This is a genomic window from Nocardia takedensis NBRC 100417 (assembly GCF_000308695.1).
In the GTDB taxonomy this organism is placed as follows: Bacteria; Actinomycetota; Actinomycetes; order Mycobacteriales; family Mycobacteriaceae; genus Nocardia; species Nocardia takedensis.
The window spans coordinates 1-49,220 of sequence record NZ_BAGG01000078.1 but is presented as its reverse complement, the minus strand read 5'-3'; the positions used below and the strand labels follow the sequence as shown (position 1 = coordinate 49,220).

The following is a 49,220-nucleotide window of genomic DNA, read 5'->3' as shown; positions in this document are numbered from 1 at the left end:
GGCGTCGACGTCGGAGGTGGCCGGCGCGCCGTCGTCGGTGTCGCAGCAGGGTGGAGGTGAGCAGTTCGGTGGCCGGCAGGTCGGTGGTGAGCAGTCGCCGATCGTTGGGGGAGAGTCGAATTCGTTCGGGTCGCAGGACGGCGGGCAGCAAGGCAACGAAATGGGTGGTGGTCAGCAGGTCGCCCAGCAGGACGGTGTGCAGCAAGGCGGTGGCGAACAGGCCGTTCAGCAGGAGGGTGTGCAGCAGGAGGTTGCCCAGCAGGGGAGTGAGCAGCAGGACGGTGGCCTCCAGCAGGAGGGTGGGCAGCAGGAGCCCGGGCAGGAGGGGGTGGGGGAGCAGGAGGGGCAGCAACAGCAGGAAGAGGCTGGGCAGCAACAGGATCAGCAGCACGAGGGCGGTGAGCAGCACGACGGTGAGCAGCAGCCTCAGGATTCCCAAGAACAAGAGGGTGAGCAGCAGCAGTCTGCTGAGCAGCAGGAATCGGCTGAGCAGCAAGTCGAGGGCGAGCAGGAGTCGGTCGAGCAGCAAGAAGTCGGTCAGCAGGAGTCGGCCGAGCAGCACGGCGTCGGGCCGCATGAGGTCGGTGAGCAGCAGGAGGGTTCCCCGCAGCAGGACGGCGGTCTGTCGGAGGAGAGCGGGGAGCAAGAGGCCGCGCAGCAAGAGGATCAGCACGAAGGCGGCCGGCAGCCGGGTGGCGAGCAGCAGTCGCAGGATGCGCAGCAGGACGGCGGCGAACAGCAGGGCGGCGGGCACGAGGGCGAGCAGCGGCCCCGGGATGCGCAGCAGGGCGGCGGCGAACAGCAAGGCGGCCGGCAGGAGGGCGGGCAGCAGGAAGCGGATGGGGATCACCGGCCCAATGTCGTTGAGCAGCAGCCGAATGCCATTGAGGAGCGGCCGGATACTGTTGAGCAGCGGCCCGATATTGTTGAGCAGCGGCCGGATACGCCGGAGCATCCCGCGTCGCATCCCGCCTCGGCCACGCAGGTCGATCGAGAACGGCCGGTTGGTTCCGACCATTCGGTGAACGAGTCGCGGTCGCAGGAGAATCAGGCGGTCGAGAGCGGGCCCGCGCCGGTGCGGGTGGGGGAGACGAACGACCGGGGCGAGGTGTCCCCGGATGTGGCGTTCCGGCCGGACACGACGGTCGACCAGCCCGCGCCCGCGCCGAGCGTTCCCGTCGAGACACGTGTCGACGGTCGGCCGGTCGACGGCGGTCCGCTGGCGACGGCGGTGACACCCTCGGAGATCGAGACGCGGGCGGCCGAGATCTCGGGGCAGCATCGCGTCGGCGACGACGTGTCGACGCCCGCGCTTTCGGAGGAGGTCGGCGAGTCGACCACGTCCGGGATGCCCGCGCAGCCGTCGCCCGCGACGCCGTCCACGGGAGTCCAGCCGGTCAACGGCCGGCAACCTGTGCAGGCGACGCAGCAGCCGTTGGCGGGTCCGCATCAGCCGACGCCCCACCAGTCCGTGACCCCGCAGCCGTCGACAGCCCACCAATCCGTCGCCAACCAGCCCACGACCACCCAGCAACCGTCGCCCACGGTCCGCCCGGCCACCCCTGCCTCCCCGACCCTCTCGCCGTCGAGCGAGACGCCGCGCGCCGGAGCGCCCACCGCGCCGCGCGGTCCTGGCCGGGCGTTCACGCTCGACGCGGGGGTGAGCGATAACGCGGCTCCGGTCCGTCCGCGTTCGGGGGCGACGTCGCAGGAGACGACCCGGTCGGCCTCGCCGCGGAATCCGGCGATCGGGTCGGAGTCCGCGGCGAACGAATTCTCCGACGCCGATTTCCAGCTTGCCGCGATGGCGGCCGCGCCGACCGTCGCGGAGTCCGTCGCGCCTCCTGCCGAACCGACGCGGGATCCCGCCGCGAACCATGAGACGGACACCCGGACGCAGACGCCGTGGGTGCCGACCCAGCAGCAGATGAGAGTGATCACCCGCGCGCGCCGCGACCTCTACCCGGGCATCTTCGGCAGCGTCGACCAGCGCGACCTCGAGCGGATCACCGAGAGTATGACCGACGCCGACGGCACGATCATGATCTGGGCCGATCCCCGCGACACCGCGGTGTCGGGTGGGCGCGCGATCGGTGAACAGGTGAACGGTCCGGGCATGTCCTTCCCGGGCCGCAACACCAACTGCGAGATATGTGTCGAAGCGCAACTGCTGAACTTCGCCGGACAACCGACGGTCGCACCGCCGGTCATCGATTCGGTACTGCGCGATGTCAACCGTGGCGGTATCGCCCGGCACGAACGTCTGCTCGGCGCGCGGCGGATCGCGGTCGTGCGGGCGGGCCCGGATGGTGAATTGTGGTCGGGCGACGAGCAGTTGCGACGACTCGGCGACAAGATGCGCAACGATCTGGGCGAACGCTCGATGGCCAGTGTGACTGTGCAGAAAGAAGTCAAGTGGGGCGCCGAACCCGGTGCGAACGCCGACGAGGACGAGAACGTCGGGGTGATCACCAACCACGCGACATCGGTCCTCTACCCGCCTTCGGCGAAGGGGCTGGTCTGGGCCGATCCGCAGACCGAGGAGATGTCGACGGAACCGACGCGCGGCACCCGTGGGATGGCTCTGGTCACCTACATCGCGTCGACGCCGGATCTGATGCTCGCGGCCGGACAGCACGCCATCGATCTGGAAGACGCTCTGCGCGACCCGAATCCGGCTCCGGGCGGGTCGGAATTCCTGGCCTATCGGCCACCGGGCTACACCTCCGTCGAGGGCGGTCTGCCCTATGGCGCGTATGTGATGTTCGCCGGTCCGGGCCCGGGACGGACTTTCAGTCCGTACGAGGTCGGTGTCGCGGCCCTCGCGTCGTTCCTCGGTCATCCCCGCTTCGCGGTGCCGCACTGGGATCACCTCAACATCGACAACCTGCCGCCGGACCCTCGGGAAATCGAAGGCAGCGGCCGTTGGCTGATCGACAGGTGGTTCCGTAAACCGTTGGCCGAGGTCCCCGGTGACGGGCTGACGATCGGGCAACAGATCGACGCGATCCACGCGGAGGTGAAGGCAGGAAAGCCTCGCTCCGTGGCATTCGTGGCGGTCGCCAAGGCCGACGGCGTCGTCGCTCCGTACGCGGTCGTCTATCCGGAGAAACTGCTGGACAGCGATCCCGATCCGCGTCCCCTGTGGTGGGATCTGTACGGCACCGGTCTCTCCGAGACGCCGCCGACCTTCGCCGACGGCGAAGTCGATCGGATCACCTACGTCACCGGTGACGGAGAGAATCTGCGCGAGAACACCATCGACAAACTCCTGACCGCCGTCCTCCCGCCCGGCGCGCCTCCGATCTCGGAGGCCCCGCCCGGCGAGACCACCGTGGACGACGACGGCTACCGGCAGTTCACCACGGCGGAGATCGGAACCACCTGGGGTGAGCGGGATCTCGGCTACACCTACCGCAACCTCCCGGATTCGCGGCGGCGCGCGCTGGACGAGTTCGCCGCGAATCCGCAGGCCCAGCAGGGGGATCGGTCCGAAGAACTCGACGCGGCGACCGCTCAACCGCTGCCCGAACCCTTGCGCGCGACCTTCGCGCTCGCGGACCCCTCGACCGTGACCACCCTCGCGGGACAGCCGTGGGACGGCGTCGACCCGACGCGGCTGATCGGGGTGGAGCAGCGGTCGGCCGGACATCTGTCCGTCGGGTTGGGCCGCGATGCCGATACCCCGGGGCGTTTCCAGGTGGACCTGCGCCTTCCCGCGGGCAGCCAGGGCGTCTGGGTGAATTCGGGGCCGGGACGTCCGCAGGTGGTCCTGCCCCGCGACACCGTCTGGTCGATCACGGGCGCGGAGATCGTCCCGGGCACCGAGACCTGGCCGGAGGGCCCCGATTACATCCTGCACGCCGTCGCGCAACCGCCGCCGCCCGTGCTCGCGGAACTCCCGGGCGACCTGCCCGCCGAGCACGCCGCGGAATCCGTCGAGACCTCGGGGCCCGACGACCCGGACTCGCGCGGCGGCCCCGGCCGGGACGACAACCGGCACTTCGGTGAGCCGAACACCCGGACCCAGCCGCCGCCCCCGGACCAGGAGACGCAGCCGTCCGAGGGGGTGAACTCCTCGGTGCCCGGGACGACGACCAGGCCGATTCCCGAGACGGCCTCCTCCGCGACCGAACAAGTAGCGGCCCCACCTGTTTCCGAGGCGGCGGAGACGACACCGACATCGGATGACATCGCGATGCCGCCGGTCCCCGTCCCGGTGCCCGAAGCCGTGGAGACACGGCCCGTGCCGACGGACGTGGTGATACCGCCGGTTCCCGAGGTGGTGGTGACGCCTCCTGTTCCAGAAGTGGTGGTGAGTCCGCCGACGATCGAGCCCGCCGCGACGCCGCCGAGGCCCGAGGTCGTGGTGACGCCAGCGGATTCGGAATCCCCTGACACACCGGCGGATTCGGTGACCGAGCCGGATTCGATGCGCCCCGCGAGCGTCCAGGGGGCGACACCCGGTCCTGCGACCTCGAATGCCCCCGCGTCACCGAGTATCGGTACAACAGAGAACGACGGTCGACCGATCTTCCGGCCTTCGACCATGCAGATCCGGAGTATGCACGGTCCGGCCCCGGAGGCCGCGCTGCAACGGTTGCGCGACAACGTGCGCGACCGCGACGGTGGGTATCTCGCGCGGTGGAATCCGGAGACGTTCCAGCCGAACGGGATCGCCATCGCCGATCTGATCGGCGGCGAGGTCGACCCGGACGATCTGGACGACTTCGCACTCGGAACGTTGACCTTCCTGTCGGCGTTCCAGGGGGCGCCCGATATCGCCGGGCCCTCGACCCGGGCGTTCCCGCTCGGCATGCTCGGCATGAGCGGTCTGCCGCAGCAGTGGTTGGGTTCGGCGCTGATCCGGGTGCCCGCCGACCGGTACGAGTCGCTCGGTCCGGGGCAGACCGCACCGCTGTTCGAGGAGATCCGCGCCAAGGTGGCCGACCTCGGTCCGGGAGCCGTCGCCTACGTCTTGGTGCAGACGCTTCCCGATTCCGACAGCGAAGGGGACGACAGCGAAGGGGACGAATCCGACGACGAGAATTCGGGTTTCGGGGATCGGCGGGTGCTGGCGCTGGTGCATCCCGAGGGCGCTGGGCCGGTGTGGATCGACCGCTCGGCCCACGATCTGCGCGCTGATCTGGACGATCTGGCCGAACGCACCTTCTCGGTGTCCTATGCCGTGGCCACACCGGAGATGATCGAAGCGGCGGGTGAGCGCACGCGGGATATCCTCGCGATGTTGCGGGCGGCGGCGAACACCACCGTCCACCCGATCCCTCGGAACATCGGGCCGCTGGTGATGCTCGGCACGCCGGGACCGGACGCCGTGTTCGCTGCGGAGGAGGTGGTCGCGGCCTATGTGACACTGTTCTCGGGTTTCCCGCGGTTCGCCGTGCCGTTGTCGCCTGGGCTGATCGTCGACAGCGGGACCACCGTCGCCGACCTGCTCCGGCAGGGCGACCCGATGATGGCGATCGAGGACCTGCTCGGCACCACCTCGATACCGGTGTCGCTGTCGAATTCCTCGCTGTCGCAACAGCTGACGCACATGGACTCGCTGTTGCGCGGCGACGCCTACGGTGCGGGCTCGGTCGCGGTGGTGCAGGTGCCGGGCAACGCCTCGTCGGGAGGTGACCGCTGGCTCGTCGGGACGGTGCTCGCGCTGCACGGACGGAACTACACGTCCTGGTGGGAGCCGTTGGCGGTCGCGCAGGTGGACATCACGGCGCCGCTCGTTCCGGGCGGGACCGTGTTCGCCGTCATGGCTCCCGCGCAACGGATCCGCAATGTCCTCACGGGCACCTCCTTCGGGGCCGCGCACGCGTTCTTCTCCCTCGACTCGGCGAACGATATCGCCCCCGAAGCCGATACCTATTCCTTCGCCGACGACGACATGGACTTCGCGGACGACAACGTCGAGGAGGTGCCGCGCACCCCGGAGTCGGATGCCGAGTCGCGTCGGATGTGGTTGGCCCGGGTGTCCTTCCTCGACGCGCCGGTGATCGACCCGTCCCGGCCGATGCCCGCCGCGCCGTTGTCGGCCGAGGAGTTGGACGCGATCCCGCTGCTCTCGGACGATCCGATCTTCGCGGTCACCACCGCGACCGACAGTCCCCCCTTCCGGACGCTGCAACGGCAACTCCGGCGCGCCGACGGGCGCTTCGAGGTCCTGTGGGATCCGCGGAGGACCGACGCGGACGGGAACGGGCCGCTGCGCACGATCAACGACCCCGGCGTCTATCTGCCCGGGCGGGGCAACAACAGTTGGCTGGCCACCCTGGCCTTCACGCACGGCTACCTCGGCAAACCCGACGTCGCTCCCGCGCTGCGGTTCGAGTTCGGCAACGATGTGCGGCAGCGACTGGTGTCGCAGCGGTTGGGCGCCGCCGCGTGGGATCCGCTGTTCGCGGCGGGCGGCACGCCGCTGTCGATCGAGCAGCAGTTCGACACGATCCACCGGGCGGTCGCGAACGACCCGGAGCGACAGACGATCTCCTTCGTCGACATCCGCTGGCAGGCGGTGGGTGCGGACGGGCAGCCCAAACTGCACTTCCGCACGGGTGCGCGGTTGCGCAGCGAACCGCACTCGATCGCGCTGGTCTTCCCGGCGACCGCGACGACCCCGGTGTGGGCGGACGCGCAGAACGCGGTGGCCACCGCCGACATCGACGCGTTCACCACCCACGTCGACAGCGTCACCTACCGTCTGACGAATCCGAAGCGGATCGCCGCCGCCGCGGCCCATCTGCGGGATCTCACCGCCGCGTTGCGCCCGAACGGTTCGATCACCCTCGCCTACCTGCACCCGAGCGCCTACGCGACGAAGATCGCCTTCGGCGGGATCGGTCCGGGACGCACGTTCTCCCCGGTGGGCCTGGGGATCGCGGCGGCCTCGACCTTCTCCGGCAACCCGCAGTTCGAGGCCCCGATCTGGGATCCGCTGAACCGGGACGGCGCGCTGATCGATCGGACGACGCTGTACCGGTCGGGGCGTATAGCGGAATTGCAGCGGACCTTCCGCATGCTGCTGCGGCCCGCGGGTGCGCCGTGGAGTTCCCTGCAGGAACGTCTCGCGTCGATCTACGGCGAGATCGTCTCGCCGCGTTACGGTCCGGGTTCGGCGGCGCTGGCACTGCTCGACGACGGTGTCTCCGTCGCGCCGTTGCTGTTGGTCTACCCGAAGAGGGGGGCGAGCACGACGAGCCCGGTGTGGTGGGACCTGGTCAGCGGCGTCACCATGGACGCGGGCGCGCCACTGGACGAACAGACGCGCGCGCGGTTCGCCCACTACACCGACGCCCGGTATGTGATCGCCGACGCGGACACACTGCGCGAGATCTTCACTCCCGCCACCGAGCAGCGGTCCTTCGCGCTCGATCCGGCGCGCGACCCGTTCGACAACCTGCGCCGCGCCGAGCCTCCCGTGCTCCTGCACCTGCAACTCAGTCGGATCGGTGAGGCTCCGGGCGCGCGGCCCGCGCCGCACGAGATGGCGAACCTCGACCAGCTGTCCGCGAAGTACGCGCCGGGAGCGGTGAATCCGGCCCGCGCGGCGCTCCAGGATCTGATGCGGGTCGAAGGAGGCTACGCCGCCTACCGGGATCCGATCTCCTACCCACCCGACGCGGACCCCTACGGTCCGCGGATCATCGAGCTCACCGCGGCGATGTTCGGGGACGCGCGCGGCGGCGGGGTCGCCGCGCTGGCGTTCCTGAACCTGTTCCAAGGCAGCCCGGACTTCTACGCACCCGAGAGCGGGCACGTCGACCCGGCGGTGGTGGAGCGGCGACTCGGCGCGCGCCGCCACACCGATCTGACCAACGCGGACGGGACGCAGGCCACCGCGGCGGAGGTCCTCGAATTCGTCGCAGCGCAGGTGAATCGCCTGGGGCCGGGCGCGATGGCCTACGTCGGCGGCACGGTCACCGGCCCCGACGGATCGCCGGTCGACTACGTCGTGGCCGTGGCCAGGCCGACCCTCGCCGCGCCCGCCTGGCTCGACTACTCGAAAAGGCAGGTGTCCGAGCAAGTTCCGGTGCCACCCGAGGGCGTGCGTGACACCTACGTCGTGTTCACCACCGCGGCCCGGGTCCTCGCGGCGCACACCCAGCAGCGGAGTCTCGAGGACGCGCTGGTGGACTCGCGGACCCCGAACAGGTTCCTCGGTTCTCCGCATCCGGAGACCCAGCCGCGGCCGGAAGCCCCGTACCGCCGGTTGATCGCCGCCTCCGGCGCGGCGGGCGGACGGTTCGACACCTACGACGCGGCGATCGCGGGCAGGCGAACCTTCAAGGGACGACCGCAATTGCTGCTGTCGAAGATGGAACTGCCCGAGCGGTTCCACGATCCGCGCTGGATGGAACGCGGACGCGCCGAGGTGCGGCGCGCGTTCAAGGGCCCGTTGCAGAAGGTCAACGAGTCGGCGGGTTTCCTGCGGGAAGACTTCGTCCAGGTCATCGACAATTTCGACAAGTTGCCGTCGGGGTCGACCGGGTTCGTGGAGTTCACCAGTCCGCGCGGTGAACTGCACTTCGCGGTGTTGGGGGTGATCACCGGCGGACCGAATCCCGAGGCGCTGTGGTGGGACGTCGAGAGCGGCGAGGTCTACGGCATCGAGGAAATGGCGGTCAGCGGCGTCGGATTCGTCTCCTACGTGTTCGATCCCGCCGACACCTCGGACCCGGACACCTCGGACGACGACGACTTCCGCACGCGCGCGCCCGATCCCGATATCGAAGTCAACGACGCGGCCGAGGTCGACGGCGCGGCGGCGGACGTCCCGCCGCCGCGGGCGATGCCCGCGCGCCCGAATCCGATGCCGGTCCTGCCCTCGCCCCTCGCGGTCATGGCCGCCGATCAGCCGTCGGTGTTCGCCGACTCCGACGCGATGTCCGAAATCTCGGACGACTCTGACGATTCCGACCTGGCGTCGGTGTTCTCCGAGGAGTCGGACATCGCGTCCACGGCGGGTTCGGCGCTCACCGACGACGAGTTCTCCGACGACGAGGACGAACCGGTCGACAAGATGTTCCGGCCGTCACCGACCGCCGTCGACCCGCCGCCCGCGGTGACACCCGCTCTCGCACAGCCCGTCGCGCTGTCGCAGGCGGAGTTGGCTCTCGTCCCGACGCCGTCACGGGACCACTTCGCGAAGACCTACGGCAGTGTCGATCTCGCGGCGCTGGAGCGCCTGCGCGCGGATCTGCGCCTGCCGAACGGCGCGTACCGGGCCTTCGTCGATCCGGCGACCGTGCTGGGCGACGGGACGCCGCTGAGTCACGCGATCAACGGACCGCGACCGTTGGCGCCCGCCCGGCTCACCAACTGCGCGCAGGCCGTGCACGCGTTCCTGTCGACGTTCCTCGGCAAACCGGATCTCGCCGCGGGCAAGGTGGGCGGCCATCCGTTCGACACCGGCCTGGCCAACAAAGCGGTGTTGCAGCGGTGGCTCGGTTCGCGCGCGCTGCGGGTGGGCGGACGGCCCGACGGAACGACGATGCCGGTCGAACAGCGCTTCGAGGCCGTCTACGACCGGGTGAAGAACCTCGGTCCCGGTGCGTTCGCGGCGGTCGGTCTGCGCTGGCACAAGACCGATCCGACCACCGGGCAGCCGATGTTCGCCGACGGAAAGCCGCTGACCGACGGCGGTCACGTGCTGGCGATCGTCTTCCCGGCCGGGGCGCGGGGTCCGGTCTGGGTCGACCCGCAGACCGGGATGGTCGCCACCGACATCTCCTCGCTCGCGCCCGGGGTGGCCGAGGTCGAATTCACGGCCTCGACCGCGAAACTGGTCGCTGGGGCGGCTCAGCGTCGACACGACCTCGAGCAGTCCGTCGGACCCGCCGGGTCGAAGGAGGGTTTCCAGGCGCACCGCCACCCGGGACGTCCCGGTCCCACCGGTGTGACACCGGCCTCGCTCCTGGTCGTTGACGCCGGATCGGGGCATTCGCCGTTCGAGATCCTGCGGGCCGCCGTGTCGACCACGCTGGGCCTACCGCGGATCGCCGTGCCCGCCCGGGCCGAGTTCACCCCGGACGGACACGAATTCGACCTCGGTGAGGACGCGGACGGGGAACGCGCGGACCTGGTGAAACTGTTCGGCGGGCCGTCCGCCGACCTGACCGCCGTCGGCGACCCGAGCCTCATCGACGGTGAGGTGAAAGCCGCGGGCCCCGGCGGCAGGACCGCCGCGGTGCTGATCGACGGGCGGCCCTGGACGGTGACGTTCCCGCGGGAGGACGGCGTCACCGAACCGGTGTGGTGGGACGCCTCCGCCGGGCGCACCTACACCTTCGGGGAACTGCCGTTCGCGGGCACGTCGCGTGTCGAGTACGTCAGCGCCGCCTCGCAGGCCTTGCTCGACAACATGTCCAGGGAGGACGAACCCGCCGGCCCGACGGCCGACTCCGCGCCGGATCGCGATGTCTACGGACGGATTCCGCCCCGCTCGCGACCGGTCCTGCGGGAGATGATGGAGCAGTGGGTCCGCGACGGCGAGATGAACGTGTCTACCGAGGATCTCGCGGACGACGTGGGATTGGGCGGGGTCCCGATCACCGAGGAACTCCGGGCCATGGCGGCGCGACCCGCCACGCCGGTCGGGACGGACGCCGCCTCCGTCGAGGACGTGATCTACGACGACGTGCTCGATCTCGATCTGGACGACGAGCAGGCCGAGTTGTCGGAGGCGAACGAGTGGCCGCTGCCCTCCTCGGCTGCCGCACCGAGGCGCTACGCCGAGCCGGAACCGGGCCTGCGCGCGGAACTGGATGAACTGACCCGTCTGTCCACCGGTGAATTCGAGCAGATGGCGGACCCGATGGCGCAGCGTCCGCAGCGGGCGGCCTTCGAATCGCTGTGGCAGCGCATGGTTCGCTGGGAGCCGGGGCGCGAGGGCAACTTCGCCGTGGTCGTGCGCGCGTACCTGTCGACGTTCCAGGGGCGGCCCGATGTCGTGGGCGCGGTGATCGGCCCCGACGCCCACGATCGTTCCTCCACCGACCTGGGGCAGGTCGAGCAGTGGACCGGCGTGCACGGCGTGCGCCCCGACGCCGACTTCGACCCGCCGACCAGCGCGGAGGTGTTCGCGGAGGTCGAGACGGCGGTGGCCGGGCTGGGTGCGGGCGCGATCGGCTACGTCGAGATGACGGTGCCGGCGAACGTGCTCGACCCGGCGACGGATTCGACCGAACCGGTCGCCTACGCCGTCGGCCTCGTGGCGCCCGCGGGCGGCGGACCGGTGCGGTGGTTCGCGCCGGGCATGGCCGGCTTCACCTCAGTGCTCCCGCCCGCCTTGACGGCCACCGCGACCGAGCTGACCGTGGTGACCGCGCCGCGCCGCCGGATACTCGACACGGCCGAGCGACTGCGAACTATGCGCGCCGCGGTGCACGGCTCGCCGAACGCGGCGACGCGTGATCCTTCCCTGGTCCGCTCCCAGGTCGCCTTGCAGACCCCGGCGATGGGGTGGGACGCGACCACCATCCCGTACGAGGCCGCGGCGGCCGGCCTCTCGGTGCTCGGCGAGGACATCCGCATCGCGCCGCCGCTGCCGCACACACCTGACCAAGGCGTGAACTGGGACGAGGTGACGCGGTTGAATCTCGCCGCGCGCACCGAGATCGAGGAACGGCTCGGCCGACCGCTGCGCCCGCTGGTCGACGGTGTTCCGGCCGGCGACCACCCCGGACAGGTGCAGACCCGGCCCGCGCTCGAGACGATCGAGTCACAGGTGCGGCGACTGCCGGCGTTCTCCTTCGCGGTCGTCGAGGTCGGCGCGCTCGAGGACTTCCCGACCGTGCTGCTCGCGCTGCGCGCATCCGCCCTGCCGGGCGGCGTGCTCTGGTGGGACGTGGCGGAAGGGTATGCCGTCGAGTCGGCCTCCGAGGTGTCGGTGTCGGAGTCGGCGCCGGTATCGTTCGCCCTGGTCGCCGCGCACGTGCCGGAGTCCGGCACCGTCCTGCCGGAGTCGGTGGACGAACCGTCCGTGACCGTCGACCTGCCGGGCGGGCGATCGCCGTCGCTGGAGACAGCTTCGGAGTCCGCCACCGTCCTACGGGAGTCGGCGGACGATCCGTCCGTGACCGTCGACCTGCCGGGCGAGCGATCGCCCTCGGAACCGGACGGCGAGACAGTGCTCGCCGGTCCGGCGAGCCGCGACGGACCCGACCGGGCGACGGAGGTCCGCTCGACGGTTCCGGCGGCCACCACGGAACTTCCCGACGCGGACCGCTTCGGCGCTCTGCCGGGTGCGACCATCGAGGACGGTGCGTCCACGACCGACGACGAGTCGAGCGAATCCGACAGCGACAACGACCGATTCGACCGCGAATTCTACGGTTTCGGCGGCGAGTCCGACGGTGAACCCGACAGCGACGACGACGCATCCGACGGCGACGACGGCGAGTCCGACGACGACAGGGACCTCGCCACCGCCGCCGCGAATCCGCAAGCGTCCGAGAACGATCCGGCTCAGGGAACGCCTTCCCCGGAACAGGTGCACCGCGCGGCGGACCAGTACCTCGGCGGCGGATATCAAACGCTGACGCCGCAGCAGCGGGCCGGGGTTGGCACGATGGCCGCGGCGATCGCCACTTCGGGGCCGTGGCTCGAACCGGCCGCGCTGGCCGCGAATCTGGGTGTGCGGACCTGGGCGGGCGCGCTCGCGGCGATGGGCGGTCCGCACCGGGTGTTCCAGGGGCTCTCGGAGTTGCTCGGTCGGACGCCGACCGAGGTCTCCGATCTGCTCCCGCTGCTGGATCGCATCGATCTGGTCGCGGACCCGCGCGGCGCGGCGGTGGTCGCCCTCTTCGACGCCGACGACCAGGACGCGCGCTTCGAGGAGATGCGGCACGCCGATCGCTCGATCCGGGCGTCCGCGGAATATTTGGGCGGTTCGCCGACCGCCCCCGCGATGCTCGAGCGGATCGGGATCCTCGACTCGGCGGTGACGCGACCGCTCGCGGCAGGCGTGCGGGTGACCGGATGGGATGTCGATCCGGCCGCGTTGCGCACCGACGACGGCCGCCCGGTGAACGATCCCACCGGCCCGGCGGTGGGCAGCGTCTACACCTCCTCGACCTTCCTGTTCACGTCGCTGACCGGCGGGAACACGGTGGGCGACAGCGATATCCGACTGAATCTGACCGCTCCCGCCGGGACTTCCGGGCTATGGTTGGGGACGGCCGCCGGTCTCGCGGACAACGGCGCGCTGGTGCTGCCGCGCGGCTCGCGGCTGCGGATCACGGGGGTGACCGCGCGGCCCGGCGGCGGTCTCGACGTCGCGGCCGAGGTGCTGGCGGAGGCGCGGCCGCCGCGTCTGGAACTCGCCTCGGACATCCCCGTGGGCGCGCTCGACACGCTCACGGCGACCGATCAACTCGCGCCCGCGGTGACGGGACACACGGCGTTGTTCGGATTGTCGCCGGAGCGGAAAGCGCGGCTGGGGCGTCCGTCCGGTCTGCTTCCCGAGGCGTTCGGCAGTGTCTCCGAGGGGGATCGGCGGGCGCTGGTCGAGAAGCTGGCCGGTCGGCAGTTGCGCATGCTGTGGTCGACCGCGGCGATCCCGCCGCTGCTGGGCGTGATGAACCGCGCCTTCCGGAGTTCGCCCGCGAATCCCAACTGCTTCCAGGGTTCGCTGTCGTTGCTGTCCACCGGGGTGGACGTCCCGGACGTGCCGGGTCTGGCCGTCGGCGACTTCCCGAAGACGGCCTTCTTCGACATGAGTTCGGTCCCCGAACGGTATCTGGGGTCCAAAGTCGTGATGCCGCGATACTTCAGCGGCGGCGCGGCGCGCCCGATCGCGCGCCAGATCGCCGACCTCGAGCGGCAGATGCTGAAACTGGGTCGCGGACACTTCGCCTACGTGCGGGTGTTCTGGCAGGCCGTGGACGACAAGACCAACCAGAAGATCTTCGACAACGGCGTTGCGCGGCTCATCGGTTCGCACGCACTCACCGTCGGCGTCCCCGTCCTGGGGCCGAAACGGCTGGAGTGGACCGACCTGCAGATGGAATACACCGGGCCGACCCCGCCGAGAAACGTGCTCCGGCGCGGGGCGCGCATCGACTTCATTCCCTCCACCGCGCAGCTCATCAGCGACTCCGACGACCACCGGACCCGGTTGGAGAATTCGGTGCGGCTGCCGGACGGGTCGTTCGCGGTGGCGCGACATCCCGAGCTCTCGGTGGACGGAGCGGAGCCGTGGGGCGCGCTGACGATCATGGGCGAGCAGGGCGAGATCGACGTGCTCGAAGGGGCCGCCGCGTTCGCCACGACCGCCTCGGGCAGACCCAACTACGCTGTGCCCGCGCGAGCTTCGCAGCGCGGCGAAGCGGTCTTCCTCGACCCGGCCGAGCACAACCGCCTCCGCTTCCGCAAGGATCTCCAGTTCCTGTTCGGCATGGACTTCCGACAGCGCTCCGGCAAGCAGGGCAAAGCGCCGGGATCGACGCTCGACAGAATGGAACGCTGGATCGAGGAGCTGCCCGAGCGGGACGGCATCGCGTTGGTCCTGGTGGACGGCGAGCGCGCGTACGTCGGCACGGCGCCGACGGATGGGGACGGCTCGAAGACGCTGTGGTGGAGCGTCACCGAGCGTCGACTGGTGCCGCGCGAGGCCATGGACGGTGGACGCGTCTACGAGACGTTGGCTTCGACGGCCGCGGTCATCCGGAACAACGTCGACGAGAAGAACGTGGGCTCGCTGGCGCTGATGCGGCCCGCGGACCGGCGCGGGCCGAGCGCGTCCGGCGTCGCGGAACCGGCCCCTGGCGCGAACCCGCCCGCGGAGTCGGCGGCGGAGGAATTCGAGTCGTTCGACTCTCCCGACCAGGCCCAGCGCTTCGGTGACACCCGCCTGGGCGACGGCTACCGGACGCTGTCGCCGGATCAGCGTGCGGCCGCCGACAAGATGGTCACGGCACTGACGGAACGGGGACCGTGGGCCGAACCCGCCAGGGCCTTCACGAGCGTCGGGGTCGAGAACTGGGCCGAGGACATGGTCGAATTCGGCCGCGACCACCGCGCGTTCACCACGCTGACCGATCTGATCGGCAAGGTTCCCCTGGATGTGGAAGACCTGACGCCGCTGCTGGATCGCGCCGACCTGGTCGGCGACGAACGCGGCGCGGCGGTGGCGACGGTGTTCGCCGCGAGTGATCAGAACCGGCGGTTCGCGGCACTCCAGCGGGCCGATCGCACGATCCGCCGGATGGCGGACTACTTGAACGGCGAGCTGACCGCGCGGGCGTTCCTCGACCGGATCGCGGAACTGGACGCGGCGGTGTCCCAGCCGCTTCCGGTCACCGTGACGGTGACGGGCTGGGACGTCGACCCGTCGACGATGCTCACCGAGAGCGAGAACGCCCTCGACGACGGTCCGGGGCCGTCGGTCGGCGAGGTCTACACCGCGCGGAGTTTCGTGTTCACGTCGTTGACGAACACCGATCCGGGCACCCGGAGTGAGGTACTGCTGAACCTGCGGGTGCCCGCGGGCGCGTCGGCGCTGTGGTTGGGAACCGCCGCCGGGATGGCGGAGGACGGCACGCTGGTGCTGCCGCGCGGTACCCGGTTGCGGATCACGGGGGTGACCTCGCGACCGGGCCTCGGCCCCGAGATCGAGGCCGAGGTACTGACACAACTCCGGCCGCCGCGCCTGGAACTCACCTCCGACGTTCCAGACGGCCCGCTGGACCGCCTCCGTCCCGGTGCGTCCGCGCCCGAGCCGCCCGCCGCCTCGAGGCGGGCGGCGCTGTTCGCGTTGTCCGCCGAACAGAAGGCCCGGCTGCGTCGGCCGACCCAGCTGCTACCCGGCGTGTACAGCAGCGCCGACGAGGCCGATCGCCGCGCGCTGACCGCCGAACTGGGCGATCGCCAGTTGCGGACGCTGTGGTCGACCGACGCGGTCCCGCGACTGCTGCACGTGATGAACAGTTCCTTCCGCAAGGCGCACCGGAACCCGAACTGCTTCCAGGGCTCGATGTCGTTGATCTCGACCGGGGTGAACGTTCCCGATATCGCCGGTCTGGCCGTCGGCGACCTCCCGGCGAGTGTGTTCTTCGGCATGTCGGCGGTCACCCAGCAGTATCTGGGATCGAAAACCGTATTCCCGCAGTATGTTTCCGGCGGCGTGTGGCGACCGATCGCGGACCAGATCGCCGACCTCGAACGGCAGATGCTCCGCTTGGGGCGCGGCCACTTCGCCTACGTCCGGGTGGCCTGGCAGGCGCGGGACCCGCAGACCGGCCGCAAGATCTTCGACGGCGACGCCCCGCGCCCCGACGGTTCGCACGCCATGATCGTCAACGTCCCGATCCTCGGTCCGAAACGACTCGAGTGGACCGATCTGCAGAGCGAGTACACCGGCCCCGACGCTCCGCCCTACGTGCTGAAGAACGCCTATTTCGTCAATTTCGTGCCGTCGTCGGCGCCGCGGATGACCGCCTCGAACGAGCATCGGCTCGAGTTGGCGGAGTCGCTGCTGCTGCCGGACGGCTCGTTCGCGATCCTGCGGCACCCTGAGACCTCGGTGGACGGGCGAGGACCGTGGGGGCGGATGACCGTCATGGGCGACGAGGGTGATCTCGACGTGCTCGAGGCCGCCGCCGCGTTCACCACGACGGCCGCGGGCCGACCCGATTACGTGCTGCGGCAGAGCCCCGACAACGTCACCGAAGGACCTTTCGCCGATAGCAGGGCCGAGTACTACGCCGACCACCGCGCGGGCCTGGAGAAGCTCTACGGCAGGAAGTTCCGCGAATTCGCGGGCAAGGGCGCCGCCGCCAACCGCGCCATGGTGCGCACTTTCGACACGCGCATCGCCACCGATCCCGGCGGCAAGTTGCTCGCCCTCGTCGTGGTGGACGGCGCCTACGCCTACGTCGGATTCCGTCCGGAGGGCGCGAGCCGGACCGTCTGGTGGGGCGTCGGCGAGCGCGAGACCGTGCCGCGCGCCACCCTCGAAGGCGGCCGCGACTACGAGATCCTGCTCACCACGGTCGCGACCGTCCAGCAGAATGTGGACGCCACGGGCGACGGATCGTTGCGGCGACTCCAGGGCGGCGCGACACAAGCGGAGGCCGGGTTCTCACCGAGCGCGCCTCCGTCCCCGCAGCCGCCTTCGCCCGCCCTCCCCGAGCCACTGTCTACCCCGGCTGAGCCGTTGTTCGCCCTGCCCGAGCCGCCGCCGCGCCCGCGGTCGCCGCAGATGCCGTACGCCGGGGCTCCGCCGGCCGAGGGCGAGCATTCCGACGACAGCGCCGGCGAACCGCCCGCCCGAGAGCCCGGGACCGCGAACGAGTCGGACGACGGCGCCAAGCGCAAGCGGGAGGATTCGACGGAGTTCGAGGGCGCACCGTCTGCGAAACGCGCGCGCCCCGCCGTCCCGGGCGAGGCGGACCCGGACGATTCCGAACTGGACGACTTCCTCACCTCCTCCGACGAATCGGAGTCCGAGGAAGACGGCGCGGCCGCGGAGGAAGAGTCCGAGACGGCCGCCGTGGACGCCGAGGGCTACCGTGTGTTCGCCTCCGCCGAGGCGGGACAGCGATACGGCGAGAGCCGTCTCGCGGCGACGGTGCACGGTCTGTCCGCCGACGCGCAGGAGGTCTTGGACCGGTTCGCCGAGGACCACGGTCCGATCGACGAGACGGTGCGGGTGCTCGAGCCGACGGCGGGGCCGCGCTTCGAGCGGTGGCGCAGATTCGCCGAAGCCTACGCGCTGTTGACCACGGCGAACGCGGGTGTCGGGCCGACGAGCGAAGCGGAACTGCGGCAGATCGGCTCGGGGCCCGCGACGCCCGGCGCGCACACGGTCGCGACCCACGTGCTGGGGCAGCCGCAACCGATGTTCGTCCTGAACGCGATGCGCGAGGGCTCCCGTCGCTGGAACGAATTGCGACGGTGGCTCGCCGCGCCGGTGACCGCACCGCTGCTGTGGCAGCGGGTGGCCGAGATCGACGCCGCCGTGGATCAGCCGCTGCCGGAGCCGTTGCGGACGGTCGCGGCGCTGCCGGGGCTGACCGGGTTGACCGCTGTCGACGGTGCGCCGTTGGGGGATCGGGACCCGGCACTGCTGGTGGGAGTGGTCCAGCACGAGCGCGGCTATCTGAGAATGACACTGGGGGACACGCCGACCTCGGGGCCCGCGGAAGTGTTGTTGCAGTTGGCCGTTCCCGCGGGTTCCCGCGGTGTGTGGGTCGGCGGCGGCGAGATCGTCCTTCCCCGCGACAGCCGGATGCGGATCGTCGAGGTGGTGCGGGCTCCGGCGAATTCGCCGGGGCAGGGCGCGAAACCCGTTGTCATCCTGCGCGCGACACTCGAACCCGCGCAGCAAGTCTCCTCCACCGAGGCTCCCGCTCCGACCGTGCCTGCGCCCGCGCGGCCGACTCCGGCGCGCCTGACCCCGCAGCAGTTGAGCATCATCCAGGTGCCCTCACGGGACCTGTTCGCCACACCCAGCTACGGCAGCGTCGACACCTCGATCTTCCAGCGGATGCGCGACCACATTCGCGCCAATTGGGTGAAACCGTTCTGGGATCCGCGGCGGCACGGCGGTTTGGTGAACGCGATCAATCATCCGGGTCCACGCTTCCCGGGCCGAAACGTCAACTGCCAGTGGGCGTCGATGTCCCTGTTGTCCTCGCTCCTCGGCAACACCGATATCGCCGGACCGAGAATCGGCCCGCACCTGGTCGATTACGGCGCCGCGAACACCCCGCAGGCCGAGCGCTGGCTCGGCTCCCGACGGGTCGCCCCCGAACGGCGGCCCGACGGGTTCTTCCCGTCCGCCGACGAGCAGTTCCAGTCGGTCCAGGACCTCGTGCGACGCCTCGGTCCCGGCTATCTCGGCCACGTCGGCATCTCCTGGCAGGAATACGATCCCCTCGACCCGCAGCGCAAGCTGTACGAGGCCGACGACCGGACACCGAAATTCGCGAGCGCGCACGCGATCACGATCCACGTGCCGGAAGGGGCGACCGAACCGGTGTGGACCGACCCGCAGACAGGCTGGTCGGGACACGACTACCGCGACTACCCCGGATACCGACACGCCGCGCTGGTGGCCGTCACGGCCTCCACAGCGTCGCGGGTGTTCGAGGCCGCACAGCACCGGAGGAACTTCGAGGGTCTCCTGAAAGCGCGCGGTGGGGGCTTCCGATGGTTGTGGCACCCGCGGGAACGGGTCGCGGGCGGTGTGTCGTTGGGTGAGCTGACGGCGCTGGGCGGCGCGGCCTCGGCCGGGAAGATCAATCCGCTGGATTCGGCGGCGGCGATGGTGTCGTCCTTGGCGGGGACGCCGAGATACGCGGTACCGCGCCGGGACGAGGACGTGATCCCCGACAAGGGACCGCTGATCCGCCACAGCGGCGACTACTTCACCGGGAACAGTTGGCTGAAGTCCTTGTTCGGCGGGCAGTCGCCGGTCGCGTTCCAGCCCGGGAAACCGCTCGCGGACAAGGTGAGCGAGCTCCACGACCAGGTCGCCGCGCGCAGCGGCGAGGTGGCGGTGGTGTACCTGGGCCGGACCCGACCGTATGTGGTGTGGGTGCCCGAGGGCGAGGCGAGGCCGGTCTGGTGGGACGCGGCGGCGCTGAAGGTCGTCGATCACCGGACCTTGACGGCCGACACCGCCGACGTGGACGTGCATCGTGCCACCGTGACCGACCTCATGGACCGCCTGACCATGACGGACGCGAAAAGTGATCCGAACCCCGCCGCCCCGACACCACGGACACCCGCGCAACCCGCCGCCACCCAGGCCGACGGTCCCGCGCCGTCGGCGACGCCCGCGGTCGAGACCGCCGACGCCGATCCGGCGGCACCGGACTCGGGCGTACTCCCACCCGAGCGGGCCGAACGCCTGCCGTTGCCGTCGCGGTTGGTGGCCCCCGGCGTCTTCGGCAGTGTGAGCGAAACCTTGCGTCACGAATTCGGCCGGTTGGCGCAACGGTTGCGGGCGGGGACGAACTGGGACCCGCGCGACTTCCCGGAACTGTTGGCGCGGATCAACACCGCCCGCGGCCGACACGGCGGCGCCTCCAACTGTCAGATGACCACGTTGGCCTACCTCTCCACCCAGCTCGGCAGACCGGAACTGGCCGGTCCGCAGGTCGGTCCACTCCCGGCGGATCCCGGCGCGAAGGGCAACCGCTTCGCCGAGGGGTATCTGGGGTCGCACACGATCGAGGTGGAATTCCGCGACGATCGGACCAGACGTTCGGCCGCCGAACAGATCGCGGCGATCGAGGACAAGATGACGGATCTGCCGGTCGGCTCGGTGGCCTATGTCGGGATCGACTGGCACAAGCGGGATTCCGAGACCAAACGCAAGCTGTACGCCCACGGCGCTCCGGTGATCGCGGGCGCGCACGCCGTCGCGATCTCGGTGCACGCCGATCCGACAGCGCCCAAGGGCCGGGTGGCGGTCTGGGTGGACGCGCAGGCGCCCTGGGCGTGGACCGAGCATTCGGCCGGGTGGGTCGACAAGATCGCGCGGCTGCGGTTCACGCCCGCGACACCGGCCCAGGCCCGAAAGGTTCTCGGCGCGCCGCGTTCCGCGACCGCCGACGAGCACCCCGGCCGGGACGGTGCGGGCGAGGCGGTCGCACCCGAACCCGTTGTGGTCCCGGCCGAGCTCGACGAGGCTGCGAGCCCGCTCTCGAAGGCGCTGTACGACGAGCGCGGCGGGTATGTGGTGTTCGGCGATCCGTCGCAGCCCACCGCGCGCTCCGAGGGGCGGCGGCTCGGGGCCATGGTGGTCGATGCCACGGGACCGCAGGTCCATCCCCTGCACGGGGGGATCGCGGGCATCCGGACCTTCCTGGGCGCGCCGACCGTCGCCGACCCGGCGTCCGCGTTCATCGCCGCGGGCGCGGCGACCTATTCGCCGTCTCGACTGCGCACCGAGGGCCGCGAGATAGTGACCGCGTTGTTCGGACAGGAGCCGACCGCGATCGATCCCGCGGGCCGCACGCCGCTCGAACAGCTCGAATCCATCGAGACCGACCTGGGTTCCGCGCGGTTCGACCACGGCGGCGCGGCCTTCGTCCTGCTGCGCCACCCCGATGCCGACACGTCGGACTTCAAACTGCTGGCGGTGGTGCGCCCGCCCGGCGGAGACCGACCGATCTGGTGGGACGTCCAGTCCGGCGGCGCCTTCCACCTCGACGCACTGTCCTCGGTCCACGATTTCGCCATCGAATACGCCGTCGCGGACGCCGCCACGCTGGCCCGCGGCTTCCTGACCGAGCGGGAGGCCCGCCGCCTGTTCGCGGTCCTGCCCGGCGTGCACTCGGGACCGCCCGTGTTCCGGCTGATGCGGACCGGGCGCGGTCGGCCGATGCGGGTGTGGCCGGAAGAATGGGAGCGCCTGCGCGAGTACCACGCGCCCGACCCGCTGACCGAGGACATCCTGCCCGAGGGAGCAGTTCCGGTCTCCGCCGACGACGAGGTCGCTCGGACGCACCCGCTACGGGGGCGGCGAACCTTAGCCCGGCCCACGGGCGGCAACGACGATACGATGCCGACGCCATGACGAGGAGAGTCAGATGACCGGACAGTGGGACACGCGCGAAGCGGTGCGCGACTATGTCGCGACCGTCTTCGACACCGAACGAGAATTCGCGATCTACGAGACCAGGTACGGCTGGGTGTGCCGCCTGGTGCTCACCGAGGAGGAAGCCGCCTCCGACATGGGGATGGGGCTGGGCAACCATGTCGTGGACCGCCGCACCGGCGTCGTCACCGCGCACACCAGTCTGCATCCGCTCACCATCGGCGAGATGTACGACGAGGCCGTGGAGGCGGGCGGCCCGACTCCGGGATACCAGGTCTATCCGCCGACCTGGGATATCCAGGTGGAACGTGCCCGGGAGACGTCCGCCGAGATCGAATACGGCGTGCGGGCGCGGTCGCTGACCACGCCGCCCGCCGAGGAACCCGGCGAATACCGCGTCATCATCGACAAGACCGACAACGTCTACCGGACCGAACCCGAGACCAGTCATGTGGCCTGCGCGTACGCGGTGCAGTGGGCGGAGGCGATCGGTCGTCCGTCCGGTACGTGGCCCGAGAGCGCGAGCTTCCAGGTGTGATCCGTCCCCGGTGAATCCTGCTGCCCGGCAGCGGAAGGGTTATGGTGGCAGGACATACCCGGTACCTCCCGGTCGGTGTCGCCCGTCGTGCCGGCGCGAAACCGTGTGACTCGGAATCGAGGAAGCCATGACGGACAGAATCGAAATCGATCCGGAGGGCCTCGCGAACGCGGCGGACGTCACCGAGATCCTCGAGGACGGCGTGCGCGGCGTCGGCGCCAGGCTGCGGGGCAAGCTGGAAGCGCTCGAGACGGCCGACGGCCTGCCCTGGGGTGACGACAAGATGGGCGACCAGTTCGTCGCCAACTACAAACCGGCCCGCGACAACCTGCTCGGGGGAATGGACGGCATCGCCGAGATGCTGGGCCAGTTCGTCACGGCCATGCGCGACGCGGTCACCGAATTGGAGGTCACCGACGTGAACGCCTCCTACGGCTTCGGCGGCTACGAGACGCCGGTCGCGCCGAACGTCATCCCCGGGCGTCCGCCCAGGCAGCCACAGCCTCCGGCGGAGGAGGGCGAATAGTCCTCCGGTGGAGGATGTTTCGACAGCTGTCGCCGAAAGCGCTACGGCCCGGCCGCGTTGCGCGTCCCGATGGACATGACCCCGCAGGCTCGAGTTTCCTCACAGGACACCGCCCGTACAACGGGACGCGATCCAATGGTGTGCCGAACGTCTCGCGAGAGGAAGCGATGGCAAGGCCGATGGAGACCGCCGAAACCCTGCCGCTATGAGCCTGTACCTGCCCGAGGGACTGCGCTGGCTGGGGTGGGTGGCGGGCGCGGCCTGGCCCGACGGCGACGAGGACAAGGCGTGGGAGGTCTCCAGGGCGTGGGAGGCCGCCGGTAAGGCGCTCGCGGCCCTGCTGCCGGATCTGGACGAGGCGAAACTCGCGACGATGGCGGCCTATCTCGTCGGCGACGCCGCCGTGGAGATGGGGCAGCGTTTCGACGAACTGCGCACCGGCGATGCGTCGTTGGAGACGCTGGCCCAGTACATGCAGACGATCTCGGACGCGGCCTTCGACATGGGCACCGAACTCCAGGCCACCAAGATCACCATCATCGTCACGCTGTGCTGGCTGGCCCTGGAGATCGCGTGGGCGTGGCTGTTCCCGCCCACCGCCCCCATCGTGGAGTTCCAGGCGATCCTCACCACTCGCTCGATCCTCAAGACGATGCAGGAGATCGTCCAGAACACGATCAAGAACATCGCCGCCCGGCTCGGCGCGCCGCTTACCCGGCCCGCGGGCATTCCGAAGTCGTTCTGGGGCAACCTGTTCAAGGAAGGCAAACTCGTCGCCCCCTCGGCCAAGGGCTGGGGTGTCTACGGCGCGCGCGCCCTCGAAGCCGTCGCCATCGCCGGCGGCATCAACGCGTCCGTGCAGGTCGGTCAGATCGCCGACGGCAAGCGCCGCAGCTTCAACGGCAAGGAATTCGGGTTCTCCATCCTCGGCGGCGTCGCGGGCGCGCTGCCGGCCCGCGAACTCGGGCGCGCGCTCGGCAAGGGCAGCACCAAGATCGGCGACAAGATCGGCGCCAAGACCGGATGGAATCTCGACAATCGCGCCTACAACGGCTTTCGCGGTGCGGCGGTCGGCTCGATCGCCGACGGATTCGGCGCCGTCACGGGCAATCTGGCCGTGGGTGTGGCCAATGTGGCCTCCGGAGGCAACTTCTCGGATTCGTTCTTGTCCGCCGAGGGCTGGGTCGGCGGTTTCGTCCAAGGCGGTCTGGTCGGCGGTGTGCGCGGCGCCTCGGCCTTCAACGGCTACATCCCGAAGATCGGCGAGGGCATCACGCCCTCGCAGTTCCGCCGCGACAATCCCCGCGCCTGGGCGTGGTGGTTCACCAAGGATCACGGCAAGGGCTTCTTCGAGCAGAAGACCGCGCCGACGACCGCCGTCACCGACGGGGCGGTCACCGCCGACGGCGGTGGTCCGCCGAATCAGAACGGCGGCGGTCCGCAGCCGATCCCGCTCGTTCCGCTCGGCGCGCCCGGCGCGGCGGTCCAGAACGGGCCCCCGCCCCCGGTGGTCGCGGCCGGGAACAACGGCGCGCTCCCCGACGGCCAGGCCCCGCCGCCGCCCCCGCAGCAGGCGGCGCAGGTCGACCACGGCGCACCGCCGCCGCCGCAACCGGTGGTGACCCAGGGCGGCACGGATTCCGACGCGGGCAGCGTGTCGAACAGCGGCGTCGGCCACGGGGATACGAACACCGTCACACAGAACGCCGCGAATCATCAAGCATCGCAATGGGATTCGAATAATCAGGCCCAATTCACCGGTGGGATATCCGGCGACACCACGATCTCGGGCGGGCCGCATTTCTCGCCGGAGAGTCCGGGACACGGCGACGGCGGTTCCCTGTACACCCTAGACAGCCCGACCTTCACGCCGGGCGGGCCGAGCTTCACCCCCGGTGGTCCGAATTTCGTGCAAGGGGGGCCGAACTTCGTCCAGGGGGGACCGAATCTCGTCCAAGGCGGTCCGAACCTCACCCAGGGCGGTCCGTCCTTCACCCAGAACGCTCCGCATGTCGGCGGCGTGCAGTCCTCGTCGCAGTCCGCGCCGGTGCACTCCACGACGCAGGACCAGTTCGGCGGTGAGAGTCAACAGCACCGGCCCGTGTCGGGGGAGAGCAACACGCCCGTCCGCGCCCGTCCGCATCACCTGCCGAAGTTGATCACCTCGCTCGGGTCCCTGTCGGATTCGAGCGCCGCGTCCACCCCCACGCCCGCGCACGTGCCGACGCCCGGTCCCGACGTGTCGCCGCTGTCGAGCAGCACCGACTTCCGGCCCGGCGCGGGACAACTCGGCACTCCGAACATCTCACCGCTGTCCTCGCCCGGCGAGGGCGGCTTCGGCGGCAACGACCCCCACTCGCCGCTCGGCAACCGCACCTTCTTCGACGATTCGTCGTCCTTCGGTGACGAGTCGCCGGTGGTGGGCCGCGACGATCCGTTCCGGTTGGTGCCCGATCCGCACGCGCCGAGGGTGTCGGACGGTGACTCGCTGTTCGGTGACGAATCGCCGGTGCTCGGACACAACGATCCGGTGCGGGTGGTCCCGGGACCGTACGATCCGCCGCCCCGCGTATCGGACGGTGACTCACTGTACGGCGACGAGTCGCCGGTCCTCGGACACAACGATCCGAGGCGAATCGTGCCCGGTCCGCACGACGGCGTCGACGCCCCGCTGACCACAACGGGCGCGCCGACAGCCCCCGTCGGCGGCCCGTCCACCGTGCAACCGAACCGACCCGACCTCGACACGACCCAGACCACCAACCGGCCCGCGCCGCCGATGCCGACGCGTCCGGCCCCCGTGCCGCCACCCCCGATGCCGACGCGCCCCGCGCCGGAACCGCCGCCGCTGATGCCGACGCGCCCCGCGCCCGTGCCGCCGCCGCTGGAACACGTGTCGACCGGCACCGAGAGCTTGCACTCGAACTCCTCGACCACCAGCCTGGACGTGTCCGGCACCGACATCGTGCACGCCACCGGAACGCAGGGCATCCTGGCCGCCGAGACCGAATACAACCCCTTCGCGGGCGACGGAAAGGACCTGCGCGGCAAGGCCCGTCCGCAGCGCTGGCCGAACATGCCGCAGATGCCGCCGGAATACCATCCGCCGGAGGCTCCGGACGGCTCGTGGCTGCCGGGTCAGGACGACCCCGCGCAGCCGCCCGGCGAACCCGGCATTGCACCGGGCGAGGATCCCCGGCAACCGGCCGACCCGGGACAGCCCGGCGGGTCGGAGCAGCCGCAACAGCAACCGCAGGAACCGCAGCAACCGCAGCAGGACGACCCGAACGTGCCGGGCCAACCGGGTCAGCCCGGTCAACCGGGGCAACCCGGTCAGCCGGGTCGGCCGGGTGCACCGGGGCAGCCGCCGATCCCGCCGACGCCCCCGACCCCGCCGACCGCGCCCACCCCGCCGACCACGCAGGACGACGTGGACCAGCCCTTCACGCTCAACGGATAGGCGCGCCGCCGACGTCGCGACCGCATCCCTTCACGCACCACCGCAAGTCGTCAACCATGCCCGGCAGGACCGGGCCGACCGGAGCGAGGACACCCGATGGCCGACAGAGTCGAAGTAGATCCCGAAGCGCTGGAGCAGGCGGCGGGGCTGGTGGAAACCCTCGGCGGCAACGTGCGCGCCGTCGTGACCGAACTGCGCGGCAAACTCGAGGCGCTCGAGACCGGGGACAACCAGCCCTGGGGCAACGACAAGATGGGCACCAAATTCCGCGACGGCAAAGCGAACGACGGGTACGGGGCCTCCCGGGAGAATCTGGTGACCGGCACCGACGGCATGGCCGATGTCCTCGGCGAGTTCGGGACCGGCATGCGCGAAGCGGTGGCCATGCTGCGCGAGATGGACGCGAGCGCCTCGACCACGTTCTGATCGGTCCGGCGATAACCACGCGTTCGCGGCGATCGGCGCGAATCGGTCGCGTTCCCGCGCGGGTCGGATTGCCGGATCGTGATCTTGTTGACGATCATGGTCGTGTGTGGCTATCCGACGGTGTGATCTCGCTGCGTCCGATCGCGGTGGCCGACGCGCCCGCGTACTGCGCCGTCGAGCCCGCCGCCACTGTCGACTGGCTGCACGGGGGTGAGCTGAGCCTGCCCGGCGTCACGGGTCACTTCGAGATGTGCGCCGCCGCGTGGCGCGACGGCGGCCCGCAGCGCGTGTTCGCGGTGACGACGCAGGTCGAGGAGGATCTGCTCGGCGTCCTCGGCGTGCACACCGGTCAGCCATTCCTTTCGGCTGGTCAGGCGAGTGTCGCCTACGACCTGACCCCGGCCTGGCGGCGTCCGACTTCGGCGACCAGGGCCGTGGTGCTCGGCTGTCGATTCCTGGCGCGCACGAGTCTGGCCGAGGAGGCCGTGCTGCGGGTCGACCCGGGCGACGCGGCGGCGGTGATGGTGGCGCGCCGGGCCGGATTCCACTACTTCCGCAGCAGCGACACCGAGCACGAGGGCCGACTCGACTGGTATTACCAGGCCGTCTAGTTCGGCGCTGCCGGAATTCAGGCGCCCTTGCGGGCGGCCGACTTCTTGGCGGGGGCCTTCTTGGCGGCGCTCTTGGTGGCGGTCTTCTTCGCGGCCGTCGACTTGGCGGCGCTCTTGGTCGCCTTCGCGGGCGCGGCCTTCTTCGCCGCGGTCTTCTTCGTCGCCCCGCCGGAACCGCGGCGTCCGCTCGCTTCGAGGCTGCGTTGCAGCGCGGCGACCAGGTCGACCACTTCGGCGTCCATCTCGGCGGGTTCGGCCTTCTCCTGGCTGACCACCTTGCCCGTGCCGCCGGCGATCGCCTCGTCCAGCACCCGTTTGAGTTCGATCTGGTACTCGTCGGTGTAGTGGTCGGGATCGAAATCGTCGGACATGGATTCGACCAGGGTCTCGGCCATTTTCAGTTCCTGGGGCCGCGGTTCGGAGATGTCGTCGAGCGATTCGAAGTCGACCGCGCGCACCTCGTCCGGCCACAGCAGCGTCTGGAGCACCAGCACCCCGTCGCGGACCCGCATGGCGGCCAGTCTGGTCTTCTGGCGCAGGGTGAAATGCACCAGCGCGGTCCGGTCGATGCGTTCCAGGGTGGCGGCCAGCAGCACGTACGCCTTGGGCGTATTCGAGTCCGGTTCCAGGTAATAGCTCTTGTCGAACAGGATCGGGTCGATCTGCTCGGAGGGCACGAATTGCAGCACCGGAATCTCGTGCTTCTCCGCGGCCGGGAGTTTCGCGAAATCCTCGTCGGTGAGCACGACCTTCTCGCCCTCGGGGGATTCGTAGGCTTTGTCGATATCGGCGTACTGCACGGATTTACCGCAGACCGTGCACACCCGGTCGTATTTGATCCGGCCGCCGTCGGCGGCGTGCACCTGGTGGAACCGGATATCGTGGTCCTCGGTGGCGGTGTAGACCTTCACCGGGACGTTGACCAGCCCGAACGCGATCGAGCCCTTCCAGATAGCCCGCATGCGCTCCATCATGGCCGAACCGTCCGGAATCCGCGAGCACTGCCGCGTCACGGCGGTGTCGGCACAGTTTTTCCGGGATGTCGGCGCACGAATTGGGCGGGTGGTGACGGAATTGCCCGGGAGCGCGCGAATTCTCCCGACGCCGTCACATCCCGAGCGAGGCCCGCACTACGTGGGTCCGAAGTCGCGGCGGCAATCCGGTGAACATCGCCGTCATCGCGGCGGCGGTGCCGCGCGGGTCGGCGCGACCGTCCAGATAGGCGCGCTGCCGGTCCGGGGCGAGGGCGAAGAAACCCTCGAAGAACGCGGGGACCTCGGCGGGGGAGAGCGCCAACAGTGCTCGCAGACCCGCCGCGCGCAGGGCCGCGACAGCGCGCAGCCTCGCGATCGGGAGCGAGCGCCCTTCGGCGATCGCGTCGGCCGCCGACAACGACGCCGCCACGCTGTAACCGGTGGCCGGATGGGTGAATCCGCCCGCCGCCCCGAATCTGCGCGCGCCGACACGACCGCCCTCGACCGGGAAGCGCACCCGTTCCACCGCTTCCGCGCCGGTGACCGCGATGCCGCGCGCCCGGAGTCGGTGCAGCAACCGTCTCCGCAGTTCGGCGAGGTCGAGCGCCGGACGGCCCGCCAGACAGGTCTCCTCGAGCAGCATCGAGCCCGCACCCGTCGGTACCGCGTACAGGAACGACGGCGCGGCGGCCGGGTCGGCCCCGTTGTCGGCGCGCCAGTCCATGAAGCACGGTTCGACCTCGGCGGCCTGTACCGGGCCGACGACGAGGCCGTAGGCGGTCTGTTCGGCGCGGGCGGGGGAGCGGGTCAGACCCCGCGCGTCGAGTACCAGATCGCCGGTCAGCATCCGGCCCGACGCGCAGGTCACCGTGTGCCGGTCGAGGGCGGTCGCGCGATCGGCGACCACCCGCGCGCCGTCGATGTCGAGCGAGAGCCGCAGACGCTCGACATCGAGGACCACGTACCTGCGGTCGATCTCGTGCCTGCGCAACGCCACCACCACCGGACGCTCGACCGCGGCGGCGACGACCCCGGCGTCCAGCCAGTCGGGCAGCGTGTCCGCCCAGGCGGCGTAGGTCGCGACCCAGTGCCGGTGCGGCGCGGGATCGACCAGCGTCACCGACCGCCCGCGCACCAGACAGCGGTGGGCCAGCGCCCGTCCTGCCGGACCGCCCCCGCAGATCACCACGTCGGTGTGCACGCACGCATTGTGCCCGGTCGCCCGGGGAACCGATGCTCTCCGGGCATCGCCGTGCCTGCCGGATCGCGGGGGCACGCGCGATGTCCGCCCTCGAGAAGCCTTCGTCGTGGCTGTCCCGCGGACGGCGAAGGGGCGCCCGCCGTGCACGGCGAACGCCCCTTCGAGCGCGGGATGCGTCTCAGATGCCGCCGGTGGAGGCCAGGCCGCCGTCGACGCGGACCGTCTCGCCGGTGATCCACTTGGCCTCGTCGGAGACCAGGAATCCGACCAGGCCGGCCACGTCCTCGGGCGCGCCGAGGCGGCCCATCGGGTACGCGGCGACGGCCTTGGCCTCGTCGTCGGAGTAGAGCGCGTCGGCGAACTTGGTCTTGACCACGCCGGGCGCGACCGCGTTGACGCGGATGTTCGGGCCCAACTGCCAGGCCAGTTCGTCGGTGAGGCGGATCAGGGCCGCCTTGGAGGCCCCGTACGCGCCGATCACCTTGGTGGAGCGGATGCCGGTGACGCTGGCGACGTTGACGACCACACCGCCGTGCTCGCGCATCCACGCGCGGTAGGCGGCCTGGATGTAGCCGAGCGCGCCGACGACGTTGATGTCGAAGATCTTGCGCACGGCGTCGAGGTCGGCCTCCATCAGCGGGCCGTAGACCGGGTTGATGCCGGTGTTGTTGATCAGGATGTCGAGCGACCCGAATTCGGCCACCGCCCGCTCCACCGCCGCGACCCGGCTCTCGGCGTCGCCGGAGTTGCCCGCGAGCGCGATGACCTGTCCCTTGTGGCCGAGCGCGCGCAGTTCCTCGGCGGCCTGCTCGAGCGGTTCGGGTTTGCGCGCGGTGATCAGCACGTTCGCGCCGCGCCGCAGCAGTTCGGCCGCGATGGCCTTGCCGATTCCCCGGCTCGCGCCACTGACCAGGGCGCTTCGGCCCAGCAGATCATCGGTACTCATGTGACGGCACGTTACTTCAGTTCACCGGGTCGAGCCAATGGCCCTCCGGAGTGTTCTACCCCACCGAGTCACGCCCCGTCGCGCCGCCCCGATCCGACGCCTCGCGGGACATCGCGGCGAGCGCTGCCCTCCGGCGCGACCGCGAGGTGATCGACGCGATGAGCGGACCGGGCCGACCGACCTGGTGCGCGCGACATCGCCGTGGTTGCGCCGATGCCCGCCTGTGACCCCCGCCCGCCGGCTAGGATCACGCCGAGCACGCGCGACGGGACGCGCGGCCGGAACGCTGGGCGGTGCGGGTGGTGGCGATGCGCGGAGTGCGATGGCGGCGGCTCGCGGCGGTGGTGTGCGGGGTCGGGATACTGGCCGGGTCCGCGGTGAGCGCGACCGCCGAACCCGAGCGGCCCACGGTGTGGCTGTGCGCGCCGGGACAGACCGACGACCCGTGCGCGGCGAGCGCCGCGACCACCGTGCGCGAAGCGGGGCAGCCCGATCGGATCGTGGACACCGCCGTCCCCGCCGACCCGGGAGTGGACTGCTTCTACGTCTATCCGACCGTCTCGCTGCAACCCGGGCCCAACGCCGACTACAGCGTCACGCCGGAACTGCGCGCGGTGGCGCAGATGCAGGCGGCCCGGTTCTCCGAGGTGTGCCGCGTGTACGCGCCGGTCTACCGGCAGCGGACCCTGGTCGCGCTGTCCACCGAACGCAACCGCACCGCCGAGCAGAGCGCCGACACCGCCCGTATCGCCTACGCCGACGTGCTGCGGGCCTGGCGGGAGTTCACGGCGGGCCGCGACCCGAAGCGTCCCGTGGTGCTGATCGGTCACTCCCAGGGCACCCGCATGCTGCGGCAGTTGCTGCGCGAGGAGATCGAACCCGATCCGGTGCGGCGGGCCGCGATCCTGTCGGCGATCCTGCTCGGCGGCAACGTGGTGGTGCCGAAGAACGCCGACGTCGGCGGTGATTTCCGGTACCTGCCGCTGTGCCGTTCCGAACGGCAGACCGGATGCGTGGTGGCCTTCCAGACCTTCGACGCCACCCCGCCCGCGGATTCCCGCTTCGGCCGCAATCCCTCGACGCCGGAGGCGGCCCCGCGCCCGTACGGTCCCGACTACGAAGTGGCCTGCACCAACCCGGCCTCGTGGGAACGCGACGAGGCCGCCACCGCCGCGACCGTCGTGCGCGCGAATCCGGTGCCGAGTCCGCTGGGGTTGGGCATCGCGCTGGGCGACGGTCCGGGCGGCGTGCTCGCGTCCACGCCGTGGCTCGTGCCCGCCGCGACCTATTCGCTGCGCTGCGTGCACGCCGACGGCGCGTCGGTGCTGATGGCCACGCCGAATCCGGGCAGCCCGGATCTGCCGGAGATCCCGGACGCGGGCTGGGGCCTGCACATCGCCGACGTCGAGATCGCGCTCGGCGACCTGGTGCGTCTGGTCGCGGCGCAGACCGCGGCCCGACCGGTCGGCTGAGGGCCCCGGCGGGATATCCGGAGTTACCGGCGTCACAGGGGCGACGGCGGGATGTGTGGGGTGCTCGCGCGGGCGGGTAAAATCGGTGGTTCTCGTGCGCAGCGCGTCGCACAATCGAACAGCTATCGTCCAGCACCGCCGTTTTCGTGAGGAGTTCGTCTGTGATCACCGCGACCGACCTGGAGGTCCGGGCCGGCGTCCGCACCCTGTTGTCGGCCCCCGGATCGGCGCTGCGGGTGCAGGCGGGCGACCGGATCGGACTGGTCGGGCGCAACGGCGCGGGCAAGACGACCACGCTGCGCGTGCTGGCGGGCGAAGGCGAGCCCTACGCGGGCCGGATCGTGCGCTCCACCGACATCGGCTACCTCCCGCAGGATCCGCGCGAGGGCGATCTGGACGTGCTCGGCCGCGACCGGGTGCTCTCGGCGCGGGGCCTGGACAGCCTGATCCGCGAGATGGAGAAGCAGCAGGCGCTGATGGCCGAGGTGGCCGACGAGCGCGAGCGCGAGAAGGCGATCCGCAAGTACGGCAGGCTCGAGGAGCGCTTCTCCGCGCTGGGCGGCTACGTCGCCGAGAGCGAGGCCGCGCGGATCTGCCACAGCCTGGGCCTGCCGGACCGCGTGCTCGGCCAGGCGCTGCGCACGCTCTCGGGCGGTCAGCGTCGCCGAATCGAGTTGGCGCGCATCCTGTTCTCGGCCTCCGACGGCAGCGGCGGGCGCTCGGATCGCATCCTGCTGCTCGACGAGCCCACCAACCACCTCGACGCCGACTCGATCACCTGGCTGCGCGGCTTCCTGCAGAACCACGACGGCGGCCTGATCGTCATCAGCCACGATGTCGAACTGCTCGAGGCCGTGGTGAACAAGGTGTGGTTCCTCGACGCGGTGCGCGGCGAGGCCGACCTCTACAACATGGGCTGGAAGAAGTACCTCGACGCCAGGGCCACCGACGAGCAGCGCCGCGTGCGTGAACGCGCCAACGCCGAGAAGAAGGCGAGCGCGTTGAAGGCCCAGGCCGCCAAACTCGGCGCGAAGGCCACCAAAGCCACTGCGGCGCAGAACATGGCCAAGCGCGCGGACCGTCTGCTCGCCGAACTCGACGACGTGCGCGTGGCCGACAAGGTCGCCCGGATCAAGTTCCCCGAGCCCGCGCCCTGCGGCAAGACGCCGCTGATGGCCGAGAACCTGACCAAGCTCTACGGGTCGCTGGAGATCTTCACCGGTGTGAACCTGGCGATCGACCGCGGCAGTCGCGTGGTCATCCTGGGTCTCAACGGCGCGGGCAAGACCACCTTGCTGCGTCTGCTGGCCGGGGTGGAGCAGCCCACCGCGGGCGGTCTGGTGGCCGGTCACGGGCTGAAGGTGGGCTATTTCGCCCAGGAGCACGACACCCTCGACGACAACGCGACGGTGTGGGAGAACATCCGGCACGCCGCGCCCGACGCGGGCGAACAGGAACTGCGCGGTCTGCTCGGCGCGTTCATGTTCTCCGGCCCGCAACTGGAACAGCCCGCGGGCACGCTGTCCGGCGGTGAGAAGACGCGTCTGGCGTTGGCGGGTTTGGTGTCCTCGGCGGCGAACGTGCTGCTGCTGGACGAGCCGACCAACAACCTGGATCCGATTTCGCGCGAACAGGTTCTCGACGCCCTGCGCACCTACGCGGGCGCGGTGGTGCTGGTGACCCACGATCCCGGCGCGGCGGAGGCCCTCTCGCCCGAGCGCGTCATTTTACTTCCCGACGGCACCGAGGATCACTGGTCCGCCGAATATCTGGAACTTATTCAGCTCGCGTGATTCTCATCACAAGGACCCGTTGATCACGGCCCCTCGAGTGCTTAGCCTGGAATGACGCGCTGCTCGGCGACTCGGAGGAAGCCATGAGCGACAGGCCCACACAGAACAAGGCCACTTTGGGGAAGGGCACCCGCGTCACGGGCAAGACACGTGACCGGCTGCAATCCCAGTTGAAGAAGCAATACGAAGCGGGGGCGAGCATTCGCTCCCTGGCCCGTGCCACGGGGCGCTCGTACGGTTTCATCCACAATGTGCTGGTGGAATCGCATGTGCAACTGCGCAGCCGGGGTGGGGCGAATCGCCGCAAGACCCAGTAGCCGCGAAAGGTGCGCGGTGCGCCGGGATTTCCCGGCGCGGATTCGAATCCGATGGCCTACCAGCCGGTTTCGGTAGGTGCGGTCAGCGGTCGACGACGCTGCCATCCCCGTGGGCGAGCAGGTTGCCGAGGCTGCGGAACAACGGCAGTCCGGTCGCGAGTTCCAGGTGGGCGAAGCGGCCCTGCGGGTCGACCGCGAGGAAGTAGTACTCGCCGTCGCGGCCCAGACGCAGGGTCGCGACGCCGAAGCTGAGTCCGAGTGCGCCCATGAGCGTGGTCATGGACTTGCTCACCGAGGCGGGTAACTGCTCGGGAGCACACGCCGAGGCGTTGCCGTGCCGGTGCTCGAAGCCGACCACTCCGCGTGTTGCCGCGCGGTCGGTGACGCGCACGGTCCATTCGGTGCCGTCCACCCACACCACCGCCAGGTCGTGATCGGCGTCGACGTAGTCCTGCAGGATGGTCGGGGCGGCTCGGATGTCGGCCAGCGCGGCGAACTCGGCGCGCCGCAGGATCCGGGCCGAGGCGGTGCCTTCGCGCGCGCTGCCGGTGCGTTTGCGCACCACCGCGCCGGGGCGGGACTCGGCGAACGAGCGCGCCTCGTCGGGGTCGTTGGTGACCAAGGTCTCGGGCACCAGGAAACCGGCGCGCTGGGCGGTCTCGAGTTGGACGATCTTGCGGGCGGCGGTCCGGTCGGCGCCCGGATCGTTGACCCAGGCGGCCGGAATGGACCACAACATGCCCTCGAGGAATCCGTCGCTCTCGGACTGCTGCGGGGCTTCGGGGCGGGGGTGGTCGGGAACCCGGCACGGGTGCGGGCGGCGCCACCAGACCGAACGCACCGTGTCCAGTCCGGTGACGTGCGACAGGGCCCGCGCGGTTCCCGACCGGTGTAGTCGGAAGCTGCCGGACTCGCGCGGGAAGTCGCGCAGGTCGAACAGGATCGGCTCGATGCCGTGGTGCAGTCGCAACGTCGCCGCCATCGCGGTCGCGTGCAGGTCGTCGGCTTCGGAGACGATCAGTACCGAGTTCCGCGCGGCCATGCGCCGATCCGTTCAGCGAAGCCCGATGTCGGCCAACGTCGTTGTCCGACAACGGGCGGAGACGTGACGACTGGGCGCGTCGGCCATGGGGTGCACTCCGATCTGCTCGTGATTAGCCAGAATCGCCGAGCGTGGGTGCGATCATAACGCGCAGCATGGTCCGATCGTCCCGGATCGAAAGATTTCCCGCCGCTGACGGTGCGTCTACCGGGGGTGGATGCGCTGGTGCCGAAAGATTTTCGGCACGCCTGCAGCCCCGCGACAGCAAACGCCAGGCAATTGCCGGTGGTGTGCGGGCCGGGATGAGGGCGGCTCAGAGGCCGATCAGTTCGGGGCGGTCGGCGAGCGCGCGCAGCCGCTCGTCCGGATTCAGGATCAACTTGCGCGCGTTGAGATCCATGACGCCGCCGGTGACCAGGATCTCGGCGGCGGTCGTGCCGTCGAGTTTGCGGATCAGCTGGCGGATGTGGAAGATCTTGCCGCCCTCCCACTCGAAGTCGGTGTCGATGATGACCTCGTCGCCCACGCGCAGTTCGCGGCGGTACTTGATGTTCGTCTCCAGCACCACGGGCCCGATCGCCTCGGCGATCAGCTTGTCGCCCGCCACGCCGGCCTCGCGCAGCAGTTCCCACCGCGCGTGCTCGCCGTATTGCAGGTAGACCGCTTGGTTGACGTGGCCCAAGGTGTCGAGTTCATAGCCGCGCACCTGCAAGGTGACTGTGAAGGTCATGTTCGGGCCAACGGTCCGGTCCCGGTGCGATGTTCCCGTTGGAGGCGATAGCTGCGTCACAAACGGACGAGGTCCGGTCAGCTCCGGTGCGCGCCGCGGTCGGCCCACCAACGCGGTGCGTCGACGAAATGGTTGTCGAAGGTGTCCTGGGCGGCGTCGAGTTCGGCCGGGTCGGCCTCGCCGCGGCCCAGGCGGTCGAGCAGGCGGAAGTACTCGAAGCGCTCGACGCCTGGCATCAGCGCGATCAGCACGCGCGCGCCGCTGTCGGGGGTGGCGCCGAAGGCGTGGTGCATGTACCGGGGGACGACGACCGAGCCGCCCGTGGCGACGGTGAGGATGCGATCGCCCGCCAGCAGTCGCAGTTCGCCCTCGGCGATGTAGAACAGCTCGTCGGAACGGGTGTGGTAGTGCGGGAGCGCGCCGTCCGCGCCGCGGGCGAGTTCGACCTCGACGGTGCTGACCGACCCCTCGGTCCGGTCGGCGTCGATGTGCAGGCGGATGCGGGCCTGGTCGGACCCGAGGACCTCGGCTTCGTGCGCGAGTCGGACCGAGGCCGGACGGGTCGGTACGGCGTTCATGACTGCTCCCGATGATTCGACGGTTCATTATTCGATGCTTGATAATTCGCCACCGAACTATATACCGGCGAATAGACTCCGTCCATGGCTTCGGAGACAGCGGCGACCGGCGGCCCCGACGGGGCGGCGATGAACGGCCCCGATCGTGCGGTGACAGGCGGCCCTGATCGGGCGGTGACAGGCGGCCCCGATCGGGCGGTGACAGGCGGCCCCGATCGGGCGGGGACGACCAGACCCGACCGGGTCGACGCGATCATCGACCAGTGGCGCGGGCAACGCCCCGATCTCGACCTCGAGGCGATGGCGATCATCGGTCGTCTCGGCAGGTTGATGCTGGTCGCCCGGCGCGAAGTGGACGCGGTCTTCCTCGCGCGCGGGCTGCAACGCGGCGAATTCGACGTGCTGGCGGCGTTGCGGCGGGCGGGCGCGCCGTTCGAGGCGAGCCCGTCGGCGCTCGCGGACGGGCTGATGCTCTCGCGCGCGGGCATGACCGGCCGACTGGACCGCCTCGAAGCCGCCGGGTTGGTGCGCCGCGCGGCCGACGCGGGGGATCGGCGGGCGATCCGGGTCGCGCTCACCGACGCGGGGCGCGCGTTGATCGATGACCTGGTGAGCGAGCACACCGCCAACGAGGCGAGACTGCTGGCGGTGCTCGACCCCGCCGACCGTGCGGCACTGGACCGCATCACGCGCACGCTGCTGACGAGCCTGGACCCGGAAGAGACGGCCGGACACTGAGAAACGGCGGGACACGCCAGGTTGCCACCCTCGCCGTCGGGGCCGGCTCATCGACGCGCATTCCCTTGCGCCGCAACGGGAATCGACAAGCTCCGCCGCGGGTTCACTCCTTGCGGCGCACCGACGCCTCGACCAGATCCAGGACGGCCGAGAGGTTCTCGTTGGTGTGCCCGGAGGCGATACGCGCGATCAGGCCGTCCAGCACCAGGTCCAGATAGCCCAGCAGCACGTCGGTGGGGACGTCGTCGCGCAGCGCGCCCGCCGCCTTGCGCCGCTCCAACCGGGCCAGGGTGGCGGCGGTCAACTCGGCCGAACGCTGGGTCCAGCCCGCGCGGAATTCCGGATCGGTGCGCAGTCGCCGCGCGATCTCCAGACGTGTTCCGAGCCAGTTGAACTGCTCGGGATGGGTGAGCATGTCGCGCATCACCTGCACGATGCCCTGATTGGCCGCGACGTCGGCCATCCGCTCGGCGTCCTCCTGGGCCAGCGCCAGGAACAGCGCGTCCTTGTCGCGGAAGTGGTGGAAGATGGCCCCGCGCGAGAGTCCGATGGCCTCCTCGAGCCTGCGCACGGTCGCTCCGTCGTAACCGAATTCGGCGAAGCAGGCGCGCGCGCCGTCGAGAATCTGGCTGCGCCGAGCGGCGAGATGATCTTCACTGACCTTGGGCAATGCGGACTCCTCGAGGGAAAGTGCGAGGTCCGCGCACCGCGTTGGACGCGGTGCGCGGACCCACCAGGCGACGAGCTCGGATCATCCCCGCTGCCGCGGGGACCGGTGTGCCGTCCGGGTCAGCCCCGGATCATGTTCCGCAGCACGTACTGCAGGATGCCGCCGTTGCGGTAGTAGTCGGCCTCACCGGGGGTGTCGATGCGCACCACGGCGTCGAAGCTGACCTTCTCGCCGTTCTCCTTGGTCGCGGTGACCTTCAGGGTCTTCGGCGTGACGCCCTCATTCAGCTTGGTGATGCCCTCGATGTCGAAGGTCTCGGTGCCGTCCAGCTTCAGCGACGCGGCCGATTCGCCCGCCGGGAACTGCAGCGGGATGACGCCCATGCCGATCAGGTTCGAGCGGTGGATGCGCTCGAAGGATTCGGTGATGACCGCCTTGACGCCGAGCAGGCGGGTGCCCTTGGCCGCCCAGTCGCGGGAGGAGCCCGAGCCGTATTCCTTGCCGCCCAGCACGACCAGCGGGATGCCCGCGGCCTGGTAGTTCTGCGAGGCGTCGTAGATGAAGGCCTGCGGGCCGCCCTCCTGGGTGAAGTCACGGGTGTATCCGCCCGAGACGTCGTCGAGCAACTGGTTGCGCAGACGGATGTTGGCGAAGGTGCCGCGGATCATCACCTCGTGGTTGCCGCGCCGCGACCCCAGCGAGTTGTAGTCCTTGCGTTCCACGCCGTGCGAGTCCAGGTACTGCGCGGCGGGGGTGCCGGGCTTGATCGGACCGGCCGGGCTGATGTGGTCGGTGGTGACCGAATCGCCCAGCAGGGCCAGCACCCGCGCGCCGGTGATGTCGGCGACCGGAGCCGGCTCCATCTCCATGCCGTCGAAGTACGGGGCCTTGCGCACGTAGGTCGAGTTCTCGTCCCACGCGAAGGTGTCGCCCTCGGGGGTGTTCAGGCCCTGCCAGCGCTCGTCGCCCTCGAAGACGGTGGCGTAGGAGTCGGTGAACATGTCCCGGCTGATCGCCGACTTGATGGTGTCGTCGATCTCCTGCGGCGAGGGCCAGATGTCCTTCAGGAACACGTCGTTGCCGTCGGTGTCCTTGCCCAGGGCGTCGGCTTCGAAGTCGAAGTCCATGGTGCCCGCGAGCGCGTAGGCGATGACCAGCGGCGGGGAGGCCAGGTAGTTCATCTTCACGTCGGGGGAGATGCGACCCTCGAAGTTGCGGTTGCCCGAGAGCACCGCGGTGACCGACAGGTCGTTGTCGTTGATCGCCTTGGAGATCTCCTCCGGCAGCGGCCCGGTGTTGCCGATGCAGGTGGTGCAGCCGTAACCGCCGACGAAGAAGCCGAGCTTCTCCAGGTACGGCCACAGGCCGGCCTTCTCGTAGTAGTCGGAGACGACCTGCGAGCCCGGCGCCATGTTGGTCTTGACCCACGGCTTGGAGGACAGGCCCTTCTCGACCGCGTTGCGCGCCAGCAGGGCCGCGCCGAGCATGACCGACGGGTTGGAGGTGTTGGTGCAGGAGGTGATGCCCGCGACCACGACCGCGCCGTGATCCAGGACGAAGTCACCGCGCTCGGGATCGGAGACCTTGACCGGCTTGGTCGGACGTCCGACGCTGCCGTTGGCGGCCGAGGGGAGCACCGCGTCGTCGTCGGCGAAGGACAGCACGGCCGGGTCCGAGGCCGGGAAGGACTCCTCGATGGCCTCGTCCAGGTGCGTGTGCGGGGTGTCCGCGGCGGGGCCGGACTCCGCGTCGTTGGTGTAGTTGTGGATGTCCTTGCGGAACGCGGTCTTGCTGTCCGACAGCAGGATCCGGTCCTGCGGACGCTTGGGGCCCGCGATGGAGGGCACCACGGTGCTCAGGTCGAGCTCCAGGTACTCCGAGTAGGCGGGCTCGTTGTCGGCGTCGTGCCACAGGCCCTGCTCCTTGGCGTAGGCCTCGACGAGCGCGAGCTGCTCGTCGCTGCGGCCGGTCAGGCGCAGGTAGTTGATGGTCTCGGCGTCGATCGGGAAGATCGCGGCGGTGGAGCCGAATTCGGGGCTCATGTTGCCCAGGGTGGCGCGGTTGGCCAGCGGGACCTCGGCCACGCCCTTGCCGTAGAACTCGACGAATTTGCCGACCACGCCGTGCTTGCGCAGCATGTCGGTGACGGTCAGCACCACGTCGGTGGCGGTCACGCCGGGGTTGATCTCACCGGTCAGCTTGAAGCCGACCACGCGCGGGATCAGCATGGAGACGGGCTGGCCCAGCATGGCCGCCTCGGCCTCGATGCCGCCGACGCCCCAGCCCAGCACGCCCAGGCCGTTGACCATGGTGGTGTGCGAGTCGGTGCCGACGCAGGTGTCGGGGTAGGCCTGCCCGTTGCGCACCATGACGGTGGGGGCGAGGTATTCGATGTTGACCTGGTGCACGATGCCGACGCCCGGGGGGACGACCTTGAAGTCGTCGAAGGCGCCCTGGCCCCAGCGCAGGAACTGGTAGCGCTCGCCGTTGCGCTCGTATTCGAGGTCGACGTTGCGCTCGAGGGCGTCGGCGCGGCCGAAGACGTCGAGGATGACCGAGTGGTCGATGACCATGTCGGCGGGGGAGAGCGGGTTGACCTTGTTCGGGTCACCGCCCAGGGTGGTCACGGCCTCGCGCATGGTGGCGAGGTCGACGATGCAGGGCACGCCGGTGAAGTCCTGCATGATCACGCGCGCCGGCGTGAACTGGATCTCGGTGTCGGGCTCGGCGGCGGGGTCCCAGCTCGCGATCGCGCGGATGTGGTCGGCGGTGATGTTCGCGCCGTCCTCGGTGCGGAGCAGGTTCTCCGCGAGCACCTTCAACGCGTAGGGGAGTTTCTCGGTGCCCGGCACGGCCGAGAGACGGAAGATCTCGTAGGAGTTGCTTCCGACCTCGAGGGTGCCCTTGGCGCCGAAAGTATCGATACTTTTCGTCACGTCAGCTCCACTCGTCTGTGAGGTAGCCGTTGGCGGGGCTGTGCCGACGGCTGTTGGTGCCGAGCGACCCGACTGGGGGGCCGCAGGCTGTCGTCCTTGGAGGGGTCTCCGGCGTCCTGGGAGCCGGTTCCTCGCGCCACAACTCTAACAGTACGCTTGTCCTAAGAAGTGTGCGGGGGCCGGTCGGTGTGCCGGGATCCGCCGCCGCGAGGTCGGGTCGCGTACTGTGCTCTCGAGCGATCGCGGCCCCCGGAGCGGGCTCCGGCGGCGCGCTCTCACCACGTAGTGTCGGATACCCGTCGCCTCGCACCCCGATGCGGCTCGACAGACCGGATGGAAGATGGCCCCCTTGCCCACCGTGCAGCACCTGTCGGTTTTCCCTCCCCGGGCGGCGGAGCTGCCGCCCGGCATCACCGACAGCGGTCTGCGGACGATCCTGCTCGACGTGGCCGACAATCAGGTCGCCACGCCCAGGGGCAAGGATCAGGCGGGGCTCGAGGCCGTCGTCGCGGACGCGCGATCGCAGGGGATCCCGCTCAGCATCGTGGTGATTCCCGGCAATCCCGGTCACGACTCCAATCTTAGGGACTTGGCCACCGAGGTCGGCAAGCAGGAGCACGGCACCGTGGTCGTACTCAGCGACGACTGGGTCGGCACCTACAGCGATTCCATCAGCCGGGTCACCCTGGAGTGGGCCGAGGACGCCGCCAAGAGCAAGCAGGGCGATTCCGTCGAGGCCGCGAGCGTGTTCGTCGGCAGGCTCGAGGAGCCGGAGTCGGTCTCGTGGACCGCGATCACCGGGGTGCTGATCGCCGGCACCGTGCTCGCGGTCGGAGGACTCTACTGGGTCAAGGCCCGCCGCGCCCGCGCCGAGCTGTCGGCGTCCGTGCCCGACGAGCGAGTTGGGGCATCCGAATAACGGTCGGTATTTTTCCCCTCCGTTTCACATAACGCTCGGTCTGTAATGGCCGGGCGTTCCCCTTTCTCCATCTGGCTAATTTGCAGCAATTGGCAAATTACCCGGATGTAGTTCTGTTGCCAGAGTTTCTTCGGGGGTCGATGTGTCGTACCGTTCGAGTAGTTACCGATGGTGAATTTGTATTGACCAGGGCTTCTGGTGGACCGATGGGCTGCATGGTTCGGCTGGGGCTCGTGAGGCTCTGCTGAATTCGGGTTACCCGGAGGTGCGATGCGTACGTTCGCCGACGGCTTTCGACGTCGACTACCGATCGCCATGGGTTTGCTGACAGTGGTGACGGTCGTGCTGTCGGCGGGCCAGGTGGGGGGCGTACCGCCCGCCCCGCCCAACCCCAGTGACGGCCAGATCGCCCAGGCGGGTGATCGAGTGCAAGCCCAGGTCGGCGCGGTCGGCGCCTTGATCAATCAGGTCGCCTCGGTCGACCAGCAGGTCCGCGAACTCGACGACGCCGCGGCGCTGCGCCGCGAAGAGGTCAATAAGGCGCTGGTCGACCTGCAGAACGCCCGCGACGCCGCCGACGCGGCCGCCGCCGCGGTCGAGCGCAGCGCCCGCGAACTGGACGAGGCGGGCGCGCAACTGACCAGGGCGCGACAGGAATTCGACGAATTCGCCACCGGCGCCTACACCCGCCCGACCTCGGGGTCGATGGTCACCTATCTGACCGCGACCGGTCCCGGCGGCGCGATCGACCGCTCCCAGATCCTCGGCCTCGTCTCGAGGAATCAACAGCAGGCGATGGACGGACTGCGCCGCGCGCAAATCGAACAGGGCAACAAGAACTCCGGCGCCCGCCAGGCCAAGGCCGCCGCCGACGCGGCGACCGCGCGCGCCGAGGACGCGAAATCCGGAGCCGAGGCCGCCGTCGCGGCGGTCCAGGCCGAACTCGCCGCGCAGAACGCCCGCCGCGCGGGTCTGCTCGAGGAAAGGGCCGCGGCCCAAGGGCGGCTCGACGCGGCGCGCTCGGACGTGGCCGGTCTACAGAGCCAGCGCGAGGCGTATCTGTCCTGGGACCAACAGCGTCGGGCCGAGGAGGCCGCGTTGCAGGCCGCCGCGCGCGCCGCGGCCGCCCGCGCCGCCGCCGACGCCGCCGCGGCCGCCCGCGCCGCCGAACTGGGCGCGGAGAAACGGCCGCACGCCGACCTGGAGAACGCCGCGCCGCCGCGCCGCGGCACGGTGCCGCGACCGTCGCCGACCCTGCCCTCCCCGACCGGGTCGACCGCCGTGGAGACCGTCGTGGACCGGGCCATGTCCCAACTCGGCGTCGTCTACGCCTGGGGCGGCGGCGACGAGAACGGCCCGACCCTCGGCATCCGCGACGGCGGCGTGGCCGACAGCCACGGCGATTTCAACAAGACCGGCTTCGACTGCTCGGGTCTGATGGTCTACGCCTTCGCGGGCATCGGCGTCTCCCTGCCGCACTACAGCGGCTACCAGTACAACGCGGGCACCCGGGTGCCGGTGGACGAGAAGGAACGCGGCGACATGCTGTTCTGGGGCCCCAACGGCAGTCAGCACGTGGCCCTCTACCTCGGCGACGGCACCATGGTCGAAGCGCCGCAGTCCGGTGACGTGGTCAAGGTGTCGCCGGTCCGCGAGGCGGGCATCATGCCCTTCGCCGTGCGCGTCGTCGACTGAACGGCCCGCGCGGCTGAGAATCCGCCGAGTGCGCGCTGGGAACCGCGTTCGAAACCCCGGAGAATTCCACAGATCCCGGAGCCGGTTGCGGCACGTGCGGCGAATACCTGGAATAGTTGGCACGGCACGCACAGGACCGAGTTGAAAGCGGGGATGTCAGTGACTTCGACGGATGGTGTGAGCGGGGCGAACCCGGCGAAGGATGCGCCGGAGCCCGCGTCCACCCTCGAGCGTGACGTCCAGACGCTGGAGAAGGCGATCTACGAGGTCAAACGGGTGATCGTCGGCCAGGACAGGCTGGTCGAACGGCTGCTCGTCGGAGTTCTCGCGCGCGGCCACGTGCTGCTCGAAGGCGTGCCCGGCATCGCCAAGACCCTCGCGGTGGAGACGTTCGCGAAAGTGGTCGGCGGCAGCTTCTCCCGCGTCCAGTTCACCCCCGACCTGGTGCCCACCGACCTCATCGGCACCCGGATCTACCGGCAGGGCCGCGAACAGTTCGACACCGAACTCGGTCCGGTCGTGGCCAACTTCGTCCTGGCCGACGAGATCAACCGCGCGCCCGCCAAGGTGCAGTCCGCCCTGCTCGAGGTGATGGCCGAACGCCACGTCTCCATCGGCGGCAAGACCTACCCGATGCCCGATCCGTTCCTGGTGATGGCCACCCAGAACCCGATCGAGAGCGAGGGCGTCTACCCGCTGCCCGAGGCCCAGCGCGACCGCTTCCTGTTCAAGGTCGTCGTGGACTACCCCTCGGTGGAGGAGGAGCGCGAGATCATCTACCGGATGGGCGTCACCCCGCCGGAGGCCAAGCCGATCCTCGAACCCGCCGAACTGATCCGCCTGCAGAAGGTCGCGGCGGGCACCTTCGTCCATCACGCGCTGGTCGACTACGTGGTCCGGGTGATCGCGGCGACGCGCAAGCCGCTCGATTTCGGGATGCCCGACGTCGCGAGCTGGATCTCCTACGGCGCCTCCCCGCGCGCCAGCCTCGGCATCATCGCCGCCGCCCGCGCGGTCGCGCTGATCCGCGGCCGCGACTACGTGGTCCCGCAGGACGTGGTCGAGGTGATCCCCGACGTGCTGCGCCACCGCCTGGTGCTGTCCTACGACGCGCTCGCCGACGAGATCTCGCCCGAGGACGTCGTCAAGCGCGTGTTGCAGACCGTCGGCCTGCCGCAGGTCGCCCCGCAGGCGGTGGCCCCGAACGGCGCCGGGCCCGCCCCGCAGATCCCGCAGCCGCCCGCCCCGCAGCAAGCCGTGCCGCAGCCGCCCGTCGGCCAGATGGCGCCCGCCGCCGGTCCGAACCTGTCCAAGTGACGGCCGCACCGGATCCCGCTGCCCGCGAGCCGATGTCCCCGCACGCCCCGCCGTCGTTCCGCTCCGGTGAACTCACCGATCCCCGGCTCGCGGCGGCGCTGCGCACCCTCGAGCTCACCGTGCGCCGCCGTCTCGACGGCGTCCTGCACGGCGACCACCTCGGCCTGATCCCCGGCCCGGGTTCGGAACCGGGGGAGGCACGCGCCTACCAACCCGGTGACGACGTGCGTCAGATGGACTGGTCGGTCACCGCGCGCACCACCCATCCGCACGTGCGGCAGATGATCGCCGACCGCGAACTCGAGACCTGGATGGTCGTGGACCTGTCGGCCAGTCTGGATTTCGGCACCGCGGCCTGTCAGAAACGCGATCTCGCCATCGCGGCCGCGGCGGCGATCACCCACCTGACCAGCGGCGGCGGCAACCGGATCGGCGCGGTCGTCGCCACCGGTGAACAGCTGACCCGCATCCCGGCGCGCAGCGGACGGGTGCACGCCCAGTCGCTGCTGCGCGGCATCGCGACCACCCCGCACGCCCGCGACGGCGTGCGCGGCGACCTGCGCGCGGGCATCGAATCGCTGCGCCGCCCGCAGCGCAAACGCGGTCTGGCCGTGATCATCAGCGATTTCCTCGGCGAGATCGATTGGCAGCGTTCGCTGCGCGCCATCTCCGCGCGCCACGACCTGCTGGCCGTGGAGGTGCTCGATCCCCGTGATCTGGAGCTGCCCGACGTGGGCGATGTGGTGCTGCACGACCCGGAAACGGGGCGGACCAGGGAATTCAGCGTGACGCCGACGCTGCGGGCCGATTTCGCCGCGGCCGCGCGCCGCCATCGCGGCCAGGTCGAACAGGCGCTGCGCAGTTGCGGCGCGCCCGTGCTGACCTTGCAGACCGACCGGGACTGGATCGCGGACGTGGTCCGGTTCGTCTCCACCCGGCGCCACGCGTTCGGCGCCCCGAGCGGACAGGCCCCGCGCCAGTGAGTATTTCGCATTTCACCGCGCTGATCTGGCTCGCGTTCCTCCTCGTCGTCGCCGCCCTCGCCTTGGGCTACGTGCTGGTCCAGCGGGGCAGGCACAAGCACATGCTGCGCTTCAGCAACATGGAACTGCTGGAGAAGGTCGCGCCCACCCGGCCCAGCCCGATGCGGCACGTGCCCATCGCGCTGATGCTGGTCGGCCTGGTGCTGTTGACCATCGCCGCGGCCGGGCCCACCTCGGTGCAGAAGGTGCCGCGCAACCGGGCCACGGTCATGCTGGTCATGGACGTCTCGCTGTCGATGGAGGCCACCGACGTCGCGCCCAGCCGCATCCAGGTCGCCAAGAAGGCGGGCAAGGAATTCGTCGACGGGTTGCCCACCGGGCTCAACATCGGCTTCGTGACCTTCGCGGGCACCGCCTCGGTGATGGTATCGCCCACCACCAACCACGAATCGGTGAAGGCCGCGATCGACAACGTCAAACTGGCCGAGCGCACCGCCACCGGCGAGGGCATCCTCACCGCGTTGCAGGCCATCGAGACGCTGGCCTCGGTGCTCGGCGGCGGGCAGGAACCGCCGCCCGCGCGCATCGTGCTCATGTCGGACGGCAAGCAGACCGTGCCCTCCTTCGACGACGTCGACAATCCGCGCCACGAATTCGTCGCGGCCCGCCTGGCCAAGACCAAGAACGTGCCGATCTCGACCATCTCCTTCGGCACCTCGTGGGGGTCGGTGGAGATCCCGCGCGAGGACGGGTCCTCGGAGAAGGTGCCGGTCGCCGTGGACGACGACGCCATGCGCGAACTCGCCAGACTCAGCGGCGGCGATTTCTACACCGCAGCCTCGGCCGCCGAGCTGACCAAGGTCTACGACACCCTCGAGGAACAGATCGGATTCGAGCTGACCAGGGGTGACGCGAGTCGTCCGTGGTTGCTGCTCGGCATGCTCCTGATCGCCGCGGGCATCGTCACCGGCCTGCTCTACCGCCAGCGCCTGCCGTGATCCGAGGCCCCGTTTCGAGAGGTCGCACGTGCGGTGGGGTCGTGGTAAATCACAAACGTACGACCGGGTAGGTTGATCGCCATGTCCAACATCACATCTCGGTCGGTCCTGGTCACCGGCGGTAATCGCGGTATCGGACTCGCGGTCGCGCAGCGTCTGCTCGCCGACGGCCACAAGGTGGCCGTCACCCATCGCGGGTCGGGTGCGCCCGAGGGCATGCTCGGCGTGAAATGCGATGTCACCGACACCGACTCGGTGGAGCAGGCGTTCGCCGAGGTGGAACAGAAGCAGGGGCCCGTGGAGGTCCTGGTGGCGAATGCGGGCATCGTCGACAACACCCTGCTCATGCGGATGAGCGAGGATCAGTTCACCCGGGTCATCGACGCCAACCTGACCGGCGCCTGGCGCTGCGCCAAGCGCGCCAACCGCGCCATGCTGCGCGCGAAGTACGGCCGCATCATCTTCCTCGGCTCGGTGGTCGGCCTCAAGGGCGGTCCGGGCCAGGTCAACTACGCGGCCTCCAAGTCCGGCCTGATCGGCATGGCCCGGTCGATCACCATGGAGATCGGCTCGCGCAACATCACCGCCAACGTCGTCGCGCCCGGTTTCATCGAGACCGACATGACGCGCGAGGAGGTCAGCGAGGAGATGCGCGAACTGGTCCTCAAGTACGGCATCCCCGCCCAGCGGATGGGCAAGCCGGAAGAGGTCGCGGGCGCGATCAGCTTCCTGGCCTCCGACGACGCCGCCTACATCAGCGGCGCGGTCATCCCCGTCGACGGCGGCATGGGCATGGGGCACTGACGCGGTCCGCGTCCGATCCCGACCGACGCGGTCCGCGTCCACCCCGACACACCGACACAGGAGAACCACAGACACATGGGCGGATTGCTCGAGGGCAAGACCATCCTGATCACCGGCATCATCACCGATGCCTCGATCGCCTTCCACGCCGCCGCGGTGGCGCAGGAGCAGGGTGCGCGCGTCATCATCACCGGCTTCGACCGGCTGCGGCTGATCGATCGGATCGCGCAGCGGCTGCCCAAAGAGGTGCCGCCCGCCATCGAACTCGACGCCACCAACGAAGAGCACCTCGGCTCGCTGGCGGATCGGCTGCGCGAGGTCGCGCCCGAGGGCATCGACGGCGTGCTGCACTCGATCGCCTTCGCCCCGCGCACCCTGATGGGCCCCGAGGCCAAGCCGTTCCTGGAAGGGCCCGGCCCCGACGCCGCGCGCGCGTTCGAGATCTCGGCGTGGAGCTACGCGTCGCTGGCGCGCGCCGTGCTCCCCGTCATGAACGAGGGCGGCTCGATCGTCGGCATGGATTTCGATCCGCGCACCTCGATGCCGTACTACAACTGGATGGGTGTGGCCAAGGCCGCGCTGGAGTCGGTCAACCGCTACGTCGCGCGGGAGGTGGGCCAGGCCAAGCGGATTCGCTCCAACCTGGTCGCCGCGGGCCCGATCAAGACGTTGGCCGCCAAGGCCATCGCGGGCACCGCCACCGACGACGCCGCCAAGATGAACCAGCTCAACACCTACTGGGACGGCGCGGCCCCGATCGGCTGGAACGTCGACGACCCGACGGTGGTCGCCAAGTCCATCTGCGCGCTGCTCTCGGACTGGCTGCCGGGCACCACCGGCTCGATCATCTACGTCGACGGCGGCGCCAGCCACAACACGTGGCTGCCGGAGGATATGCCGACGGCCTGATGAGCTACGACGCCCCCGTGAAATACGACGCCCTGCTCGTCCTGTCCTTCGGCGGCCCGGAAGGCCCCGAGGAGGTCATGCCGTTCCTGGAGAACGTCACCAGGGGGCGGGGAGTGCCGCGCGAACGCCTAGAGGAGGTCGCGCGGCACTATTTGCACTTCGGCGGGGTCTCGCCGATCAACGCGCTCAACCTCGACATCATCGAGGCGGTGCGCGCGGAACTGGCGGGCGCGGGCACGGACCTGCCGGTGTATTTCGGCAACCGGAACTGGCATCCGATGGTGGAGGACACCGTCGCGCGGATGGCCGCCGACGGTGTCGGTTCGGCGCTGGTGTTCCCCACCTCCGCGTGGGGCGGCTATTCGGGCTGCCTGCAATACCACGAGGACATCGCCAGGGCGCGGGCCGCGTTCGGTCCCGGTGCGCCCGAGCTGGTCAAACTGCGCCAGTACTTCGACCATCCGCTGCTGATCGAGGCGTTCGCGGACGCGATCCGCGCCGCGCTGGCCCGACTTCCGCACCAGCGCCGGGCGGGTGCGCGGTTGGTGTTCACCGCGCATTCCATCCCGGAGTCCGCCGATCTAGCGGCGGGCCCGCCCGAGGACGGCGGCAGGCTCTACAGCCGCCAAGTGGCCGAAGCGGCCCGATTGTGCGCGGCGGCGGTCGGTTTCGCCGACCACGACCTGGTGTGGCAGTCGCGGTCGGGTCCGCCGCGGATCCCGTGGCTGGCCCCCGACATCGTCGATCACCTCGAGGACCTGTCGGCGAAAGGCGTCGACGCGGTCGTGGTGTGTCCGGTCGGCTTCGTCTCCGACCACCTCGAGGTCATCTGGGATCTGGACAACGAGGCCGAGGAGAAGGCGGGCGAACTCGGGATGGCCTTCGCGCGCGCCGCCACCCCGGGCACCGATCCCCGCTTCGCGCGCCTTGTCGTCGAATTGATCGGCGAACACGTGGCGGGCGTGCAGCCGCGACGTCTCGGTTCGGTCCCCGGCTACGGATGCACTCCCGACGGTGCCCCTTGTGCCGTCGGCTGCTGCGCGGTCCGTCGTCCCGCCGGAACGAGCCGCCC

Annotated in this window: 29 protein-coding genes; 18 read left to right on the top strand and 11 right to left on the bottom strand. The window is 70.2% G+C overall.

Annotated elements, in window-relative coordinates; genetic code table 11:
- The 3 genes from ON30_RS40390 to ON30_RS16635 all read right to left on the bottom strand — a co-directional run.
- On the bottom strand, positions 1-955 hold a 955-nt coding region (locus ON30_RS40390; RefSeq protein ID WP_218006272.1), incomplete at its 3' end, for a hypothetical protein.
- Between the two features lie 92 nt (positions 956-1,047).
- Positions 1,048-1,401, bottom strand: coding sequence for a hypothetical protein (locus ON30_RS16640; RefSeq protein WP_157183758.1), 354 nt, complete (start codon positions 1,399-1,401; stop codon positions 1,048-1,050).
- A gap of 48 nt (positions 1,402-1,449) precedes the next feature.
- Positions 1,450-1,941, bottom strand: coding sequence for a hypothetical protein (locus tag ON30_RS16635; protein WP_040708222.1), 492 nt, complete (start codon positions 1,939-1,941; stop codon positions 1,450-1,452).
- Between ON30_RS16635 and ON30_RS16630 the strand changes: the two genes are divergently transcribed.
- From ON30_RS16630 to ON30_RS16605, 6 genes are all read left to right on the top strand, one after another.
- Positions 1,928-21,544, top strand: a complete 19,617-nt coding sequence (locus ON30_RS16630) for a toxin glutamine deamidase domain-containing protein (RefSeq protein WP_157183757.1) — start codon at positions 1,928-1,930, stop codon at positions 21,542-21,544. The two genes, ON30_RS16635 and ON30_RS16630, sit on opposite strands and share 14 nt — an antisense overlap.
- Positions 21,545-21,557: 13 nt before the next feature.
- Positions 21,558-22,103 (top strand): SUKH-4 family immunity protein, encoded by a 546-nt coding sequence (locus tag ON30_RS16625; RefSeq protein ID WP_040708219.1) that lies wholly within the window; start codon positions 21,558-21,560, stop codon positions 22,101-22,103.
- Between the two features lie 127 nt (positions 22,104-22,230).
- Positions 22,231-22,629: a WXG100 family type VII secretion target gene (locus tag ON30_RS16620; RefSeq protein ID WP_040708218.1), complete on the top strand. Its 399-nt coding sequence runs from the start codon at positions 22,231-22,233 to the stop codon at positions 22,627-22,629.
- Between the two features lie 205 nt (positions 22,630-22,834).
- Complete coding sequence (locus ON30_RS16615) at positions 22,835-26,089, top strand: WXG100-like domain-containing protein (RefSeq protein WP_040708217.1); 3,255 nt, start codon at positions 22,835-22,837, stop codon at positions 26,087-26,089.
- Between the two features lie 96 nt (positions 26,090-26,185).
- A complete protein-coding gene (locus ON30_RS16610; protein ID WP_040708216.1) occupies positions 26,186-26,515 on the top strand; it encodes a WXG100 family type VII secretion target in 330 nt (109 codons plus the stop codon).
- Positions 26,516-26,619: 104 nt separating this feature from the next.
- Positions 26,620-27,126 carry a GNAT family N-acetyltransferase gene (locus ON30_RS16605; RefSeq protein ID WP_040708215.1) on the top strand — a complete coding sequence of 169 codons (507 nt, stop codon included), beginning with the start codon at positions 26,620-26,622 and terminating at the stop codon, positions 27,124-27,126.
- A gap of 17 nt (positions 27,127-27,143) precedes the next feature.
- On the opposite strand, the gene ku is transcribed toward ON30_RS16605, so the two are convergent.
- The 3 genes from ku to ON30_RS16590 all read right to left on the bottom strand — a co-directional run bounded on the left by ku (position 27,144) and on the right by ON30_RS16590 (position 30,247).
- Positions 27,144-28,088 (bottom strand): non-homologous end joining protein Ku, encoded by a 945-nt coding sequence (ku, locus tag ON30_RS16600; protein WP_040708231.1) that lies wholly within the window; start codon positions 28,086-28,088, stop codon positions 27,144-27,146.
- Between the two features lie 145 nt (positions 28,089-28,233).
- Positions 28,234-29,301, bottom strand: a complete 1,068-nt coding sequence (locus tag ON30_RS16595; protein ID WP_040708213.1) for a lycopene cyclase family protein — start codon at positions 29,299-29,301, stop codon at positions 28,234-28,236.
- Positions 29,302-29,479: 178 nt separating this feature from the next.
- Complete coding sequence (locus ON30_RS16590; protein WP_040708211.1) at positions 29,480-30,247, bottom strand: SDR family oxidoreductase; 768 nt, start codon at positions 30,245-30,247, stop codon at positions 29,480-29,482.
- A gap of 308 nt (positions 30,248-30,555) precedes the next feature.
- Between ON30_RS16590 and ON30_RS16585 the strand changes: the two genes are divergently transcribed.
- From ON30_RS16585 to ON30_RS16575, 3 genes are all read left to right on the top strand, one after another.
- Complete coding sequence (locus ON30_RS16585) at positions 30,556-31,719, top strand: DUF3089 domain-containing protein (RefSeq protein ID WP_063719896.1); 1,164 nt, start codon at positions 30,556-30,558, stop codon at positions 31,717-31,719.
- Between the two features lie 161 nt (positions 31,720-31,880).
- Positions 31,881-33,512 (top strand): ABC-F family ATP-binding cassette domain-containing protein, encoded by a 1,632-nt coding sequence (locus ON30_RS16580; protein ID WP_040708209.1) that lies wholly within the window; start codon positions 31,881-31,883, stop codon positions 33,510-33,512.
- A gap of 83 nt (positions 33,513-33,595) precedes the next feature.
- The gene (locus ON30_RS16575; RefSeq protein WP_040708207.1) at positions 33,596-33,829 is read left to right on the top strand and encodes a helix-turn-helix domain-containing protein; all 234 of its coding nucleotides are present in this window, start codon (positions 33,596-33,598) and stop codon (positions 33,827-33,829) included.
- Between the two features lie 82 nt (positions 33,830-33,911).
- Here ON30_RS16575 and ON30_RS16570 read toward each other — a convergent pair whose 3' ends face one another.
- The 3 genes from ON30_RS16570 to ON30_RS16560 form a co-directional block, all read right to left on the bottom strand.
- Positions 33,912-34,871, bottom strand: coding sequence for an MvdC/MvdD family ATP grasp protein (locus tag ON30_RS16570; protein WP_040708205.1), 960 nt, complete (start codon positions 34,869-34,871; stop codon positions 33,912-33,914).
- 313 nt (positions 34,872-35,184) lie between these two features.
- Positions 35,185-35,601, bottom strand: coding sequence for an acyl-CoA thioesterase (locus tag ON30_RS16565; RefSeq protein WP_040708203.1), 417 nt, complete (start codon positions 35,599-35,601; stop codon positions 35,185-35,187).
- A gap of 77 nt (positions 35,602-35,678) precedes the next feature.
- Positions 35,679-36,179: a cupin domain-containing protein gene (locus ON30_RS16560; RefSeq protein WP_063719894.1), complete on the bottom strand. Its 501-nt coding sequence runs from the start codon at positions 36,177-36,179 to the stop codon at positions 35,679-35,681.
- Positions 36,180-36,263: 84 nt separating this feature from the next.
- Between ON30_RS16560 and ON30_RS16555 the strand changes: the two genes are divergently transcribed.
- Entirely contained in the window at positions 36,264-36,917 is a 654-nt protein-coding gene (locus tag ON30_RS16555; protein WP_245554083.1) for a MarR family winged helix-turn-helix transcriptional regulator, read from the top strand.
- Between the two features lie 103 nt (positions 36,918-37,020).
- Here the strand turns inward: ON30_RS16555 and ON30_RS16550 are convergent, their stop codons facing one another.
- Together ON30_RS16550 and ON30_RS16545 are read right to left on the bottom strand one after the other, a co-directional pair.
- Positions 37,021-37,587, bottom strand: a complete 567-nt coding sequence (locus tag ON30_RS16550; RefSeq protein WP_040708201.1) for a TetR/AcrR family transcriptional regulator — start codon at positions 37,585-37,587, stop codon at positions 37,021-37,023.
- Between the two features lie 119 nt (positions 37,588-37,706).
- Positions 37,707-40,523: an aconitate hydratase gene (locus ON30_RS16545; protein ID WP_040708199.1), complete on the bottom strand. Its 2,817-nt coding sequence runs from the start codon at positions 40,521-40,523 to the stop codon at positions 37,707-37,709.
- 340 nt (positions 40,524-40,863) lie between these two features.
- Between ON30_RS16545 and ON30_RS16540 the strand changes: the two genes are divergently transcribed.
- The 8 genes from ON30_RS16540 to ON30_RS16505 all read left to right on the top strand — a co-directional run.
- A complete protein-coding gene (locus ON30_RS16540; protein ID WP_040708197.1) occupies positions 40,864-41,442 on the top strand; it encodes an Rv1476 family membrane protein in 579 nt (192 codons plus the stop codon).
- Positions 41,443-41,712: 270 nt separating this feature from the next.
- The gene (locus ON30_RS16535; RefSeq protein ID WP_040708196.1) at positions 41,713-43,137 is read left to right on the top strand and encodes an NlpC/P60 family protein; all 1,425 of its coding nucleotides are present in this window, start codon (positions 41,713-41,715) and stop codon (positions 43,135-43,137) included.
- Between the two features lie 153 nt (positions 43,138-43,290).
- A complete protein-coding gene (locus tag ON30_RS16530) occupies positions 43,291-44,454 on the top strand; it encodes an AAA family ATPase (protein ID WP_040708194.1) in 1,164 nt (387 codons plus the stop codon).
- 32 nt (positions 44,455-44,486) lie between these two features.
- Positions 44,487-45,437, top strand: a complete 951-nt coding sequence (locus ON30_RS16525; protein WP_040708224.1) for a DUF58 domain-containing protein — start codon at positions 44,487-44,489, stop codon at positions 45,435-45,437.
- Positions 45,434-46,435, top strand: a complete 1,002-nt coding sequence (locus ON30_RS16520; RefSeq protein ID WP_040708193.1) for a VWA domain-containing protein — start codon at positions 45,434-45,436, stop codon at positions 46,433-46,435. Before ON30_RS16525 ends, ON30_RS16520 begins: the two co-directional genes overlap by 4 nt.
- A gap of 81 nt (positions 46,436-46,516) precedes the next feature.
- Positions 46,517-47,239, top strand: a complete 723-nt coding sequence (gene fabG1 / locus ON30_RS16515; RefSeq protein WP_040708192.1) for a 3-oxoacyl-ACP reductase FabG1 — start codon at positions 46,517-46,519, stop codon at positions 47,237-47,239.
- A 75-nt stretch (positions 47,240-47,314) separates the two neighbouring features.
- Positions 47,315-48,148 carry an NADH-dependent enoyl-ACP reductase InhA gene (gene inhA, locus ON30_RS16510; protein WP_040708191.1) on the top strand — a complete coding sequence of 278 codons (834 nt, stop codon included), beginning with the start codon at positions 47,315-47,317 and terminating at the stop codon, positions 48,146-48,148.
- On the top strand, positions 48,148-49,220 hold a 1,073-nt coding region (locus ON30_RS16505; protein ID WP_040708190.1), incomplete at its 3' end, for a ferrochelatase. The genes inhA and ON30_RS16505, both read left to right, overlap by 1 nt.

What these genes read in the sequence shown, in the direction of transcription:
- ON30_RS16620 (WP_040708218.1), top strand. Translation starts at nt 22,231, where the DNA reads ATGACGGACAGAATCGAAATCGATCCGGAGGGCCTCGCGAACGCGGCG.
- ON30_RS16610 (WP_040708216.1), top strand. Translation starts at nt 26,186, where the DNA reads ATGGCCGACAGAGTCGAAGTAGATCCCGAAGCGCTGGAGCAGGCGGCG.
- inhA (WP_040708191.1), top strand. Translation starts at nt 47,315, where the DNA reads ATGGGCGGATTGCTCGAGGGCAAGACCATCCTGATCACCGGCATCATC.
- fabG1 (WP_040708192.1), top strand. Translation starts at nt 46,517, where the DNA reads ATGTCCAACATCACATCTCGGTCGGTCCTGGTCACCGGCGGTAATCGC.
- ON30_RS16575 (WP_040708207.1), top strand. Translation starts at nt 33,596, where the DNA reads ATGAGCGACAGGCCCACACAGAACAAGGCCACTTTGGGGAAGGGCACC.
- ON30_RS16590 (WP_040708211.1), bottom strand. Translation starts at nt 30,247, where the DNA reads ATGAGTACCGATGATCTGCTGGGCCGAAGCGCCCTGGTCAGTGGCGCG.
- ON30_RS16570 (WP_040708205.1), bottom strand. Translation starts at nt 34,871, where the DNA reads ATGGCCGCGCGGAACTCGGTACTGATCGTCTCCGAAGCCGACGACCTG.
- ON30_RS16625 (WP_040708219.1), top strand. Translation starts at nt 21,558, where the DNA reads ATGACCGGACAGTGGGACACGCGCGAAGCGGTGCGCGACTATGTCGCG.
- ON30_RS16585 (WP_063719896.1), top strand. Translation starts at nt 30,556, where the DNA reads ATGCGCGGAGTGCGATGGCGGCGGCTCGCGGCGGTGGTGTGCGGGGTC.
- ON30_RS16535 (WP_040708196.1), top strand. Translation starts at nt 41,713, where the DNA reads ATGCGTACGTTCGCCGACGGCTTTCGACGTCGACTACCGATCGCCATG.
- ON30_RS16565 (WP_040708203.1), bottom strand. Translation starts at nt 35,601, where the DNA reads ATGACCTTCACAGTCACCTTGCAGGTGCGCGGCTATGAACTCGACACC.
- ON30_RS16555 (WP_245554083.1), top strand. Translation starts at nt 36,264, where the DNA reads ATGGCTTCGGAGACAGCGGCGACCGGCGGCCCCGACGGGGCGGCGATG.
- ON30_RS16530 (WP_040708194.1), top strand. Translation starts at nt 43,291, where the DNA reads ATGTCAGTGACTTCGACGGATGGTGTGAGCGGGGCGAACCCGGCGAAG.
- ON30_RS16540 (WP_040708197.1), top strand. Translation starts at nt 40,864, where the DNA reads ATGGCCCCCTTGCCCACCGTGCAGCACCTGTCGGTTTTCCCTCCCCGG.
- ku (WP_040708231.1), bottom strand. Translation starts at nt 28,088, where the DNA reads ATGCGGGCTATCTGGAAGGGCTCGATCGCGTTCGGGCTGGTCAACGTC.
- ON30_RS16630 (WP_157183757.1), top strand. Translation starts at nt 1,928, where the DNA reads ATGAGAGTGATCACCCGCGCGCGCCGCGACCTCTACCCGGGCATCTTC.
- ON30_RS16560 (WP_063719894.1), bottom strand. Translation starts at nt 36,179, where the DNA reads ATGAACGCCGTACCGACCCGTCCGGCCTCGGTCCGACTCGCGCACGAA.
- ON30_RS16615 (WP_040708217.1), top strand. Translation starts at nt 22,835, where the DNA reads ATGAGCCTGTACCTGCCCGAGGGACTGCGCTGGCTGGGGTGGGTGGCG.
- ON30_RS16525 (WP_040708224.1), top strand. Translation starts at nt 44,487, where the DNA reads ATGTCCCCGCACGCCCCGCCGTCGTTCCGCTCCGGTGAACTCACCGAT.